Source organism: Streptomyces sp. GDS52, from assembly GCF_052246875.1.
GTDB classification, from domain to species: Bacteria; Actinomycetota; Actinomycetes; order Streptomycetales; family Streptomycetaceae; genus Streptomyces; species Streptomyces cathayae.
In genome coordinates, this window is record NZ_CM125966.1 from 3696021 (window position 1) to 3752492 (window position 56472).

49 protein-coding genes and 4 tRNA genes (2 of these 53 running past the window's edge) are annotated in these 56472 nt (G+C 70.8%); 25 read left to right on the forward strand and 28 right to left on the reverse strand.

Annotation, left to right across the window (positions count from 1 at the left end; genetic code table 11):
• Window positions 1-646: the 3' portion of a M23 family metallopeptidase gene (locus ACTWJ9_RS16770; protein WP_387035401.1), read on the forward strand. The gene continues 413 nt to the left of window position 1, outside the view; the window shows 646 of its 1059 coding nt (coding positions 414-1059); its start codon lies off the left edge, out of view; it ends in the stop codon at window positions 644-646.
• 14 nt (window positions 647-660) lie between these two features.
• On the opposite strand, the gene ACTWJ9_RS16775 is transcribed toward ACTWJ9_RS16770, so the two are convergent.
• The 5 genes from ACTWJ9_RS16775 to ACTWJ9_RS16795 form a co-directional block, all read right to left on the reverse strand.
• Window positions 661-1587 carry an HAD hydrolase family protein gene (locus ACTWJ9_RS16775; protein ID WP_443295893.1) on the reverse strand — a complete coding sequence of 309 codons (927 nt, stop codon included), beginning with the start codon at window positions 1585-1587 and terminating at the stop codon, window positions 661-663.
• 126 nt (window positions 1588-1713) lie between these two features.
• Entirely contained in the window at window positions 1714-2610 is an 897-nt protein-coding gene (locus tag ACTWJ9_RS16780) for an LLM class flavin-dependent oxidoreductase (RefSeq protein ID WP_279335036.1), read from the reverse strand.
• A gap of 10 nt (window positions 2611-2620) precedes the next feature.
• Window positions 2621-3493: a DUF72 domain-containing protein gene (locus tag ACTWJ9_RS16785; RefSeq protein WP_443294377.1), complete on the reverse strand. Its 873-nt coding sequence runs from the start codon at window positions 3491-3493 to the stop codon at window positions 2621-2623.
• Between the two features lie 93 nt (window positions 3494-3586).
• A complete protein-coding gene (locus ACTWJ9_RS16790; protein WP_443294378.1) occupies window positions 3587-4045 on the reverse strand; it encodes a hypothetical protein in 459 nt (152 codons plus the stop codon).
• Between the two features lie 83 nt (window positions 4046-4128).
• Window positions 4129-4677, reverse strand: a complete 549-nt coding sequence (locus ACTWJ9_RS16795; RefSeq protein ID WP_279335039.1) for an RNA 2'-phosphotransferase — start codon at window positions 4675-4677, stop codon at window positions 4129-4131.
• Window positions 4678-4945: 268 nt separating this feature from the next.
• Here ACTWJ9_RS16795 and ACTWJ9_RS16800 point away from each other — a divergent pair, with 268 nt between their 5' ends.
• From ACTWJ9_RS16800 to ACTWJ9_RS16820, 5 genes are all read left to right on the forward strand, one after another.
• On the forward strand, window positions 4946-5980 hold the full coding sequence (locus ACTWJ9_RS16800; protein WP_387035406.1) for an ABC transporter ATP-binding protein: 1035 nt from the start codon (window positions 4946-4948) through the stop codon (window positions 5978-5980).
• Window positions 5970-6887, forward strand: coding sequence for an ABC transporter permease subunit (locus ACTWJ9_RS16805; RefSeq protein WP_279335040.1), 918 nt, complete (start codon window positions 5970-5972; stop codon window positions 6885-6887). The genes ACTWJ9_RS16800 and ACTWJ9_RS16805 overlap by 11 nt, the downstream gene beginning before the upstream one ends.
• A complete protein-coding gene (locus ACTWJ9_RS16810) occupies window positions 6884-7795 on the forward strand; it encodes an ABC transporter ATP-binding protein (protein WP_443294379.1) in 912 nt (303 codons plus the stop codon). Before ACTWJ9_RS16805 ends, ACTWJ9_RS16810 begins: the two co-directional genes overlap by 4 nt.
• A 13-nt stretch (window positions 7796-7808) precedes the next feature.
• A complete protein-coding gene (locus ACTWJ9_RS16815; RefSeq protein WP_384202200.1) occupies window positions 7809-8528 on the forward strand; it encodes an ABC transporter permease subunit in 720 nt (239 codons plus the stop codon).
• Between the two features lie 305 nt (window positions 8529-8833).
• Window positions 8834-8923: transfer RNA gene (locus ACTWJ9_RS16820), tRNA-OTHER, on the forward strand.
• A gap of 91 nt (window positions 8924-9014) precedes the next feature.
• Here the strand turns inward: ACTWJ9_RS16820 and ACTWJ9_RS16825 are convergent.
• From ACTWJ9_RS16825 to ACTWJ9_RS16865, 9 genes are all read right to left on the reverse strand, one after another.
• Window positions 9015-9818: an HAD family hydrolase gene (locus ACTWJ9_RS16825; protein ID WP_279335043.1), complete on the reverse strand. Its 804-nt coding sequence runs from the start codon at window positions 9816-9818 to the stop codon at window positions 9015-9017.
• Window positions 9815-11092, reverse strand: a complete 1278-nt coding sequence (serS, locus tag ACTWJ9_RS16830; protein ID WP_443294380.1) for a serine--tRNA ligase — start codon at window positions 11090-11092, stop codon at window positions 9815-9817. The genes ACTWJ9_RS16825 and serS overlap by 4 nt, the downstream gene beginning before the upstream one ends.
• Window positions 11093-11711: 619 nt before the next feature.
• Window positions 11712-12644 (reverse strand): prephenate dehydratase, encoded by a 933-nt coding sequence (gene pheA, locus ACTWJ9_RS16835; protein ID WP_279335045.1) that lies wholly within the window; start codon window positions 12642-12644, stop codon window positions 11712-11714.
• A 70-nt stretch (window positions 12645-12714) separates the two neighbouring features.
• Entirely contained in the window at window positions 12715-14007 is a 1293-nt protein-coding gene (gene efeB, locus ACTWJ9_RS16840) for an iron uptake transporter deferrochelatase/peroxidase subunit (RefSeq protein ID WP_279335046.1), read from the reverse strand.
• 6 nt (window positions 14008-14013) lie between these two features.
• Window positions 14014-16122, reverse strand: coding sequence for a copper resistance CopC/CopD family protein (locus tag ACTWJ9_RS16845; RefSeq protein ID WP_443294381.1), 2109 nt, complete (start codon window positions 16120-16122; stop codon window positions 14014-14016).
• A gap of 13 nt (window positions 16123-16135) precedes the next feature.
• Complete coding sequence (locus tag ACTWJ9_RS16850) at window positions 16136-16609, reverse strand: copper chaperone PCu(A)C (protein WP_279335048.1); 474 nt, start codon at window positions 16607-16609, stop codon at window positions 16136-16138.
• On the reverse strand, window positions 16606-17262 hold the full coding sequence (locus ACTWJ9_RS16855; protein WP_279335049.1) for an SCO family protein: 657 nt from the start codon (window positions 17260-17262) through the stop codon (window positions 16606-16608). The genes ACTWJ9_RS16850 and ACTWJ9_RS16855 overlap by 4 nt, the downstream gene beginning before the upstream one ends.
• Before the next feature lie 90 nt (window positions 17263-17352).
• Entirely contained in the window at window positions 17353-18111 is a 759-nt protein-coding gene (locus tag ACTWJ9_RS16860) for a YcnI family copper-binding membrane protein (protein ID WP_443294382.1), read from the reverse strand.
• 351 nt (window positions 18112-18462) lie between these two features.
• A complete protein-coding gene (locus tag ACTWJ9_RS16865; RefSeq protein WP_443294383.1) occupies window positions 18463-19290 on the reverse strand; it encodes a hypothetical protein in 828 nt (275 codons plus the stop codon).
• A gap of 220 nt (window positions 19291-19510) precedes the next feature.
• On the opposite strand from ACTWJ9_RS16865, the gene ACTWJ9_RS16870 reads away from it, so the two are divergent.
• Window positions 19511-19975, forward strand: coding sequence for an ATP-binding protein (locus tag ACTWJ9_RS16870; RefSeq protein WP_387042010.1), 465 nt, complete (start codon window positions 19511-19513; stop codon window positions 19973-19975).
• Window positions 19976-20062: 87 nt separating this feature from the next.
• Here ACTWJ9_RS16870 and ACTWJ9_RS16875 read toward each other — a convergent pair whose 3' ends face one another.
• Window positions 20063-21574 carry an aminopeptidase P family protein gene (locus ACTWJ9_RS16875; protein ID WP_388708011.1) on the reverse strand — a complete coding sequence of 504 codons (1512 nt, stop codon included), beginning with the start codon at window positions 21572-21574 and terminating at the stop codon, window positions 20063-20065.
• A 173-nt stretch (window positions 21575-21747) separates the two neighbouring features.
• Window positions 21748-23262, reverse strand: a complete 1515-nt coding sequence (locus ACTWJ9_RS16880; protein ID WP_387042006.1) for a PP2C family protein-serine/threonine phosphatase — start codon at window positions 23260-23262, stop codon at window positions 21748-21750.
• Window positions 23263-23901: 639 nt separating this feature from the next.
• Here ACTWJ9_RS16880 and ACTWJ9_RS16885 point away from each other — a divergent pair.
• Window positions 23902-24576, forward strand: a complete 675-nt coding sequence (locus ACTWJ9_RS16885) for a bifunctional DNA primase/polymerase (protein WP_384203596.1) — start codon at window positions 23902-23904, stop codon at window positions 24574-24576.
• Between the two features lie 537 nt (window positions 24577-25113).
• On the opposite strand, the gene ACTWJ9_RS16890 is transcribed toward ACTWJ9_RS16885, so the two are convergent.
• The 3 genes from ACTWJ9_RS16890 to ACTWJ9_RS16900 form a co-directional block, all read right to left on the reverse strand.
• Window positions 25114-26079, reverse strand: a complete 966-nt coding sequence (locus tag ACTWJ9_RS16890) for a DUF5926 family protein (RefSeq protein WP_279335056.1) — start codon at window positions 26077-26079, stop codon at window positions 25114-25116.
• Window positions 26080-26287: 208 nt separating this feature from the next.
• Window positions 26288-26839 carry an ATP-binding protein gene (locus tag ACTWJ9_RS16895; protein ID WP_387036497.1) on the reverse strand — a complete coding sequence of 184 codons (552 nt, stop codon included), beginning with the start codon at window positions 26837-26839 and terminating at the stop codon, window positions 26288-26290.
• A 280-nt stretch (window positions 26840-27119) separates the two neighbouring features.
• The gene (locus ACTWJ9_RS16900) at window positions 27120-27947 is read right to left on the reverse strand and encodes a glycerophosphodiester phosphodiesterase (RefSeq protein ID WP_279335058.1); all 828 of its coding nucleotides are present in this window, start codon (window positions 27945-27947) and stop codon (window positions 27120-27122) included.
• 338 nt (window positions 27948-28285) lie between these two features.
• On the opposite strand from ACTWJ9_RS16900, the gene ACTWJ9_RS16905 reads away from it, so the two are divergent.
• The 8 genes from ACTWJ9_RS16905 to ACTWJ9_RS16940 all read left to right on the forward strand — a co-directional run bounded on the left by ACTWJ9_RS16905 (window position 28286) and on the right by ACTWJ9_RS16940 (window position 35774).
• The gene (locus tag ACTWJ9_RS16905; RefSeq protein ID WP_279335059.1) at window positions 28286-29830 is read left to right on the forward strand and encodes a S1C family serine protease; all 1545 of its coding nucleotides are present in this window, start codon (window positions 28286-28288) and stop codon (window positions 29828-29830) included.
• Window positions 29831-29894: 64 nt separating this feature from the next.
• Window positions 29895-29981, forward strand: a tRNA-Ser gene (locus ACTWJ9_RS16910).
• An 869-nt stretch (window positions 29982-30850) separates the two neighbouring features.
• Window positions 30851-31273, forward strand: coding sequence for a hypothetical protein (locus tag ACTWJ9_RS16915; RefSeq protein WP_279335084.1), 423 nt, complete (start codon window positions 30851-30853; stop codon window positions 31271-31273).
• Window positions 31274-31335: 62 nt separating this feature from the next.
• On the forward strand, window positions 31336-31773 hold the full coding sequence (locus tag ACTWJ9_RS16920) for a hypothetical protein (RefSeq protein ID WP_279335085.1): 438 nt from the start codon (window positions 31336-31338) through the stop codon (window positions 31771-31773).
• Between the two features lie 560 nt (window positions 31774-32333).
• Window positions 32334-33821 (forward strand): peptidoglycan D,D-transpeptidase FtsI family protein, encoded by a 1488-nt coding sequence (locus ACTWJ9_RS16925; protein ID WP_443294384.1) that lies wholly within the window; start codon window positions 32334-32336, stop codon window positions 33819-33821.
• Window positions 33822-33933: 112 nt separating this feature from the next.
• Window positions 33934-34221 (forward strand): hypothetical protein, encoded by a 288-nt coding sequence (locus ACTWJ9_RS16930; RefSeq protein ID WP_279335087.1) that lies wholly within the window; start codon window positions 33934-33936, stop codon window positions 34219-34221.
• 279 nt (window positions 34222-34500) lie between these two features.
• On the forward strand, window positions 34501-35403 hold the full coding sequence (locus tag ACTWJ9_RS16935; protein WP_279335088.1) for a hypothetical protein: 903 nt from the start codon (window positions 34501-34503) through the stop codon (window positions 35401-35403).
• A complete protein-coding gene (locus ACTWJ9_RS16940) occupies window positions 35400-35774 on the forward strand; it encodes a winged helix-turn-helix domain-containing protein (RefSeq protein WP_279335089.1) in 375 nt (124 codons plus the stop codon). Before ACTWJ9_RS16935 ends, ACTWJ9_RS16940 begins: the two co-directional genes overlap by 4 nt.
• Window positions 35775-35810: 36 nt before the next feature.
• On the opposite strand, the gene ACTWJ9_RS16945 is transcribed toward ACTWJ9_RS16940, so the two are convergent.
• Window positions 35811-36368, reverse strand: coding sequence for a DinB family protein (locus ACTWJ9_RS16945; RefSeq protein ID WP_279335090.1), 558 nt, complete (start codon window positions 36366-36368; stop codon window positions 35811-35813).
• Between the two features lie 26 nt (window positions 36369-36394).
• Window positions 36395-37276, reverse strand: a complete 882-nt coding sequence (locus ACTWJ9_RS16950) for a bifunctional DNA primase/polymerase (protein ID WP_279335091.1) — start codon at window positions 37274-37276, stop codon at window positions 36395-36397.
• Between the two features lie 365 nt (window positions 37277-37641).
• On the opposite strand from ACTWJ9_RS16950, the gene ACTWJ9_RS16955 reads away from it, so the two are divergent.
• The 3 genes from ACTWJ9_RS16955 (at window position 37642) to ACTWJ9_RS16965 (ending at window position 40570) form a co-directional block, all read left to right on the forward strand.
• Complete coding sequence (locus tag ACTWJ9_RS16955) at window positions 37642-37965, forward strand: hypothetical protein (RefSeq protein WP_279335092.1); 324 nt, start codon at window positions 37642-37644, stop codon at window positions 37963-37965.
• A 267-nt stretch (window positions 37966-38232) separates the two neighbouring features.
• Window positions 38233-38793: a SigE family RNA polymerase sigma factor gene (locus ACTWJ9_RS16960; RefSeq protein ID WP_279335093.1), complete on the forward strand. Its 561-nt coding sequence runs from the start codon at window positions 38233-38235 to the stop codon at window positions 38791-38793.
• 124 nt (window positions 38794-38917) lie between these two features.
• On the forward strand, window positions 38918-40570 hold the full coding sequence (locus tag ACTWJ9_RS16965; RefSeq protein WP_387036505.1) for a long-chain fatty acid--CoA ligase: 1653 nt from the start codon (window positions 38918-38920) through the stop codon (window positions 40568-40570).
• A 103-nt stretch (window positions 40571-40673) separates the two neighbouring features.
• Here the strand turns inward: ACTWJ9_RS16965 and ACTWJ9_RS16970 are convergent, their stop codons facing one another.
• Window positions 40674-45248 (reverse strand): hybrid sensor histidine kinase/response regulator, encoded by a 4575-nt coding sequence (locus ACTWJ9_RS16970; protein ID WP_387036507.1) that lies wholly within the window; start codon window positions 45246-45248, stop codon window positions 40674-40676.
• Window positions 45249-45661: 413 nt separating this feature from the next.
• On the opposite strand from ACTWJ9_RS16970, the gene ACTWJ9_RS16975 reads away from it, so the two are divergent.
• Window positions 45662-45752 (forward strand) — tRNA-Ser (locus tag ACTWJ9_RS16975).
• 202 nt (window positions 45753-45954) lie between these two features.
• Window positions 45955-46027 (forward strand) — tRNA-Arg (locus ACTWJ9_RS16980).
• A 164-nt stretch (window positions 46028-46191) separates the two neighbouring features.
• Here the strand turns inward: ACTWJ9_RS16980 and ACTWJ9_RS16985 are convergent.
• Entirely contained in the window at window positions 46192-46548 is a 357-nt protein-coding gene (locus tag ACTWJ9_RS16985; protein ID WP_279335096.1) for a carboxymuconolactone decarboxylase, read from the reverse strand.
• Between the two features lie 104 nt (window positions 46549-46652).
• On the opposite strand from ACTWJ9_RS16985, the gene ACTWJ9_RS16990 reads away from it, so the two are divergent.
• Window positions 46653-46784 carry a hypothetical protein gene (locus ACTWJ9_RS16990; protein WP_279335097.1) on the forward strand — a complete coding sequence of 44 codons (132 nt, stop codon included), beginning with the start codon at window positions 46653-46655 and terminating at the stop codon, window positions 46782-46784.
• A 196-nt stretch (window positions 46785-46980) separates the two neighbouring features.
• Window positions 46981-47715 (forward strand): CPBP family intramembrane glutamic endopeptidase, encoded by a 735-nt coding sequence (locus ACTWJ9_RS16995; RefSeq protein ID WP_279335098.1) that lies wholly within the window; start codon window positions 46981-46983, stop codon window positions 47713-47715.
• A 41-nt stretch (window positions 47716-47756) separates the two neighbouring features.
• Here ACTWJ9_RS16995 and ACTWJ9_RS17000 read toward each other — a convergent pair whose 3' ends face one another.
• From ACTWJ9_RS17000 to ACTWJ9_RS17020, 5 genes are all read right to left on the reverse strand, one after another.
• On the reverse strand, window positions 47757-49508 hold the full coding sequence (locus tag ACTWJ9_RS17000; protein WP_387036512.1) for an alpha/beta hydrolase: 1752 nt from the start codon (window positions 49506-49508) through the stop codon (window positions 47757-47759).
• 562 nt (window positions 49509-50070) lie between these two features.
• The gene (locus tag ACTWJ9_RS17005) at window positions 50071-50877 is read right to left on the reverse strand and encodes a ribonuclease BN (protein WP_443294385.1); all 807 of its coding nucleotides are present in this window, start codon (window positions 50875-50877) and stop codon (window positions 50071-50073) included.
• 874 nt (window positions 50878-51751) lie between these two features.
• On the reverse strand, window positions 51752-53146 hold the full coding sequence (locus ACTWJ9_RS17010) for an FAD-binding oxidoreductase (RefSeq protein WP_443294386.1): 1395 nt from the start codon (window positions 53144-53146) through the stop codon (window positions 51752-51754).
• A 274-nt stretch (window positions 53147-53420) separates the two neighbouring features.
• Entirely contained in the window at window positions 53421-53963 is a 543-nt protein-coding gene (locus ACTWJ9_RS17015) for a potassium channel family protein (RefSeq protein ID WP_387036515.1), read from the reverse strand.
• 49 nt (window positions 53964-54012) lie between these two features.
• A complete protein-coding gene (locus tag ACTWJ9_RS17020) occupies window positions 54013-54444 on the reverse strand; it encodes a DUF7144 family membrane protein (RefSeq protein WP_279335102.1) in 432 nt (143 codons plus the stop codon).
• A gap of 137 nt (window positions 54445-54581) precedes the next feature.
• Here ACTWJ9_RS17020 and ACTWJ9_RS17025 point away from each other — a divergent pair, with 137 nt between their 5' ends.
• Entirely contained in the window at window positions 54582-55490 is a 909-nt protein-coding gene (locus ACTWJ9_RS17025) for a DUF2797 domain-containing protein (RefSeq protein WP_279335103.1), read from the forward strand.
• Window positions 55491-55631: 141 nt separating this feature from the next.
• Window positions 55632-56472 carry the 5' portion of an amidohydrolase family protein gene (locus tag ACTWJ9_RS17030; RefSeq protein ID WP_279335104.1) on the forward strand. 140 nt of this gene lie beyond the right edge of the window, so 841 of the gene's 981 nt are visible here — the first part of the coding sequence; its start codon is at window positions 55632-55634; its stop codon lies beyond the right edge, outside the window.

Sequence of the window (56472 nt, forward strand, 5' to 3'; positions counted from 1 at the left end):
CGACAACGCGATCAAGAAGAACGCACGGGCCGAGGCGCGGATCACCCGTGAGGAGGCGAAGGCGGCGGAAGCGTGGAAAGCGCTGGAGAAGCGGAACAAGCAACTCGCCGACCTGAAGAACGGCATCGAGCAGAAACTCGAGACGGCGCGGTGGCAGCTGCAGGGACAGGCGGACGCCTCGGTGACGGCCGGCTCCTGCCGTGGTGCGGTACGGCTCGACCAGCCGGAGTTCCGGTTCACCGACTCCTGGGTGCCACCGGTGGAGACCTATGCGCTGTCCGCGTCCTACGGGAGTGGCGGCGCACTCTGGGCGAACCAGCACACCGGGCAGGACTTCGCGGTGCCGATCGGCACGCCGGTGCGGTCCGTGGGCGCGGGCAGGGTGGTGAAGGTGTCCTGCGGAGGGGCCTTCGGCATCGAGATCGTGGTGCAGCACACGGGCGGCTACTACACGCAGTACGCCCATCTGGCCGCCGTCGCCGTCGACCAGGGCGAGCGCGTCTCGCCCGGGCAGTGGATCGGCCAGTCCGGGACCAGTGGCAACTCCACCGGACCGCATCTGCATTTCGAGGTGCGGGTCACGCCGGAGATGGGCTCGGCGGTGGATCCGGTGCCGTGGCTCGCGCAACGAGGCCTCACCCTCTGAGCGAGCCCCGGCACTCAGAAATGATCCGCAAGCAGCTGTTCGATCACCACGGCCACTCCGTCCTCGTTGTTGGCGATCGTCTGCCCCGAGGCGGCGGCGAGGACGTCCGGGTGGGCATTGCCCATCGCGTAGGAGCGGCCCGCCCAGGTGAGCATCTCGATGTCGTTGGGCATGTCCCCGAACGCCACGACCTGCTCGTGTGAGATTCCGCGTTCGGCGCAGCACAGGGCGAGCGTGCTCGCCTTGGACACGTCGGGACCGCTGATCTCCAGCAGGGCGCTCGGGCTGGAGCGGGTGACGTTGGCACGGGTGCCGACGGCCAGCCGCGCCAGGCTGAGGAAGGCGTCGGGGTCGAGTTCGGGGTGGTGGGCGAGGACCTTGAGCACCGGTTCGTCGGCGGCGGGGGCGTCCGGCGCCAGCAGTTCCTCGGCCGGGGCCAAAAGGTCCGGGACCTCCATGTGCAGCTTCGGGTACGCCGGCTCCTGGTGGAAGCCGTAGGTCTGCTCGACGGCGTACACGGTGCCCGGTGCGGCGTCGCGCAGCATCTGCACCGCGTCCAGCGCGTTCGGCCGGGCGAGCTCCCGCACCTTCACGAAGCGGTGGGCGCCGGGACCGCCGTGCAGGTCCACGACGGCGGCGCCGTTGCCGCAGATGGCGAGCCCGTGGCCGTGGACATGGTCGCTGACGACGTCCATCCAGCGGGCGGGGCGGCCGGTGACGAAGAAAACCTCGATGCCCGCCTCCTCGGCGGCGGCCAGTGCGGCGACCGTGCGGGGGGACACCGACTTGTCGTCGCGCAGCAGGGTGCCGTCGAGGTCGGTGGCGATGAGCCGCGGTGGGACGACGGGGCTGTCTTTCTGCTCGAGCGAGGTCGAGAACGGGGGAGAGCCCGGGGTCGCGGGCTGTCGGATCGCTGAGGTCACCCGGTCATTGTCCCGTATGCGCCCGCACGACCGTGCGGCACTCCGCACATGTGAGTGGTTACCGCTCTTCGGTGTTCCCCGAATCCCTCGACGAAGCGGTCGCCGCGAGGGCACGGGCATCGGTCCCGCCGGCCGGGCTCCTGCTCAGGACAGCTGCGCCGACGCCTCCATGGCGATCCGCTCGAAGATCTTCTGGTCCGCCGCGAAGTCCGAGTCCGGGACGGGCCAGTGGAGCACGATCTCGGTGAATCCCAGCTCCGTGTGGCGGCCCGCGAAGTCGACGAACGCGTCCAGGGACGCCAGCGGCCGGGCCCGGTCCGGGGTGAACCCCGTGAGCAGGATCTTTTCCAGTTCGGCCACGTCCCGCCCGCGCTCGGCGCAGGCGTCGGCCAGCCTCTCCAGCTGACCACGAATGGCGTGAACCGACTGCTCGGACGTGCCGTTCTCGTACAGCTTCGGGTCGCCCGTGGTCACCCACGCCTGCCCGTGCCGTGCGGCGAGCCGCAACCCACGCGGTCCGGTGGCGGCCACGGCGAACGGCAACCGGGGCCGCTGCGCACAACCCGGGATGCCACGGGCCTCGTGCGCCGCGTAGAAGTCGCCCTGGTACGACACGGAGTCCTCGGTGAGCAGCCGGTCGAGCAGGGGGACGAATTCGGCGAAGCGGTCGGCCCGCTCACGCGGCGTCCACGGTTCCTGGCCGAGCGCGGTGGCGTCGAAACCGGTTCCGCCCGCGCCGATACCGAGGGTGACGCGCCCGCCGGAGACGTCGTCGAGGGAGATCAGCTCTTTGGCGAGGGTCACCGGGTGCCGGAAGTTCGGCGAGGTGACGAGCGTGCCGAGCCGGAGCCGTTCGGTGGCCGTCGCGGCGGCGGTGAGCGTGGGGACCGCGCCGAACCAGGGGCCGTCCCGGAAGGTCCGCCAGGACAGGTGGTCATAGGTGTAGGCGGCGTGGAAGCCCAGCTCCTCGGCACGCCGCCACTTGTCGCGGCCACCCTCGCGCCAGCGGTCGATCGGCAGGATCACAGTGCTCAGTCGCATGAGGACGACCCTACGAGAGACCGAGCAGGTGTCGCATCGACTGCGCGGCGCGGACGGCGGCGTCACCGCAGCAGTTGTTGAACAGGACGTGGACCTCCCGAGCCTGCTCGGCCATCTCGTGGACGCGCGGTGTCCACTCGGAGAGTTCTTCGGGCGTGTACGAGTGGCGGAACCTCTCTTCCTTGGTGCCGGTCCCCCACGCGCTGTTGCGGCCGTGGAAGCGCACCAGGGCGAGTTCCGGGGTGGTGACCCGTACGACAGGTGGCACGGAAGCGGGAAGCGTCTGCACCATGTCCACGGCCACGGCGGCCGTGTCCAGCTCCGTCAGCAGGGCGGTCGTCGCATCGACCTGTTCCTCGCGCCACCAGCCGGGGTGCCGGAACTCCACGGCCATCGGCCATCCCGCGGCACGCTCACGGCACCGGCGCAGGAACTCCACCGCCGGCCTCCCCGGTACGAGCCGGCGGGGGAACTGGAAAACCAGCGTCCCCAGACGGCCGGACGCGCGCAGTGGTTCGAGGGCCGCGCTGTACCGGTCCCACACGTCGTCCAGCAGCCCGGGGTCGATGCCGGTCCGTCCCCGCTGCCGGGCGAAGGCCGGACGCAGTGCGGCGGGCAGCGCTTCCGGCCGTGTCGGATGTCCGGTGAGCAGGGAGAACGCCTTCACGTCGAACCGGAAGTCCTCCGGGGTGCGGTCGGTCCACAGAAGGCTGTTACGGGCGCTGGGCAGCCCGTAATAGGTGGAGTCCACCTCGGCCACCGGGAACTGTGTGGCGTAGTGCCGCAGTCTGCCCTCCGCGTCGCGGTGGCCTGCCGGATACCAGCCGCTGGACACCAGCGCCTTGTCCGTCCACGAGCAGGTTCCGACCCGGATCTCTCCCATTCCGCCCGTCTTCCCCGGACGCGGTGACGGATTCGTCCGGCGCAGGAAGCCGTCCGCCCGGCTCTGGGTGCCCGGGTGTTTCACGTGAAACGCTCACCGCACGCGCGCGCTCAGCCAGGGTGTGAGGACGATCATCGGGATGAACTCCTTGTGCGTCCGGTCCCCGGGCAGCGGCACCATCAGGAAGTACCCCGGCGGGAAGCGCCGCCCTCTGACGTGGGCGAGGCCGTCGAAGACGGAGCGAAGGAAGGCCGGGACATCGTCGCGGGGGATGTCGGGGCACTCCACGCCCTCCACGTCGATCAGCGCGTCGCCCTCGGGGTAGAGCCGCACCCTGACCCTGGGCAGGCCGCCGAACTCGACGTAGGCCTCATGGGGGAGGGACCCGTCCGGGTCGGTGGTGACTCCCACGCCTGCCGCGGTGCGGCGCGACGTCTGGTCGGCACCCACGTCATGGATGACCTCGATCTCGCGCTCGTACCCCTCGGCGAGCGCCCGAAGGGCGGTGACGGCGGCCTCGGTGGTGGGCAGATGATCCATACCGCTGATCATGCGGTGTCGTCGGCTGTCGGGAAAGCACGGCAGCACCACCCACGAGGAACGCGCGGACGGCGGGGGACGGGGAAGCCGTCGTGTCAGTGGCCCTCGGGGAACCGCAGATACCGAGCGGGTACGGCGGTGGTCAGCCATACGCCGTTCGCGCTCACCCGGAAGACGTGGCCGTCGCGGTGCATGGCCGCCGCGTCCACGGGAAGGACCACCGGGCGGCCCCTGCGGGCGCCGACGCGGGCCGCCGTCGCACGGTCGGCGGAGAGGTGCACGTCATGCCGGTCCATGGGCAGCAGACCCTCGGCGCGGATGGCGGCCACGTGACGGCCGACGGTGCCGTGGAAGAGGCACGGCGGTGGGACGGCCGACGGCAGTCCCAGGTCGACCCCGACGCTGTGACCCTGGCTGGCGCGGATCCGGGTGCCCTCGATCGCGAAGCGCTGTTTGTCGTTGGCGGCGACCACCTGGTCGAGTTCCGCCCGGGTGAACCGGAAACCGTGTGCGGCCGCCGCGGCGATCAGCGTGTCGATCTCGACCCAGCCGGCCTCGTCGAGCGCGAGCCCGATCTCCTCGGGCGTATGGCGCAGATGCCTGGCGAGGTACTTCGACACCTTCACGGTGCGTCTTTCGTCCATCCTCCCAGCCTGCCGGGAGAGACGCGCATCACGCGATCAATTTTGCCCAGGATGTTTGATCCACAGTCAAGTGTGGTTATCCACAGCGAAATCGGGTGCACCTGTGGACAACCGCTTCGGAGTTCCACCGGTCGTCTCGGAAAAACGGCTTCACCCGGGCGATCCGGCGCACCGCCCGTGTCCCGCACCACTCCCCGACGAAGGGTCCCCTACGGGCCCGTACGACTCCAGGGGGACTCCAAAACGGCTCTCCGGTCTGACGACCCACGTGGCGCAGGCCACTAACGTCGGGGACGTGACTGTGATCGCGACCGAAAGCCTGAGCAAGCGGTTCCCCCGGGTGACCGCGCTTGACCGGCTCTCCATGGAAGTCGGGCCCGGTGTGACCGGACTCGTCGGAGCCAACGGAGCCGGCAAGTCCACACTGATCAAGATCCTTCTGGGTCTGTCCCCCGCCACGGAGGGCCGCGCCGAAGTGCTCGGCCTCGACGTCGCGACCAAGGGCGCCGCCATCCGCGAGCGGGTGGGCTACATGCCGGAGCACGACTGCCTGCCGCCGGACGTCTCGGCCACCGAGTTCGTCGTGCACATGGCCCGCATGTCCGGCCTGCCGCCCACCGCCGCGCGGGAACGCACCGCGGACACCCTGCGCCATGTCGGCCTGTACGAGGAGCGCTACCGCCCCATGGGCGGCTACTCCACCGGCATGAAGCAGCGGGTGAAGCTGGCCCAGGCCCTGGTGCACGACCCGGAACTGGTCTTCCTGGACGAGCCGACCAACGGTCTCGACCCCGTCGGCCGCGACGAGATGCTCGGCCTGATCCGCCGGATCCACACCGACTTCGGCATCTCGGTCCTGGTCACCTCCCATCTGCTGGGCGAACTCGAGCGCACCTGCGACCACGTGGTCGTCGTCGACGGCGGCAAGCTGCTGCGCTCCAGCTCCACCACGGACTTCACCCAGATCACGACGACCCTCGCGATCGAGGTCACCGACACCGACGAGCACCCCGACGGCACCCGCGCGGTGCGTGACGCGCTCCACGCGCGCGGGGTGACCGTCCAGGACGGCAGCGGACTGCCGGGCGCCGGCCACATCCTCCTGCTCACGGCAGAAGGCGAGGAGACCTACGACCTGGTGCGGGACGTGATCGCCGACCTCGGGCTCGGCCTGGTGCGCATGGAACAGCGCCGCCACCACATCTCCGAGGTGTTCAAGAACGACACCGACAACGACACCGCGGCCGGACCCGACACCGGCGACGGCGCGCAGCGGAAGGAGGCGGTCGGCCATGGCGGTTGAGCAGCCCCTGCGGACACCCGCACCGGCATCGGGTGACCAGACCCGCATCCACAACATCGGTTACCGCTCCTACGACGGCCCCCGCCTCGGCCGCTCCTACGCCAGGCTCTCGCTGTTCTCGCAGTCCCTGCGCGGCTCCTACGGCCTCGGCCGCTCGGCGAAGTCCAAGGTGCTGCCGATGCTGCTGTTCGTGGTGATGTGTGTGCCCGCCGCCATCATGGTCGCCGTCGCGGTCGCCACCAAGGCGAAGGAACTGCCCGTCGACTACACGCGCTACGCGATCATCATGCAGGCCGTCATCAGCCTGTACATCGCCTCGCAGGCACCCCAGTCCGTCTCGCGCGACCTGCGCTTCAAGACCGTGCCGCTGTACTTCTCGCGGCCCATCGAGACGGCCGACTACGTGCGCGCCAAGTTCGCGGCCCTGTCCTGCGCCCTGTTCATCCTCACCGCCGCTCCCCTGCTGGTGCTCTACGTGGGCGCGCTGCTGGCCGAACTCGACTTCGCCGACCAGACCAAGGGGTTCGCACAGGGACTCGTCTCCGTGGCACTGCTCTCGCTGCTCTTCGGCGGTATCGGCCTGGTCATCGCCGCGGTCACCCCGCGCCGCGGCTTCGGCATCGCCGCCGTGATCGCCGTCCTGACCATCTCCTACGGAGCGGTCTCCACCCTCCAGGCGATCGCCGAGTTCCAGGGCAGTTCCGGGGCGGTCGCCTGGATCGGGCTGTTCTCACCGGTCACCCTCATCGACGGTGTGCAGTCCGCCTTCCTCGGCGCGAGCTCCACCTTCCCGGGCGGAGTGGGCCCGACCAACGGCGAGGGCGTGGTGTACGTCCTCTTCACCCTCGGCCTGATCGCGGCCTGCTACGGCCTTCTGACGCGCCGCTACCGGAAGGTGGGCCTGTGACCACGCTCTCCATCGACCACGTCTCCCGCTGGTTCGGCAACGTGGTCGCCGTCAACGACATCACCATGACCGTCGGCCCCGGCGTCACCGGTCTGCTCGGCCCCAACGGCGCCGGAAAGTCCACCCTCATCAACATGATGGCCGGCTTCCTCGCCCCCTCCACCGGCACCGTCACCCTCGACGGGCAGGCGGTGTGGCGCAACGAGAAGATCTACCGGCACATCGGCATCGTCCCCGAGCGCGAGGCGATGTACGACTTCCTCACCGGCCGCGAGTTCGTCCTCGCCAACGCCGAACTGCACGGACTGGGCTCCAAGGAGGCCCAGCGGGCACTGGCGACGGTCGAGATGGAGTACGCGCAGGACCGCAAGATCGCCACGTACTCCAAGGGCATGCGCCAGCGGGTGAAGATGGCCTCCGCGCTGGTCCACGAGCCGTCCCTGCTCCTGCTGGACGAGCCGTTCAACGGAATGGACCCGCGCCAGCGCATGCAGCTGATGGACCTGCTGCGGCGTATGGGCGACGAGGGCCGCACCGTGCTGTTCTCCTCCCACATCCTCGAGGAGGTCGAGCAGCTCGCCTGGCACATCGAGGTCGTCGTCGCCGGCCGGCACGCGGCCAGCGGTGACTTCCGCAAGATCCGCCGGCTGATGACGGACCGCCCGCACCGCTACCTGGTGCGCTCCAGTGACGACCGCGCCCTCGCGGCCGCGCTGATCGCGGACCCGTCCACGTCCGGCATCGAGGTCGACCACGGCGAGGGCGTGCTGCGGATCCAGGCCGTCGACTTCGGCCGCTTCACGTCCCTGTTGCCCAGGGTCGCGAAGGAACACGGCATCCGCCTGCTCACGGTCTCGCCGTCCGACGAGTCCCTCGAGTCCGTCTTCTCGTATCTCGTCGCGGCGTAGGAGGCCGAACACCATGTACGACCCCACAGTCGCCCGGCTCACCTACCGGGCCCTGCTCGGCCGTCGCCGGGCCCTCATCCTGGGCGCCCTGCCGCTGCTGCTGATCGCGATCTCCCTGGCGGTGCGCGTTCTCGCCGGTGCCGACGACCAGACCGCGGCCGACGTCCTCGGCGGGCTGGCGCTCGCCACGATGGTGCCGATCATCGGTGTCATCGCGGGTACCGGCGCGATCGGTCCCGAGATCGACGACGGCTCGGTGGTCTACCTGCTGTCCAAGCCGGTCAAGCGGCCCACGATCATCTACACCAAGCTGATCGTGGCGATCGCCGTGACGATGGTCTTCTCGGCGGTGCCCACCCTGGTCGCGGGCTTCATCCTGAACGGCAACGGCCAGCAGATCGCCGTCGCCTACACGGTGGCCGCGCTGGTCGCCTCCATCGCGTACGCGGCGCTCTTCCTGCTGCTCGGCACGGTCTCCCGGCACGCGGTGGTGTTCGGTCTGGTCTACGCGCTGGTCTGGGAGGCCCTGTTCGGCTCCCTGGTTCCCGGTGCCCGCACGCTGAGCATCCAGCAGTGGTCGCTGGCGGTGGCCCAGAAGGTCGCCGGCGGTGAGCTGGTCACCTCGGACGTCGGCCTGACCACCGCGACGATCCTGCTGGTCGTGGTCACCGTGCTGGCCACCTGGTACGCCGGTCAGAAGCTGCGCACGCTCACGCTCGCCGGCGAGGAGTGAGGGCTTTCGGCGAAGTGGCGGGCGGTGGCCGGGCAGGCGCCGCCCGCCGCGTTCGAATTCGGTGGCGCCGGACTCCTCCGGCGGGCAGAGTGGTGGTGTCCGCAGCGCCGGGAAGGTCCGGCGCCGTCTGCTGGGAGAGGAGCGGGACGAATGTCGATGCACGGCAGTACGTCCGGCTCCCGTCAGGGCAGCCCACGGCGGATTCCGGAGTAATCCCTATTGCTCCGTCGAGTCCGTCCCGCACCGGGACCTGCCCGGGGCGGCCGCTTCGAGCACGCGCACATCGTCGCGTGGGCCGCCCACCCGGAGGATTGGCCGAGTGGTAAGGCACTGGCTTGGTTCAAGCCTTGGTCGGGCCCGAAAAGCCCGCGCACGTTCGATCCGTGCATCCTCCGCCGAACGCCGAACGCCGAACGCCGAACGCCGAACGCCGAACGCCGAACGCCGAACGCCGAACGCCGAACGCCGAACGCCGAACGCCGGGCCTCAGCCCAGCAACCGCTCCACCACCACCGCGATGCCGTCCTCCTCGTTGGAGGACGTCACCTCGTCGGCCACCGCCCGCAGATCCTGGTGGGCGTTGGCCATGGCGACGCCCTGCGTGGCCCAGGCGAACATCGGAATGTCGTTCGGCATGTCGCCGAACGCGATCGTCCCCGCGGCCTTCACCCCCAGCCGGCGAGCGGCCAGGGAGAGCCCGGTGGCCTTGGACAGACCGAGAGGGAGCAGTTCGACGATGCCCTCGCCCGCCATGGTGACGGTGACGAAACCGCCCGCGGTGCGGGTGACCGCATCGACGAGTTCGTCGTCGGTGAGGGTCGGGTGCTGGATGTACACCTTGTTCAACGGCGCCGCCCACAGGTCCGACGCGTCCGTGAACGGAATCGCGGGCAGCGGGCCCTGCACTTCGTAGCCGGGGCCCACCAGCACCTCGCCGTCCAGCCCGGCGCGGCTCCCGGCCAGGTACAGCGGACCGACCTCCGCCTCGATCTTGGCCAGCGCCACGGCGGCCAGCTGCCGGTCCAGCGTCACCGAGGTGAGCAGCCGGTGCGCTCCCGCGTCGTACACCTGGGCGCCCTGGCCGCAGACGGCGAGCCCCTGGTAGCCGAGGTCGTCGAGGATGGGCCGGGTCCAGGGGACCGCGCGCCCGGTGACGACGATGTGGGCGGCGCCCGCCGCGGTGGCCGCGGCGAGCGCGTCACGGGTGCGGCGGGAGACCGAGTGGTCGTCGCGCAGCAGCGTGCCGTCGAGATCGGTGGCGATGAGCTGGTAGGGGAACGGCGTACTCACTGGGCGACCGGCTCCAGGAGTTCCCGACCGCCCAGGTACGGACGCAGCACCTCGGGCACCCGCACCGAGCCGTCCTCCTGCTGGTGGTTCTCCAGGATCGCCACGATGGTGCGCGGCACGGCGCACAGGGTGCCGTTGAGCGTGGCCAGCGGACGCACCGTCTTGCCGTCACGCACCCGGATCTGGAGCCGACGGGACTGGTACTCGGTGCAGTCCGAGGTCGAGGTCAGCTCGCGGTACTTGCCCTGGGTCGGGATCCACGCCTCGCAGTCGTACTTCCGCGAGGCGGAGGAGCCCAGGTCGCCCGAGGCTACGTCGATCACGCGGAACGGCAGCTCCAGCGACGTCAGCCACTGCTTCTCCCACTCCAGCAGCCGCTGGTGCTCCGCCTGCGACTCCTCGGGAGTGACGTAGGAGAACATCTCGACCTTGTCGAACTGGTGCACCCGGAAGATGCCGCGGGTGTCCTTGCCGTGCGAGCCGGCCTCGCGGCGGAAGCAGGGCGAGAAGCCCGCGTAGCGCAGCGGCAGCCGGTCGGCGTCGATGATCTCGTCCATGTGGTACGCGGCGAGCGGTACCTCGGAGGTGCCGACCAGGTAGAGGTCGTCCTTCTCGAGGTGGTAGACGTCCTGGGCCGCCTGGCCGAGGAAGCCGGTGCCCGCCATGGACTGGGGACGGACCAGGGCCGGGGTCAGCATCGGTGTGAAGCCGGCCGCGGTGGCCTGGGCGATCGCGGCGTTCACCAGCGCCAGCTCGAGCAGGGCGCCGACGCCGGTCAGGAAGTAGAAGCGCGAGCCGGAGACCTTGGCGCCGCGCTCGACGTCGATGGCGCCGAGGAGCTGACCGAGCTCCAGGTGGTCCTTGGGCTCGAAGCCCTCGGCGCTGAAGTCGCGGGCGGTGCCGTGCGTCTCCAGCGTGACGAAGTCCTCCTCACCGCCGACGGGAACGTCGGGGTGGACGAGATTGCTCAGCCGGCCCAGGAGCTCCTGGGTCTCGGCCGCTGCCGCGTCCCGCTCGGCGTCGGCCGCCTTGACGTCGGCGGCGAGTGTGCCGGCCTTCTTCAACAGCTCGGCCTTCTCGTCACCGGCCGCCTTGGGGATGAGCTTGCCGAGTGCCTTCTGCTCGGCACGCAGCTCGTCGAAGCGGACGCCGGACGACCTCCGCCGTTCGTCGGCGGACAGGAGGGAGTCGACGAGCGCGACGTCCTCTCCACGGGCACGCTGCGAAGCGCGCACACGGTCGGGGTCCTCACGGAGCAGGCGAAGGTCAATCACGCGGTCAAGGCTACCGGTGCACGGTGACAGCCCACGACTCACTATTCCGAGAGGACCGATCCCATTCCGTTATGGGTGGTGTGCGTAATATGTCCCGAACTCGACGGGGTCGGCAGGGTGGTGGGGTGACGGAGTGGTCGATGGGCGGTCACCGGAAGGCGTCCCGGGCGGTCAATGCGCGGGTGCCGCTCCCTGGGGAGAGTCAGTCGCACAGGCGGCTCGTTGACTGGAATTCCTTGCGGGAAACGGAACCTGGGGCCTGGTTGTCCACAGGTGACCACAGTCTTTCGAAAGTTATCCACAGGGTGTGAAGGGAATCTGTGGACACCGGAATCGACCACTCCGAAACGCGCGACCGGAGGAAGGGTTCCCGGCGCAAGCTTCCCTTACCTCCCCTTTCGAGGAGGAATAGGCTGATCCAAAGGGTTGCCGAAAGGAAAAGAGGGAGCGAAGGGTGATCCATGGGTGCGTGAATGCAATCACGGACACAGGGGGGATTTGTCGACCGAACGGGGCAATGCTGTCGACTTGTCCCCAGGTCGAGAAGCGGACCTGTGGATAACTTCTGTGGATAACGAAAATCAGCAGGTAGGACCGGCCCCACCTCGACTGGAGCCCCTCAGAACCGGCCGTCCTGGCAGCGCGCCACCCAGTCCGCCGCGGACACGAACTCGGCGTCCGACGTTCCGGGCAGCGGATCCCGTACCTCCGTCGGCTGCACATCCGCACGCGGGTACGAACCGAGGAAGCGCACCTGAAGGCAGATCCGTTTGAGTCCCGTCAACGTCTCGGCCACCCTGCGGTCCGAGATATGTCCCTCGGCGTCGATGCAGAAACAGTAATTGCCGATACCGGCACCGGTGGGCCGGGACTGGAGCAGCATCAGGTTGACGCCCCTGGTGGCGAACTCGTCCAACAGGTCGCGCAGGCCACCGGGGTGGTCGTCGCGCTGCCACAGCACGATGGACGTCTTGTCCGCACCCGTGCGCGCGGCGGGCCGGGCCGGGCGTCCGACCAGCACGAAGCGGGTCTGGGCGTTCTCCGCGTCGTGGATTCCGGTCTCCAGGGCCTCCAGCCCGTACCGGGCCGCCGCGAACTCGCCGGCGAAAGCCGCGTCGTACCTGCCCTCCTGCACCAGACGGGCCCCGTCGGCGTTGGAGGCGGCCGATTCCCAGGCGGCGTCCGGGAGGTGCTGTTTCAGCCAGTTGCGCACCTGTGGCTGGGCGGCGGGGTGGGCGGTGACCGTCTTGATGTCCGAGAGCTTGGTGCCGGGGCGGACGAGCAGCGCGAAGGTGATCGACAGCAGTACCTCGCGGTAGATCATCAGCGGGGTGCCCGCGACCAGTTCGTCGAGGGTGGTGGTGATGCCGCCCTCGACGGAGTTCTCGATGGGGACGAACGCGGCCTCGGCCTCACCGGCGCGTACCGCGTCGAGCGCGGACTGCACGGACACATACGGGATCAGTTCCCGGGTGGCCGCCTCCGGAAGGGTGCGTAGGGCCACCTCGGTGAAGGTGCCCTCGGGGCCGAGGTACGCATAGCTCGCTGGCATGGACTCACCCTAATGGGCTCACGCCGACCGCACCTTCGTCCGTGCTCCCAGGAGTGACACGAGGCGACTTTCACCCCTCCAGCAACCGCTGTCCCACATACTCGCCCTCCGCCGCGCCGCCCGGCACCGCGAACAGCCCGCTCGCCTCGTGCCGGAGGTACGGCGACAGCGCGTCCCCCCGGTCCAGCTTGCGCTGTACCGGTACGAAGCCCCGCAGCGGGTCGGCCTGCCAGCAGATGAACAGCAGACCCGCGTCGGGCACGCCGTCCGCGTCCATGCCGTCGTGGTACGAGAGCGGGCGCCGGAGCATCGCCGCGCCGCCGTTCTGGTCGGGGCGGGTGATCCGTGCGTGGGCGTTGACGGGGACCACCAGATTGCCTCCGGAGTCCGTCTTCTCCAGATCCATCTCGGACGTCTCGGTGCCTCCGGACAACGGTGCCCCGTCGGACTTGCGGCGCCCGATGACGGCCTCCTGCTCCTTGACCGCGAGTTCCTCCCAGTCGTCGAGAAGCATGCGGATACGCCGGACGACGGCGTAGGAGCCGTTCGCCATCCACGCGGGCTCGCCGTTCTCCGGTACGAAGATCCGCTGGTCGAAGTCCGGGTCGGCCGGCTTCGGGTTGCGGGTGCCGTCGACCTGGCCCATCAGGTTGCGGGCGGTCATGGGCCGGGCGGTGGCACCCGGTGTGCGGTTGAAGCCGTTCATCTGCCACCGGACCCGGGCCGCCGAACCGGCGTCCTTCTGCACGGCGCGCAGGGCGTGGAAGGCGACGAGGGCGTCATGGGCGCCGATCTGCACCCACAGGTCGCCGTTGCTGCGTGCCTTGTCCAGGTGGTCGGAGGAGAAGTCGGGCAGCGGATCCAGAGCCACCGGACGCTGTTTCTCCATACCGGTGCGGGCGAAGAAGCTGTGGCCGAAGCCGAAGGTGACGGTCAGTGAGGAGGGACCGGCGTCGCGGGCCACGTCGGTGTCGCCGTCGGCACTCGGCTCGCCCGCCATCAGCCGCCGGGCCGTCTCCGACCAGCGGCGCAGCAGGGCGGCGGCCTCCTTGCGCCCGGCGCCCGGCGTCAGGTCGAAGGCGACGAGATGGCCGCGGGCGGGGAGTCCCTGGGTGATGCCGGGCTGATGTTTCCCGTGAAACATCGCCCTGCCAGCGCCCACCGAGGTCAGTGGGGTCGCCTCGGAGGGCGCGGCGGCGTAGCCCACGGCGCTGCCCGCCGCACCGAGCACGAGCCCGGTGGCCCCGGCGGTGCCGAGCAGACGGCGGCGGGAGATGCCCTTCCGGTCGTCCGGTACGGCGGCTCCTTCCCGGGTTTCCGGTGCCGCGAGGGGGCGGGCCTCCGGAGTGGACTGGTCAGTCATGGTGGTTCAGCCGATCTGCGCGTTCTTGGAGACGGTCACCTGGTCGATGTCGGAGGTCCGCACGGTCACCTCGACCGTCCAGTCGCCCGCCATGGGGATCTGCACGTCACTCGCCGACCAGTGCCCGGCGGCGACGCGGTCGGGTGCGACGGGCAGCGGCCCGATGTCCTTGGCGGAGAGGGTGAAGTCGACCTTCAGTTCGGGGACGTCGAGGGTCTCGCCGTCGGTTCGCTCCACATAGATGTGCATGTCGTTGCCGCCCACGCGCGCGGGGTTCAGGTCGACCGTGACGACGCCCTTGCCCTCCTTGCCGCCGGTGTCGAACGACATGTTCAGGGTCACCGCGCCGGTGCCCTGGGCGGACGAGGACGAAGACGACGGGGCGGAGGACGAGGAGGCCGCCTTGGCCTCCTGCTCCGTACGCCCCGGCTCGGTCTGCGTCAGCACGGTGGTGATCGCGAGCAGGACGACGGCGACCCCGGCCTCGGCGAGCACCGAGCGACGCAGCCCGAAGCGGTTCGGGTCGGCGTCCCGCAGCCGTTTCTGCCGGGCGGTCTCCACGGCTGCCCGCTGCCGGGCGAGCTGAGCGGCCCGCGCGGAGCCCTCACCGGCCTGCGCCCCGGTGCCGGGTGCCTCCGCCGTCCGGACCGCGGCCTGCCCCGTGCCGACCGCGGCCGTCGCGCGTTCCCCGTCGGTGTCGGTGTCGGTGTCGGTGTCGGTGTCGGTGTCGGCCGTGACTTCGGGCCCGGCCTTCTCCGCCCCGGTTCCGGCTTCCCGGGCACCGGCCGTCTCGGTACCTGTCTCCCCGGTGCCGGTCTTCGCAGTGGACACGGCCGTCACGGGGTCCGTCCCGGCCGTCTCCGGGCGGACCGCCGGCCCGCCCGTCCCGACGAGTCGTGCCGTCCACCGCCGTGAGAAGTACGCCAGCCCGGCCATGACCACCACGAGCCCGATCTTGGCGAGCAGCAACTGCCCGTACCGGGTGTCGGTCAGCGCCGACCAGGAGCCGAGCTGCCGCCAGCTCTGGTAGATCCCGGTGACGACCAGGGCGACCACGCTGCCGAACGCGAGCCGCGAGAACCGCTGGACGGCGGCCGCGTCGACGGCGGTCTCGGCGGGTGCCCGGTAGAGCGCGACGAGCAGGGCGGTGAGTCCGCCGAGCCAGGCGGCGACGGCCAGCAGATGGACGATGTCGACCGGCATCGCGATGCCGGGCTGGAGCCCCTGGGAGGCGTGCTCGGACATGGCCCAGCTCGCGGCGAGTCCGGCCGCCACGATCGTCCCCCCGATCGCGAGCCCGAAGGTCGGGTCCGGCTTCTCCGTGTCGTCCCGCTGCTCCTGGGCGGCCCCGAAGAGCACCGCGATGAACAGCGCCGCCGCGGCGAGCAGCAGCAGCCGCGACACCAGTGCCGCGCCGGTCTTGGTCTGCAGGACCTCCCCGAGCAGCGACATGTCGAAGATGTCGCCGACCTTGCCGGAACGTGTGTAGGAGCCGCGCAGCAACAGCAGCGCGAGGGTGGCGGCGGTGAGGGTGAGCCATCCGGAGACGACCAGTCGCTGCACCGTCCGTACCCCGGCGCCGGGCCGCCAGCAGGCCAGGACGAACGCGGCCCCACCGGTCATGACCACGAACCCGGCGTACGACATGTACCGCCCGAAGCTGTACAGCCAGCCCACCGGCCCGTCGTCGGACGCCTGGGCGGTGGCCTGGACGGAGGTCTCGGAGGGGGCGCCGATGGAGAAGGTGAAGGCGCCGGCGACGGGATGGCTGTCCGCGGACACCACCTGGTAGGTGACGGTGTAGGTGCCGTCGGGCAGTCCGCTGAGCAGGTGCACGGTGTACGTCGTGCCGCTCGGGTCGGCGGGGTCGCCCTTGTCGGCCCGCTTGCCCTTGGGGTCGAGGACGCGCAGGGAGTCGTCGCTCACCGCGATCGGTTCGGAGAAGGTGAGCGAGACCTGGGTGGGGGCCTTGTCGACCACCGTCCCCTGCTGGGGATCGCTGCCGGTCAGCGCGGCGTGCGCGGACGCGGGAGCGGCCCCGGCGAGGAGTGCGCCGGTGACGGCCAGCAACAGCAGCAGCAGGATCCGGGCGCGGGAGGCGATGGCCTGGGTCACGGGGGTGTCTCCCTCAGTGTCCGTGCTTCGGGGTGTGGGTGGCCGACTTCACCGGTATCTCGACCGTGACGGGGTCGGAGTGGGCGAAACGCAACTCGACGGAGACCTTCTGACCCTGCTTCGGCTTCCGCTTCAACTGCTCGAACATCAGGTGGCTGCCGCCGCTCTCGAGCACGAGGCTTCCGCGGGCCGGGATGTCGAGTCCGTCGACCTCCCGCATGGACCCGTCGACGGTCTCGTGCACGGTGACGCGTTCGGCGATGTCACTGCCGACCGAGGTCAGCCGGTCGTCCGCGCCGCCCTTGTTGCTGATGACGAGGAAGCCGGCCGCCAGGTCCGACACCGGCTGCGGCATGTACGCGGAGTCGACGGACAGTTCGGCCGTGTCGCTGCCGGAGCCCGAGCCGCCGGAGCCCGAGCCGCCGCAGCCGGCCAGGGCCAGCGCCCCGGCGGCGGTCACCGCGGCGAGCGCGAGACGACGCCTCACGGGCTCTCACCCTCGATGATGCGGGGGAGGTCCTCGGTGTAGTCCTCGACGGTGGCGTCCTCGCCGTACAGGAGGTAGCCGCCGTCGGTCTTCGGGGAGAAGGCGATGACCTGGGTGCCGTGGTCGGAGACGACCTGGCCCTTGTCGTCCTTGCGCGGTGCGTTGATCGAGATGCCGAGGGTGCGGGCGCCGGCCTGGATCGTGTCGAAGTCGCCGGTCAGGCCGACGACCTGGTCGTCGATGCCCTTGAGCCACTTGCCGAGTGCGGCGGAGGTGTCCCGCTCGGGGTCGGTGGTGACGAACACGATCCGCAGCTCGTCCTGCTGGTCCTGGGACAGCTGCTTCTTGGCCACCGCGAGGTTGTTCATGGTCAGCGGGCAGACGTCGGGGCAGTGCGTGTAGCCGAAGTAGATCAGTGTGGGCTTGCCGGCGGTCTCCTCTCGGAAGTCGTACTCCTTGCCCTGCGTGTCGGTGAGGACGAGGTCCGGCTTCTCGAACGGCTTGTCGAGGAGTGTGGCCGCCTTCTCCGCGCCGGCCTCCTCGGAGACCACGGCGACGGGCTTGCCGCCGTCGCCGTCGCCGCTGCCGCAGGCGGAGAGGGTCAGGGTGGCGGCGGCGAGCAGGGCGGCCGCCGTGAAGGTCTTCTTGCGCATGATGGTTTCCAGGATGTGAGTTCTCCGGCGCGCACCGGGGTCCCACGGGGCCGTGGGTGACCCCGGTGCGCGCCGTCCAGTGGGGAGGGGTCAGGCGGAGGTGCGCCGACGCCCGGCGAGCACGCCGTAGGCGACGCCGGCGGCGCCGACGACGATGCCGACGATGCCCAGGACACGGGCGGTGGTGTCGGTGCCGCCGGAGTCGGCGGCCGCGGTGGTTTCCGCGGCGGCCTTCTCGGCGTCCCCGGCGGACTTGTCCTCGTCGGCCTCGTGGGCCTTGTCGTCCGACGCGCCGTGCGAGTGGCCGTCGGCGGAGGCCTCGGACAGGGCGAGGACGGGAGCCGGGTAGTCGGGCTCGTCCTTGCCCTCCTGCGGCACCTCGATCCAGCGGACGACCTCCTTGTCGGAGTACGTCTGCAGGGCCTTGAAGACCAGTTCGTCGGTGTTCTCCGGCAGGGAGCCGACGGACACCGGGAACTTCTGGAAGAAGCCCGGCTCGATGCCGTCGTCGTCGGCGGTCCAGGTGACCTTGGTGACGGCCTCGTCGATCTTCTTGCCGTGCACCTCCAGCGGCTTGTCCAGCTTGGACTTGGTGACCTTGACGTCCCAGCCGTCGATCGGCTGCGGCATCACGGAGGCCAGCGGGTGGTCGGTCGGGAAGGTCACCTCGAGCTTGGTCGTCGACGCGTTGTCACGCTCGTTGGGGACCTTGAAGTTCACCACCGCGTAACCGCCCTTGGCGGCCTCGCCCTCGGGCTGCACGCTGACGTGCGCGAAGGCGGGGGCGGACAGGGTGAGGACGGCGACACCGGCGACGGCGCCGGCGGCGGCGATACGGGAAGCCTTCATGGCAGAAGCACTCCGCTTCGATGGGGTTCGGCTGACGATGAGGGATACGCGCACGGGCGAGCACGTGTGCCGGTGAAGACCTGTGGCGGTGAGCACCTGTGCCGGTGACGGCTCTGCCGTCCGGCCGCCGGGTCGTCGACCGCGGGGCCGTGACGTCCGGGTCACCGAGCGCTGTCCGCGACGGTTCGGTCGCCGACGGCTCGTCGTACACGGGAAAACACGGGAAACACGTGAGGAACACGCGAGGAGTACGCGAGGAACACGCGGGAGGCAGACGCACACGCGTGCCGCGCTCCGGCGTCCCTCTCCTCCTCCGGTTGTCCGGCGGTGGCGGAGTGCGGTCCGGTCGCGTCAGGCGGCGAGTGCGAGTGCGGCACCGGCCGGCGGGCCTCGGCGGATCACCGTGTGCTGGAGTGCGGCGGTACGGGGTACGGGCGGCGCGGGCGGTGCGGTGTGCACCGGGCACGGGGCGACCGGCAAAGTCCCCGGGAGGCCCGCGCGCAGGGCGAGCACCAGAGCGAGTGCCGCGCGCAGCGACCGTACGAGGGCGCCTTCGGCGACGCCGTGTGCCGACAGTTCGGTCAGCCGCAGCAATGCCAGGTCGCCGCGGCGCAGCAGCCAGCCCGTGGCGAGTGCCACGAGGACGTGCGCGAGCAGCATCGGCAGGGTCGGCAGCAGTGCGGGCACCGACGAGTCCACCGCGGCCGAGGACAGTGCGTCCCCCTGGGCGTGCGCGTGGGTGTCGCCGGTCGCGCCGGGGTGGATCCGCGCGTCGATGAGGATGCGCTGCGCCTGCGCGGGGCTGATGGCCGCCGCGGTGGTGCCGCACATCAGTCGTGCGGCCTGCTCGATCAGCGAGGCGTCGGACAGGGGCGACGCCGCGTCCGCGGGGGCCGCCGCGCCGTGCTGGCCGATGCCGAACACGATGTGCAGGACGGTCTGACCGGCCGCCAGCATGGCCGCGATCCCCGGCAGGGAGCGCACGCGTCCGGCGAGCGGTGCCGCGACCGCGACCGTCCCGAGGAATCCCGCGCCCAGGGTCCACAGGGGAACGGCGGCGCGGGAGGCGAGGGTGTGACCTGCCCCGGCCAGCACGACACAGACCGCGGCGAACACCGCGGCCCGCAGGGTCCGGAGCCCGCGTCCGGAGCGCGTCGTGCGCGGGTGGGGGGCAGTCATGGCGGCCTCATCATCGCACTGGCCCCGCCGCCGCTGTACGGCAGGTCCGCAAGATGCGGTACGACCGGAAGGTCACCTCTGTCATCAACCGTCCCACATGCACCCTTCGGCTCCACGGCGCGCCCGCCGTATGGGGGGTGTCACGTCAACTGCACGCTTACAACCGGGCACGCAGGGCAATACGTAACGGTATGTCGAGCCGCGGCCGGGAGGCTGGAGCATGAGCATCTGGTGGTCACTCCATCTGCGGCGCGACGCTGCCAGCGTGCCGCTCGCCCGGCGTCTGCTGATCGGCGCCATGGAGACCGCGGGCGTCGACCCCGACATTTCCTACGACCTCTCCGTGGCCCTCAGTGAGGCCTGCGCGAACGCCGTCGAACACGGTGGGGACGCCGCCCGGGGCGGTTCCTCGGAGGCGTACCGGGTGACCGCCTACCTCGACGGCGAGAAGTGCCGCATCGAGGTCGCCGACGCGGGACCCGGCTTTCCCGCCGGAACCGGCGGCCGCGTACGCCCGGCGATCCGCCCCGTGCCGTCCGACGCGGAACACGGCCGCGGCCTCTGCCTCATCCAGGAACTCGCCGACCACGTCCACATCGGCAACAAACCGGGGCTGGACGGCGCCGTGGTGAGCTTCGACAAGATCCTCAAATGGCGGAAGGACGCGCCGCTGATGGCGGTCTGACCGCACCGCCGGAGCTCCGGACACGCTCGCGCCCCTGAACGCCCGTCGGCCGGGCACCACTCGTGGTGCCCGGCCGACGGGTGTGCGTCAGCCCTTGAGGGCGGCCATCCATGCCTCGACCTCGTCCGACCGCCTGGGCAGCGCGGCGGACAGGTTCCGGTTGCCGTCCTCGGTGACCAGGATGTCGTCCTCGATGCGGACGCCGATGCCCCGGTACTCCTCGGGCACGGTCAGGTCGTCGGCCTGGAAGTACAGGCCCGGCTCGACCGTGAGTACCATGCCCGGCTCCAGCGTGCCGTCGACGTAGGTCTCGGTGCGCGCGGCCGCGCAGTCGTGGACGTCCATGCCGAGCATGTGCCCGGTGCCGTGCAGCGTCCAGCGGCGCTGCAGACCCAGCTCCAGCACCCGCTCGACCGGCCCCTCGACCAGGCCCCACTCGACGAGCCGCTCGGCCAGCACCCGCTGCGCGGCGTCGTGGAAGTCCCGGTACTTGGCGCCCGGCTTGACCGCCGCGATACCGGCCTCCTGGGCGTCGTACACGGCGTCGTAGATCTTCTTCTGCAGCCCGCTGTAGCGGCCGTCGACCGGCAGCGTGCGGGTGATGTCGGCGGTGTAGTAGGTGTGCGTCTCCACGCCCGCGTCGAGCAGCAGCAGGTCGCCGGAGCGGACCGGGCCGTCGTTGCGCACCCAGTGCAGGGTGGTGGCGTGCGGGCCGGCGGCGCAGATGGAGCCGTAGCCGACGTCGTTGCCCTCCACCCGGGCACGCAGGAAGAACGTGCCCTCGATGTAGCGCTCGCTGGTGGCCTCGGCCTTGTCGAGGACCTTCACGACGTCCTCGAAGCCGCGTGCGGTGGAATCGACGGCCTTCTGCAGCTCACCGATCTCGAAGGCGTCCTTGACCAGCCGTGCCTCGGAGAGGAAGACGCGCAGCTCCTCGTCGCGCTCGGCGGTGACCTTGTCGGTCAGCGCCGCCTCGATCCCGGCGTCGTACCCGCGCACGACCCGTACGGGGCCGGTGGCCTCGCGCAGCGCGCCGGTCAGCTCGCGGACGTCGGAAGCGGGTATGCCGTACCGCTGCTCGGCCTCGGTGAGGGAGTGGCGGCGGCCGACCCACAGTTCGCCCTGGCCGTCCAGCCAGAACTCGCCGTTCTCGCGGTTCGAGCGCGGCAGAAGGTAGATCGTCTCCTTGTGGCCGTCGTCCGTCGGCTCCATGACGAGGACGCCGTCCTCCGTCTGGTTGCCGGTGAGGTAGGCGTACTCGACCGACGCGCGGAAGGCGTACTCGGTGTCGTTGGACCGCGTCTTCAGGTTGCCCGCGGGGACGACCAGGCGCTCACCCGGGAAGCGGGCGGACAGCGCGGCGCGGCGGGCGGCCGTCTCGGCGGCCTGGGGGATCGGCTCCAGGTCGCGCAGCTCGGTGTCGGCCCAGCCGCTCTTCATGTTCTCGGCCAGCTCGTCGGACACGCCGGGGTAGAGGCCGTTCTTGCGCTGCTTGACGGGCGCTTCCTCGGCAGTCTCCGGGCCTTCCGCGGTTTCCGGGCCCGCCGGGTCGGCAGCCTGGTCGAACGCGGTCGGGAGCTCTTCTGCCACAGCGGTCATCCTCCTTGGTAAGGCTCTGGACTCCCCCGAGCTCGCGGTTTCGTCCGGGCAGGGGGACCACCACCATCGTACGGTCGTCGGCGAAACAGTCGCAGAGCGGAAGGACCCGTTACCGAGGGCATGCGGAGGATGACGTCCCGGACCGGTCGCCGGGCGCTTCGGACGTCCTGCCGCTACTCGAACCGCGCGGCCAGCAGGACGACGTCCTCCGCGGAGTCCGTCGCGGCCGTCGGGCCCGTCGCCTTCGACGCGGTCGCGCCCTCGGGTAGCACGGTGCGCAGGATGTGGTCGGCGATCGCACCGGGGTCGCGGCGCAGTGCCTGCGGCACCCCTGCCGCCGCCGCGTGCAGCCGTGCGAAGGCGCGGTCGGTGGGGTCGCCGGTGCGGTGCAGCAGCCCGTCGGTGTAGAGCAGAACCGTCTCGCCCGGTTCCGGGTACACCTCCACGCTCGGCGCCTCCCAGCAGGCCAGCATGCCCAGGGGAGCCGAGACGGACGTCTCCACGAACTCGGTGCGGCGCTCGCCGATCAGCAGCGGCGGGCTGTGCCCGGCACCGGCCAGCGTGATCTTGCGCAGCGCGGGTTCGCAGTAGCCGAACAGGGCGGTGGCCGACCGGGCCGGTTCGGTGAGCCTCAGCAGCAGTTCCAGGTCGGACAGGACGGCGACCGGATCCTCGCCCTCCATCACGGCGTACGCGCGCAGGGACGCCCGCAGCCGGCCCATCGCGGCGACCGCGCTGGGCCCCGCCCCGGTGACGGACCCCACGGCGAGGCCGAGGGCGGCGTCCGGCAGCGGCAGCGCGTCGTACCAGTCGCCGCCGCCGTGCGCGGAGGTGCGGTGCCGGGCGGCGAGCTGGACGCCGGGGATCCGGGGCAGGCGCGAGGGGAGCAGCTCCTCGGACATGGTGGCCATGGACGCGCGCGTGCGCTCGAGTTCCAGCAGGCGGGCGAGATGCTCGGCGGCGTACCGGACGTAGAGGCCGACGAGATGACGCTGCCGTTCCGACGGCTCGGCCGGTTCGTCGTAGAGCCACGCCGCCGCGCCCAGGCGCAGCCCGGGCCCTGCGGCACGCGGGGCGTACGGGAGCCGTGAGGTCTCCGAGGACATGGGGGTCTGAGAGGTTTCAGAGGCTTCAGGGGGCTCGGACGTCTTCGGCACGAGGGGCAGGGTGTAGCTGGCGGCGTAGCCGAGGCGGGCGGCGACCTCGCGGTGCCGGGGGTCGAGCCCCTTCTCGGCGAGCAGGTCGGGCTCGGCGATGCCGTCGTCGGCGCCGGGCAGTCCGTCCAGGATCCTGCCGTAGGGCAGGGAGCTGCGCGGGACGGTCTCGATGTGACCGAGGTCCGCGTGGGCCAGGCCGAGGCCGATCAGGTGGTCCGGGCCGAAGCCGTCGGCGGGTTCCAGGGCGACGAGACCGCGCCGGGCACCCACCAGGGCGGCACCGGCGCGCAGCATTTCCCGGAGTGCCTCGTCGAGGGCGCGCGTACGGGCCAGGCGTTCGGTCAGTTCGTGGAGGGTGGTGAGGTCGGAGACCCACCCCGCGAGACGGTCCTGGAGCAGCGCGCCCGGGGCGTTCTGGGGGTGTGCCGGGGCGGCCGGGGAGGTACCCGTGGCGACGGACGCGACAGTGTGCGCGGGTGCGGGAACCGTTGAATCGATTCCGGCCACTTTCGGAGGATGAGGGGCGTTCATGGCGTCCGGCTTTCCGTCCGGTACTTACTGCTCGAAAGCATCGCAAACCCCCATGTCATTCTGCGTCGCCGGCAGTGTCTCCACATGTACACGTACTCGTAAGGAGATGTCCAGCATTGTCCTGCTGGTATTCCTGGTGTCCGTGGGTTTGGAGGGAACTCACTCCCGACCTCTTGCCGAAAAGCGAACTTGGCTTGAAACTGCCTCAGGGGGAGGCTGATTGCGGTCGACTGGGCTCGCTCGACGGAGCGTCACAGCGGTAGTGATGGGTACGTACTCGGTGAAGGCCGGGGGTGGTTGGGAATCACCCGGGAACCTGGCGACGGACCCGGGCGTCTTAACCACCGACGACCGTGCCCCATCCTCCCGTGGCGGAGGCGGAGAGAAACAAGCGCGACGCTAAACGCCAGACTTCGCCACCCCACGCCGGCCCCATGCTTCTGCTCGACGCGGTATGGGTGGTACGGCCGTGGAGGCAGCCCTTGCTCGGCCTCGGCCCCTGGGGGCTCCCCTTGCCCGGTGCGGGGGTGTGATGCGCCAGCAGGTACGCACAGTAGGTACGCACAGTGCAGTGATCGACTCATGTTGTGACGTGGACCACGGTGTTGCCAGGCGTGCAACGGAAAGGAACGAGCGCTCATGCGCGAGATCCTCGGAAGGCTCGGAAGGCGACGCAGGCTTCTGTCCCAGGGTGGCGACAGCGGGCCCGAACCGATCGAAGCGGCCCTGACCTTCGCCTCGGACTGGCGGTGGCCGGTGCTCCCGGGTGTGGCGGCGGATCCGCAGGGCCGGTCCCGCTGCGGCTGCCCCGACCCCGAATGCACGGTGCCGGGCGCTCATCCCTTCGACCCCGGCCTGCTCGCCGCGACCACCGACGCGCGCATGGTGCGCTGGTGGTGGGGCAACCGGCCCACGGCGCCCGTCGTCCTGGCCACCGGGGGCAGGGCACCCTGCGCGGTCTCCCTGCCCGCCGTGCCGGCCGCCCGTGCCCTGGCCGCCCTCGACCGCCTCGGCATGCGGCTCGGCCCGGTCGTCGCCGCGCCGGACCGCTGGTCGATCCTGGTCAAGCCGTACTCCCTGGAACAACTGGGCGAGTTGCTCTACGCCCAGGACTTCGTCCCCGGCTCCCTCCGCTTCCACGGAGAGGGCGGCTACCTCGCCCTGCCCCCGTCCGGTACCGGCCGGGGCGGGGTCCGCTGGGAGCGCGCGCCGCTGCCCGGCTCCGCCTCGCCGTGGGTGCCCGATGTCGAGGCCGTGGTGGACGCCGTGGTCGAGGCCCTCACCCGTACGGGCGTGAGCGCGCCCGAGCTGTAGCGGCCGTCGGTGCGTGAGCCGTGCCCGGCATCCGCTGAGGCGCGTGTCTTCCCGGAGCCTCGCAGGCGTCACGTCCGGGTCCGCGCCGTCACGCCGGGGCGCTGGGGAGCCGCGACGCCGGGACCGCACCGTGAAGCCGGGGCCGCGCCGGGGGCCCTGGAAGAGTCCGTTCGCCCTCGTTCCCGCCCTCGCCCGCGTCGGCGCGGTGACCGTCTGCGGGGTCGCCCTGTCGTCGGCGGGCGCGTCCGACCGGGAGCAACTCACCGGTGGAGAACGCCGGTTGACATGCGACTGCGCTCTGTCAGCAACGGTGGTCACGCAAAGACCCGGTTGCTGGCGACGGGGGATGCACCAGCAACCGGGCTACTGGAACGGTAACAAGAGATCGGCCGTTAGCAAATTCGAACTCAGCTTTTCCGTCACCGACTGGCTTGTCCACACCGGAAGTTGTGAAGGAAGCCGGTGATTCCGGCGGCACGGGCACGCGCCCCGGTCAGCCGGCGCGCGTGCCCGTGCCGACACGCCTCTCGGCGTGTCTCAGCTGAGGGTGACCTGCCGGTTGGTCAGCCCGCCGCGCGCGCGGCGCTCGTCGGCGGTGAGCGGAGCCTCGGTGGCCAGGGCGGCGGCGAGACGCTCGGCGAACTCGGCCGCCGGCTTCTCCACATCCTCGGCGCCGACCCCGCTGGGCAGGTCCCAGACCGGGACCGTGAGCCCGTGAGCACGGAAGGAGCCCACGAGACGGGTGCCCTCGCCGAGGGAGGACCGGCCCGCCGCGTGCAGTCGCGCCAAGGCGTCCAGAAGCTGCTCCTCGGGGTGCGGCATGACCCACCGCAGATGGTTCTTCTCCGGCGTCTCGCACCAGTACGCGGCGTCCACGCCCGAGAGCTTGACGGTCGGGATGGCCGCCGCGTTGGCCCGCTCCAGGGAGGCGGTCACGTCCGGCGTGGCGTTCTCCGCGTCGGGGACCCAGAACTCGAAGCCGCTGTGCACCACCGGCTCGAACGCGCCCTCGAGGTCCAGCAGATCCTGCAGGCGGGGCCCTTCGGCCGGAGCGCGGCGGGCCTGCACCGGGGTGCCCGGGGCGGCGTCGAGCGCGCGCTGGAGGGTGTCGGCGAGGTCGCGGCTGATGTCACCGGACGACGTGTCGTTCTGCAGGCCGAGGAGGACCGAGCCGTCCTCGCGGCGCAGTGCGGGCCAGGCCATCGGCAGCACCGTGGCCAGGGTGACCGACGGGACACCCTCGGGCAGGCCGCCCTTGAGGGGCAGCTCGACGGTGGCAGCCGGCACCAGCTCGCGCAGTGCCACCCAGTCGCATTCGCCCGGCAGGTCCTCGAACGGACGGTGTACCAGCTCGGTCACCGCGTGCGCGGCGGCACGGCCGTGGCAGGCCTTGTAGCGGCGGCCGCTGCCGCAGGGGCAGGGCTCACGGGCGCCGACGGCCGGGATCTCTCCCTCTGTGAGCTGGGGGCGCTTGGCCTTCGTCTGGGGGCGCTTCTTGGCCATCGTGGGTGTCTCCCGGTTACGGCTCGTCTCGTACGGGCGGGAGCCTAGCCGTTCACGACGCGACCGACGGGACCCTGTGGACGACGTGCCGCCCGCGGACGGCGGGCCGTGACGGGTGAGCCGTACGGGGCCGGGGTCGCCCGAGGCGCGCAGAACCGCGCGGGGGGTGGCCGGGGGAGGGCCGAGGGATCACCGCGCGGCGGCGTGGTCAGTCGAAGGTGTCGAAGGCTTCCGCGAACTCCAGCCCCGGCATCTCGGACACCGCGGGGGCCGTCACCCGTGTGGCGAAGTCGTCGCGCCGGTGCCCGGCGTCCGGGTCGTGCACGTCCTCGTGGACGACGACCCATACCGTGACCTCGCCGGGCACCTCGTCGCGTACGCCCCAGTCGTCGGCCAGTGCCGTGATGATGTTCAGTCCCCGGCCGCCGTGCGCGGTGACCGACGGGGTGGCCGGCGCCGGGCGGGTCGGACCGCCGCCGTCGGTCACCTCCACGATCAGCCGGCCGCAGGGATGCACATGCCAGGCCGCACGGACGGCACCGTCCCCGGCCAGGGCACCGCCCAGGGGCCGGCCGTGTTTGCACGCATTGCTCAGCAGTTCGGAAAGGATCAGTACGGCATCGTCGATGACCGTGTCCGCCACTCCGCCGTCGCGCAGTTGCAGGCGCATACGGCGCCTCGCCTTTCCCACGCCCGCAGGGCCATGGGGTACGGCCATGCTCGACGACGTGGGCACTTCCTGTGCCACCACCAACGCCACCCCCGAGACCTCCTTCGCCCCACGCCACGGTGTGAATGCCCCACGGGCCCGAACCGGAAACCGGCCAGTCCGTGTGCGGTGAGGCACTTGAACGATCGGGCACGCACCGAATGCGCCGGAGCACTCCCTGTGACCAGGTGGCTGGATCTCGTCGATGTGGCCGAGATGTGAGGATGCTCCGGGAGGGCCGCCCGGTCAAGAGCCCTGCACGGACCACTTGAGTCACACGAATCCCGCAGGCTCCGCAGGCCCAGGGGGGCCGGGTGGGGCCTTGCGCGGGTCAGCGGCCGAGCCGGTCGAGCACCGCGCGGGGGCGATTGGTGATGATGGCGTTCACCCCGAGGTCGATACAGGCGTCCACGTCCTCCGGGTCGTTCACGGTCCACACGTGCACCTGGTGGCCGGACTGCCTCAGTCGCTCGATGTACGCGGGGTGGCTGCGCACGATCCGGATCGAGGGGCCCGCGATGTCCACGCCCTCCGGCAGCCGCCCGTCGCGCAGGCGGGGCGAGACGAACTGCTGGAGGTAGACCGTCGGCAGGGTCGGCGAGGCGGCGCGCACGCGGTGCAGCGACCGCGCGGAGAAGCTCATCACGCGTACCGGGGACTCCTCGGCGGCGCCGGGGGCATCCAGGCCGAACCGCTTCAGCAGGAGCAGCAGCCGCTCCTCCACCTGTCCCGCCCACCGCGTGGGGTGCTTGGTCTCGATCGCCAGCTCCACCCGGCGGTCGGCGTCGACGACGAGCTCGAGCAGCCTTTCCAGGGTGAGGACGGAGGTCGCCTCCCTGTCCTCCGGCCGGTGCACCCAGTCGGGCTCCTCCACGCGCCCACCGAGCGGATGACGGGTCTTCCAGGAGCCGAAGTCCAGGGCGGACAGATCGGAGAGCTCCAACGCCGAAACCGCACCGCGGCCGTTGGACGTACGGTTGACGCGACGGTCGTGGACGCAGACCAGATGACCGTCGGCGGTCAGGCGTACATCGCATTCGAGCGCGTCCGCACCGTCCGCGATCGCCTTGCGGTACGCGGCCAGGGTGTGCTCGGGAGCGTCCTCGGAGGCTCCGCGGTGGGCGACGACTTGGGTCGGGCGCTGACGTGCAGGGGTCACCGCGCCATGGTGCCACCGCACGGGGGTACCTGTGCGGTCGTCCGGGCGTCGATGGCGCGGACGGTGCGGTCGTCTGATCGGAGGCATCGCGATGGTGCACCCTTGGTGAGTAATGCCCTGTATGAAGAATGGTCTCGCACCCACAGGAACGGCTTATGGTGCCCTGACGGCCCATGGGAAAAGCTGACGTCATACAAAGAGACACGCACAGCTGAAGCGCGCCGGACCCGTCGACATGCGTGAACGAGCGCGAATGAGTGTGAATAAGCGTGAACGGGCGAGACCGGGTGCGACCGAGTGTGATCGAGACAACATCCGTGGATCGAGGAGAGAGAGCTGTGAGCATCGAGAACGAGGGCACAAACGAGGGCGCATCGGTACCCCCGGCCCCGTCCGTACCGCCCACGCCGATGGATGCTCCCGCAGCTCCGGCACAGCAGGAGCGCCCGGCTCCGGAGGGGGCCGGCCCGACGACCTCCATGCCCCCGGTCCCGCCGACCGCTCCGGGAACGGCACAGGGCCACAGCACGCCGGAACACCCCGGATACGGTGATCACCCCGGATACGGAGGCCACGGCGTCCAGGGACAGACCCCCGCCGGCCCTCCGCCCGAAGCCCTTTCGGGAACCCCGGCGAGCACCTCCTCCGCCCCCGACCCGTCCTGGCCCCCGCCCCCGGCGTCGGGCACCCCGTCGTACGACGGCGGCGGCGCCGGTCACGGCGCGGGCGGCTGGGGCTCGTACCAGCAGCCCGCGCCGAAGAACGGCAGCGGCAAGCGCGGTCGCCTGGCCGCCGCGGTCCTGGTGGCCGCGCTGGTCGCGGGTGGCCTGGGCGGCGGCCTCGGATACACGCTGGCCAAGAACAACGACGGCAACGGCTCGACGACGGTCTCCTCGTCCACCAGCGGCGGCAACGTCAAGCGCGACCCGGGCACGGTCGCCGCAGTGGCCGCCAAGGCGCTGCCGAGCACGGTCACCATCGAGGCCCAGGGCAACAGCGGCGAGGGCGGCACCGGCACGGGATTCGTGTTCGACACACAGGGTCACATCGTCACCAACAACCACGTGGTGGCGGAGGCCGTCGAGGGCGGCAAGGTCGCGGCGACCTTCCCGGACGGCAAGAAGTACGACGCCGAGGTGGTCGGCCACGCCCAGGGGTACGACGTCGCGGTCATCAAGCTGAAGAACGCCCCCTCGAACCTGAAACCCCTCACGCTGGGCAACTCCGACGAGGTCGCCGTCGGCGACTCGACGATCGCCATCGGCGCGCCCTTCGGCCTGTCCAACACGGTGACGACCGGAATCATCAGCGCGAAGAACCGCCCGGTGGCCTCCAGCGACGGCGCCGGCAGCCAGGCCTCGTACATGAGCGCCCTGCAGACCGACGCCTCGATCAACCCGGGCAACTCCGGCGGGCCGCTGCTGGACGCGCAGGGCAACGTCATCGGCATCAACTCCGCGATCCAGTCGACCAGCAACGGCGGCTTCGGCACCGGACAGGCCGGCTCCATCGGTCTGGGCTTCGCCATCCCGATCAACCAGGCCAAGTACGTCGCCCAGGAACTGATCAAGACGGGCAAGCCGGTGTACGCCAAGATCGGCGCCTCGGTCTCCCTGGAGGACGGCGCGAACGGCGCGAAGATCACCGACCAGGGCGCCGGCGGCTCCGAGGCGGTCGACCCCGGCGGCCCCGCCGCCCGGGCGGGCCTGCGTCCCGGTGACGTCATCACCAAGCTCGACGACCGCGTCATCGACTCCGGCCCGACCCTGATCGGCGAGATCTGGACCCACAAGCCGGGCGACAAGGTCACGCTCACCTACGAACGCGGCGGCAAGCAGCAGACCACGGAACTCACCCTGGGTTCCCGCATCGGCGACAGCTGACCTCACCCCGCCCGCACCGACCCGTTACCCTTGTCCCGCGCCGCCGATCATCCGGCCGGCGCAGGGAGGTGTGCCCGAGCGGCCTAAGGGAACGGTCTTGAAAACCGTCGTGGCAGCGATGTCACCGTGGGTTCAAATCCCACCGCCTCCGCTCTGAGAGCAGTGCGAACGGCCCCTGACCTGGGAAGTCGGTCGGGGGCCGTTCGCCTGCCCGGACTCCGTGGCTGCCTGGTGTTCCCCGTGGTTTCCTGCTCGATCGGGCGCGGAACGCGCGCGGACGGCTAGTGTCCTGAGTCGCCCAGGAGGGGGCCCCTTCTCGGCGGTGGCCTGCCGGGGCTCCGGCTGCTCCACGGCATGGTTGACGGCGGTGCCGAAACGCGCCGCGATCTCTGCCAGTGCCGGGGCCTTGGTGTCGGTCCGGCTCTCCCGATCCCCCCTGCCTGCCCACGACTCCGACCAGTTCGGATGCTGTGGGCTTCTGCCGTTGGCGGTCGGCCCAGAGACGGCCCAGTCGACTGGACGTCAGTGTTACTCAGGCTCCTTGCCCCCCCGCCTTGTCGAAACGCAGACGCCTGTTGCCGTACTCCCGTGCCGGGTGCCGTCTGGCGCAGAGCGTGACCGCGAAGCACCGTTTCAGCCGATGCTGCTCGGCGCTCTGCGCCACCGCTGAGGGCGGTACCTCGTGGGTTAGCCGGTCCGGGGGCACGTGTGTCGTGAAACCCCAGGCAGTGTGTGCCCTGTGTGACGGGTGCAAGCATGGGACGAGGCACGGGGATCCACGGATGGTGGCCCGGCTCGGGCGTGGGGGAAAGCGTGGCGAGATCGAGGAGTAAGGCGGTGCGGGCGCGGGAGGCGCGGCGGCGCAGAGCGGCGGTTGGTGGCGGCGACGGATACCGCTTGCCTGCCAGTGCCAAGCGATCCGCCGTGGACAGCGGTGTTGCGCGGCGGCGAATTCTTCGGAGAGCGGCGCGGACAGACCGGTCTGGGCCTGTTCGGCGTTTCCTGTGGTGCTGTGCTGCGGTGCTCTTCCTCATCGGTACGGCGGTGCTCGGCGTAGTGGGCGTATCCGCTGCCGGGCTGGGCGGGACGCCGGGAGTTTTCGCAGCTGACGAGTGCCATCTGGAGGAGAGTGGCAGGGGTGGCAAGAGCACTTCGTGTTCGGGCGTGTTCGTCTCTCACGACGGGAGCCTCGTCGACCGGGAGGCGCGGATGGCCTGGCCCGGTGGCCGGGCTGGGGCGCACACACAGGTCAGGACGGTGTTGCTCGGCGGATACCAGAGGGAGCACGGCGTCGATGCGGTACTGCTGGCCGTTCTTGTCCCCGTCGTGGGGCTGCTGTCGGTCGGATGCGCGTTCGCCGGTCTGTCTCGCGCGACGCAGGACCGTCTTGCCGCCCGGCTGCCCGAACCTGCGTTCGTGGTCTACGTGAAGTGGCGGTCCTGATGTAGCGGCCGACGTGGTGGTGGCCCGGATCGAGCAAGCTCGGGGCACGGCATTCTATGTCTATGACAAAGGAGCGGGGGCTCACGATCACCGTCTACAGCATGATCGCCGTGCTGTGCGCCGCAGCGACGGTGTGGACAGTGATCACCGGTCTCGCACGGCTTGACCTGCTGGGAAACGCCATGCAGGTACAGATCACAGAGTGTCACCGTGAAGACGGGGCACGCAACACAAGTCACACCGTATGCAGCGGACCTCAAGTGGGCACCGACGCGGCTCACACCGTGAAGGTCCGGTACGACGGTCACAGCGGAGAGGTTGTTCGAGTCAGGCAGAAACCGTGGGGCAGCTACGAGGCTGTGGAGACAGGTCTCGTTTCATGGGGCATCTGGGTACTGATGCCAGTGCTGCCGCTCATGGGGACAGCCGCTGCGGGGGCGTTCACCGTCAGAGAGATCCGCCGGGCCCGGTACGGAACCCCTACCGGTAGCGCAACTTGAGCAGTCCGCGTATCTCAGTGACCGCGCGGGAGTTCCAGGCGAGGCTCCGAGAAAGTCCGCGAGCGCGGTGTGCAGGATCCCGGCGGCTTCCTGCGTGGGGACGAAGCCGGACTGGGCCAGGACGACCAGGGTGGGGGCACATGACCTGCCCCCACCCGTGCCGGAAGGAAGCTGGACCTGTTGCCGCTGCACGTCGAGCACGCCGAGGAGATGGCCGCCGTGCTGTCCGACCCGGCCCTGCACACCTTTACCGGCGGCACTCCGGACGCCCGGCACTCTGCGCCCGCGCTGTCAGGGCATGGCCGCAGGCTCTCCCGATCCGGCAGTGTCTTGGTCGAACCAGTTGCTCCGGCCCTGCGACGCGTCCTGCCTGATGGGCTCACATCCACCGGCGAACGGCACGAAGGCGGGAGCCTATGGCACCGGATTTTCGGGCGATGGCTTCGACGGTCCCCAAGCCTTGACTCCCGCTCACCGGCCACTCGCAGGTGTGCCTAAGGTGTGCGCATGCTGCGACGCCTCCCCATATCCAGCCGGCCGAGCATCGACGGAGGACGTCGGTGAACAAGCCTCTGAGGGCCGTGGCGATCTTCTGCGGGCTGCTGGTGCTCGGCCTGCTGCTCCGTGCGAACTGGCTGCAGTACGTGCGGGCCCCGGAACTTTCCACCGACCCGAAGAACCGGCGGGTGCAGATCGAGCAGTTCGCCACCCCGCGCGGGGACATCGTCGTCGGGGGCCGGGCCGTCACCGGCTCCACCGAGGTGCAGGGCACCGACCTCAAGTACAAGCGCACCTACGTCGACGGGCCGATGTACGCGCCGGTGACGGGATACGCCTCCCAGGCACAGGGCATGACGTTGCTGGAGAGGACGTACGACGGCATCCTGACCGGAAAGGACGACCGCCTGGCCTTCCAGCAGTTCGCCGATCTCGTCAGTGGCGAGGGCCAGCGGGCAGGCTCGGTGGTCACCACCATCGACCCGAAGGCGCAGAAGGCCGCTTATGACGGGCTGACCGACCTGAAGGGCGCGAGGGGGGCCGTGGTCGCGCTGGATCCCCGGACGGGCAAGGTGCTGGCCCTGGTCTCGGCACCCTCCTACGATCCGTCGCAGTTCGCGGGCGGTACGTTCAAGGAGTCCGACCGGTTCGTGGCGCTCGACAAGGACAAGCGCAAGCCGCTGGCCAACCGTGCGCTGCGGGAGACCTATCCGCCGGGTTCCACCTTCAAGATCCTTACTGCGGCCGCCGCTCTGGAGCACGGGATCGTCACCGACATCGACGCCCGTACGGACGCCGTTTCGCCGTACCCCCTGCCGCAGTCCAGCAACAGGATCGGCAGTGAGGCCGGCGACGCGGTCTGCAGCAACGCGTCGATGAAGACCGCGATGCAGTACTCGTGCAACAACGTCTTCCTGGACGCCGCGTCCGAACTGGGGCAGGACAAGATGCGGGAGACGGCCGAGAAGTTCGGCTTCAACGAGGACGTCTACTCCGACGACTTCGGTGACCTGCTCGCCGCCAAGAGCCTCTACCCCGAGGACCTCGACGCGCCCGGTACCACGCTCACCGGTATGGGACAGGGCAGCCTCACCAGTACGCCGATGCAGATGGCCATGGTCACCGCGGCGCTGGCCAACGACGGAAAGCTGATGCAGCCCTACGTCGTCGACGAGGTCCGCGGCCCGGACCTCAGCACCCTGGAGAAGACCCAGCCCGCGGTGATGAGCGAGGCGGTCTCCGCCGAGACCGCGCAGAAGGTGCAACAGATGATGGAATTCACCGCCGAGGAGGGCAGCGCCCGGCGCGCCCGGATCGACGGCGTCACGGTCGGCGGCAAGACCGGTACCGCGCAACGCGGTGTCGACGTGGCCGACCAGGTGCCGTACGGCTGGTTCGTCTCCTACGGCAAGAAGCAGGACGGGTCCTCGGTCGCCGTGGCCGTCTTCATCGACCCGACCGACATGGACATCTCGCGCCAGGACATCTCCGGCGGCGGTCTCGGAGCCCCCATCGCCCGCAGCGTCATGGAGGCGGTCCTGCAGCAGTGACGCCGGAAACGGAGCCGGGGGTCTGTGCGGGGAATGTTCGGTCGGGCAACCGCTCGCACCGGGGCCACGTCCTTCCCCGTGAACGTCACCACACGTAAAAAGGGGAACAGCCGTGACGGGAAAGGAAGTTGAGCAGAACGACGAGCGGGGGCACGACCTGGAGCCCTGGTGGGCGGGCATCGGGATGTGGGGAGCGGTCGGACTGGTCGTCATCGGCGGTCTCGCGGCAGCGTGGGTCTTTTTCCGGCTGCCCGGTACTCCGGAGGAGCTGGCGACCGGCTACTACCAGGCTGCCAAGATCGGCGCCATCGGCCTGGTGATCGTGGGAAGCGCCTTGCTGGGCCGTCGTCGTGCCCGGACCGCGGGCACCGAGGAGACGGCCGAGGCGGAACGCGCCTGACGCCGCCGGTCGGTGAGCGACGTCGGACGGCGGCGGCTTCCTGGATTCCGCGCATCGCGTCCGGCGTACCGCCTGTGAGGGCGGTGCGCCTCCACAGGCGATGCGCCGGCCATCGCGAGGAAGGGCCCGCAGATGCGGGCCCTTTTGGTTTCCCACCTTGCGCGGAGGTGAGCCGCCGCGCTGCAACCAGGGTGCAAGGCGTGCTTCGACCCGGGGCTCGTCGCGCCTGGCGGATATCCACTCTTGACTGCCATGTACTTTGCGATGCAAAGTACAGCTGTGGGCGGCCGACCGACCGTCCGCTTCCCGGCGCTGCCGAAGCGCGACCACAAGGGGGAGAGCGTGGGGACACCGTCACTGGGCAGTGGGGGATCCGGGCCGGGGGCGCAGGTGGCCGACCTGCTGGCGGCCACGGAAGGTTTACGGGTCAGGACCCGCGCACAGATGAACGGCTCGTGGGTCTCCCTCCTGGGCTTCGGCCTTCTCGCGCTGGCGTCCGCCCCGGTGGCCCGGTACGCCTTCAACTTCGGAGCCCACGGTCGCAACGTCGCGTCCTACCCGGCCTTCGCCTACGCCGAGCTGATCGGCCTGTGCGTCGTCCACGAACCGGGAACCCCCTGTGTGGAGGGCGAGTTCGACGGCGCCGTGCTGCGCTTCGTGGCCTGGGGCGTGTGGTTCGGGCTCCTTCCCCTGGCATGGTTCGCCTTCGCTCGCTGGTACCGCCTGCGCGGCGAGGTCCGGGGCGTCGTCCCCCGCCGCGGCATGTGGATCTGCACGACCGCCGTAGTCACCGCCGTGATCATGACCGCCCTGACGTCCATGCTGTTCGGGCTGTTCGGCTGGAGTCAGTCGTTGGAGGTCGCGCTGCTGCAGAACAACTACGCCTCCCCGTGGTACCTGGTCGGTATCGGGTTCGTCGCCCTCGGGCTGGTCGAACGCAGCTGGATCGCCGTAGCCGCCGGCGCCGCTCACGCCCTGCTGCTCACCGGCTACCTCGGTGCCTCCTGGGGCACGGGGTGGCTCCCCTGGCAGCACCCCGCCCACCCCGACTGGACCGACGGACCGCAGGTCAAGGCGCTGCTGCTTGCCTCGATCCTGCTCCTCGCCGGCCTGGCCGAGTGGGGGGTGGCACGTCATCGAGCCGGACCCGCTCGTGCCGATGCGGATACGGTTGTCCCATGAGTGTCGGGGATGCGGCGGAGGCGTGGGACGGCCGGGAAGGGCTCCATCCGACGCAGTCGCTGGACGACACCGTCCATCAGCGTGTGCGACTCGGCATCCTCACCATCGCCCGAGAAGCAGACCGGGTCGAGTTCGGCTTCCTGAAGAAGCAACTGGCCGTCACGGACGGAAACCTCTCCCGGCACCTGAAGGTGCTGGAGGAGTCGGATCTGATCACCGTGGACAAGGGCTACGTCGGTCGGCGTCCCCGAACGTGGATCGCCCTCACCCGTGAAGGCGCGCAGGCGCTGGACGCCGAACTTCGTGCCCTGCGTGCACTCGTCCTCCGGCTGGAGAGCCCCCGTCCGGCTCCCGGCACGTCCGAGGCGTGACGCTGTTCCAGGAGTGCGGCCCTCGGATCCGTGGGGTCATGAAGCCGTTCGCAGGAGGCGGAGTTGGCCGATCTCCGTGGCGTTCTTCAGCAGTTCGGTGTTCACCCAGGCGGCCATGTGGGCCACGGTGTACGCCGGGTCGGCCGGCCAGGGGAACGATGCTGTGGCGTCCAGGTCGGTGTCGGCCAGGCCGTCCAGCGCCGCGAGCCACTCCGTTCGCAGGCCGCGCAGCCACTGGACGGTCGCCGGGCCTGCTCCGGGCCAGGTGATCTCGGTCCGCTCCCGGGGCCGGCGTCCGTGCGCGTGGTCCAGGGTCACGCTCCACCACCAGCCGATGTGCCAGCTGACCCAGGCGATGGTCGGCACGGGTACGGGGTCGGGCTCGGTCTCCGCCCAGTCGGGGGTCCAGGTTCCGTCGGCGGAGCGGTGCATCGTCCAGCAGTGGGCGGTGGGCTGCCACAGGAAGTCGTCCGGCTCCAGCCGCTCCAGGTGGTACTCGAACAGGGACCAGGTCAGGTCGAACTGCCAGCGCAGTAGTTCTGTTCGGGAGAGGGGGACGGAGGCGGGGGCGGGGGTGGCGTGGGTGGGTGACATGGTCGGCACTCCAGGGCGGTGGTGCGTCAGGGGTGGTGGCCCGTCATGCGGGCCGCCGAGGCGATGGTCGCGCGGGCCTCGCGTTCGGACAGGCCCGTGGTGCGGGCCGCGTCGGTCAAGGGATCCACCAGGGCGGGGCCGATGCCGTCCTCGTAGGCGCGGCAGGCCGCCCAGAACAGGCGGGTGTTGCGCTGGCCCTCGTGTGCCGCGAGGACGAACTGGACGAGTCCCTGCCCGTGGCCGCCGGTCGACGGGGGTGTGGGGTGGTGGGCGCGGGGCGGTGGCAGGAGGAGCCGCAGAAGAGTGGGCGGGCAGGCGGCGGGGGATAAGCGGGCGGTTCCCGGGGCGGTCGTGTAGGTGCCGTGGTCCGTGCGGGAGCCGGGGCCGACGAGGTAGCCCCCGGCGCCGCGGATGTCGATGCCGGGGGCGAGGCGGCTCGCGGAGTTGGGGACGACGACGTCCGGCGGGCCGCTGAGCCAGAGGTGACGGCCGCCGCTGGGGGTCAGGACGGTCACCGTGGCGGGGATCGTGAACAGGTGACGCAGGGCCAGTTCGCGCAGGGCGGCGGAGGAGTCCGTACCGGTCTTGGTGTCGAGGTCGACACCGATGAGGTGGTGCGGGGGCAGTCCGCAGGCGATGCCGTAACCGGTGGCCCCGGGCGCGGAGGCGAAGAGCGAGCGGATGCGGGCGGGGTCGGTGGAGGCGTCGTGGACGCCGTGCCCGAAGCGGCCGCACTCGCCGTGGCAGGGCGTGGATCGGCCGGTGCGGGGGGCGGGTTCGTCGCGGTGCGGGGAGCGCAGGGCGGGGAGTTTGGTCCGGGACAGCGGGATGACGGCCAGTCCGCGTTCGGCGGCTGACAAGGCGTGTGCGAGGGCCAGCGTGCTGGCCTGCCGGTCGGTGGTGGCCATGGATCTATTTTCGTACGTGCGTTCGATAAGGGGAAGAGGGTGGGCGCGACGCGCCGCGGTGTGCGGAGTGTGCGGAAAAAGTGCCGAAACGCTTCCCCTCTTATGGGGGTTGGCGAGGAGGCGGTCGTGTCGGGCAGGGAGGCGACTCGGGAGGAAGGGGGAGGTTTATCGATGTGTGCTCACACTTGCGTGCTAATGACGGCTTCCAGGGTGGTTCACCGGGATTCGGTGGGCAATCCTGATCTCGCGACGTCGTGCACAGTGCCGGGGTGGTCGGCCAACTCCCCTGGCGGCAGCCGTACATCACGCACATGCGCACACAGGCTCATGCGCCGGTGCGTCCTTGGTTCTGGAGGGAACACAACATGGCAAGCATCCGTACCGCCCGTGTCATCGCCGCCGTCTCCGCTCTTCCGCTCGCGGCGGCCCTCTTCGCCGGCGTCGCGACGGCGGACGCCGGCGCTCTCGCGGACGACGGATCGAACGCCACGGCCACCAGCGCCGAGGCGGGAGTGCTCGGCAGCGGCGTCGGAGGCGACAACTACGGCAACGCGGCCACCACGCAGCAGCAGGCCACCGGTTCCGGTGCCTCGAACCAGAGCAACGCCGCCCAGGTCAACGGCTCCGCGTTCACGTCCGTCGTCCAGGGCGACGACAACGTGGTGATCACCTTCACCCCGCTGTGGTGACGAGGTGAGAGGGCCGTCGGCCCTCTGACGCCGTGTGGGGTGCGATCCGTGGGGTGCAGGGCGTCTGTGCGGCGGTACTCCGGTACCGTCGCGCAGGTGTTTCCGGGCTTTTGCGGTGCTTCCCCCCAGGGGAGAACCCGCACTGGGCCTCCTCCGCTCGTCCACCTTCAGGAGGTGCGGCAGGCCCCACCCCTACAACCTGAGGGGGACGCGGCTTCGGGACCTGCGGCCGATTTGCCGAACGTGCCCCGCTCATAGCGTTGAGTCATGACCAGACCCGTCTGCACCAGCGCTTCGAACGCCGCTGCTCCGGCGGCGCAGACCCTTCCGTACCCGTCGTTCTCGTCGTACATGAGGGCTCGGCAGCCGGTGCTCCTGCGTACCGCCCGGTCCTTGACCGGGAACCCGAGCGACGCGGAGGACCTGCTGCAGACCGCGCTCGCCAAGACGTACGTCGCCTGGGAGCGTATCGAGGACCACCGTGCGCTCGACGGCTATGTGCGCCGGGCGCTGCTGAACACGCGGACGTCGCAGTGGCGCAAGCGCAAGGTGGACGAGTTCGCCTGCGACGAACTGCCCGAGCCGGACCCGGTCCACGGTGTCGACGACCCGGCCGAGCAGCAGGCACTGCGCGACGCGATGTGGCGGGCGATCATGCGGCTGCCCGCGCGACAGCGTGCCATGGTCGTCCTGCGGTACTACGAGGACCTCAGCGAGGCCCAGACGGCCGAGGTGCTCGGCGTATCGGTGGGCACGGTGAAATCGGCCGTTTCGCGGGCGCTCGGGAAGCTGCGGGACGACGCCGAACTGGGGCTTGTCCGGTCCTGACCGAGAGCGAAGTTACGCGGAACGTGATCGATCATCCGTTCACCTAGTGACATACCGAGCGGTATGTGCGCAGAATCAGCACAACCGTTACCGCCGCGTAGGCAATGTCGCCCAGGAGGACACCGTGCTCAGCACCATGCAGGACGTACCGCTGCTGATCTCAAGGATCCTGACCCACGGGTCGACGATCCACGGCACGTCACAGGTGACCACCTGGACCGGTGAGGGCGACCCGCACCGCCGTTCCTACGCGGAGATCGGCGCCCGCTCGGCCCAGCTGGCCCACGCCCTGCGTGAGGACCTCGGGGTGGCCGGCGACGACCGGGTGGCCACACTCATGTGGAACAACGCCGAGCATGTGGAGGCGTACTTCGCCATCCCCTCCATGGGCGCGGTGCTCCACACCCTGAACCTCCGCCTTCCGGCCGAGCAGCTCGCGTGGATCGTCAACCACGCCGCAGACCGGGTGATCATCGTCAACGGTTCGCTGATCCCGCTGCTCGCTCCGCTGCTGCCGCACCTGAAGACCGTTCAGCACGTCGTCGTGACCGGGCCCGGAGACCGTTCCGCGCTGGCGGACGCCGACGCCCAGGTGCACGAGTACGAGGACCTGATCGCCGGAAAGCCCCTCGCCTACGACTGGCCGGAGCTGGACGAACGCGCCGCCGCCGCCATGTGCTACACCTCGGGCACCACCGGGGACCCCAAGGGCGTGGTCTACAGCCACCGTTCGATCTACCTGCACTCGATGCAGGTCAACATGGCCCAGTCGATGGGCCTGACCGACCAGGACACCTCCCTGGTCGTGGTGCCCCAGTTCCACGTCAACGCCTGGGGCCTGCCGCACGCCACCTTCATGACCGGCGTCAACATGCTGATGCCGGACCGCTTCCTGCAGCCCGCCCCGCTCGCCGCGATGATCGAGGGGGAGCGGCCGACGCACGCCGCCGCCGTCCCCACCATCTGGCAGGGCCTGCTGACCGAGCTGCTGGCCAAGCCCCGGGACGTCTCCTCCCTCACCCAGGTCACCATCGGCGGCTCGGCCTGTCCGCCCTCGCTGATGGAGGCCTTCGACGAGCTGGGCATGCGGGTCTGCCACGCCTGGGGCATGACGGAGACCTCCCCGCTCGGCACCATCGCCCGCCCGCCGGCCGAGGCCGTGGGCACCGAGGCGGAGCTCGGCTACCGCCTGACCCAGGGCCGTTTCCCGACCAGTGTCGAAGCCCGGCTCACCGGCCCCGGCGGCGAACGGCTCCCCTGGGACGGCGAGTCCGCGGGCGAGCTGGAGGTGCGCGGCCCCTGGATCGCCGGCGCCTACTACAACGGCGTCGACGCCGAACCGCTGCGCCCCGCCGACAAGTTCAGCGAGGACGGCTGGCTGAAGACGGGGGACGTCGGCACCATCAGCCGTGACGGCTTCCTCACCCTGACCGACCGGGCCAAGGACGTCATCAAGTCCGGCGGCGAGTGGATCTCCTCCGTCGAGCTGGAGAACGCGCTGATGTCCCACCCCGATGTCGCGGAGGCCGCCGTCGTCGCCGTCCCGGACGACAAGTGGGGGGAGCGCCCGCTGGCCACGGTCGTCCTCACGGAGGGGTCCACCGCCGACTTCACCACCCTGCGCGCCTTCCTCGCCGACGAGGGCGTCGCCAAGTGGCAGCTGCCCGAGCGCTGGACGGTGATCGAGTCGGTGCCGAAGACGAGCGTCGGCAAGTTCGACAAGAAGGTGCTGCGCAGGAAGTACGCCGAGGGCGCGCTGGACGTCACCCGGCTCTGACGCTCGACGCCCCGCCCCGCCTCCTGACGTCGTGACGCACCACGGCCGCGCCGGGTGGGAACGGACGAACCCCGGTCCGTTCCCACCCGGCGTACGCCGTCGCTCAGTTGGTGCCGATACGGGCGAGCAGGTCGACGATCCTGTCCTGCACCTCGTCGCTCGTGGACCGTTCCGCGAGGAACAGCACCGTCTCGCCGGAGGCCAGCCGCGGCAGGTCGGCCTGTCCGACGGCGGCGGTGTAGACGACGAGCGGGGTGCGGTTGAGCTGCCCGTTCGCCCGCAGCCAGTCGATGATCCCGGCGGACCCGGCCTGCTGCCGACGCACCTGCATCAGGTCCATCACCACCAGGTTCGGCCGGAACTGCCCCGCCAGCGTCACCGCGTCCGCATCACCCGCGGCCCGCGCGACCTGCATACCGCGCCGCTCCAGCGTCGCGGTCAGCGCCAGCGCGATCTCCGCGTGCTCCTCGATCAGCAGCACCCGCGGCGGATGCTGCTCGCTGTCACGCGGCGCGAGCGCCTTCAGCAGTACGGCGGGGTCGGCGCCGTAGGCGGCATCGCGCGACGCCTGCCCCAGTCCGGCCGTGACGAGCACCGGAACCTCGGCGGCCACCGCCGCCTTCCGCAGCGACTGGAGCGCCGTCCGGGTGATCGGCCCGGTCAGCGGGTCCACGAACAGCGCGGCGGGGAACGCCGCGATCTGGGCGTCTACCTCCTCGCGTGAGTTCACGATCACCGGCCGGTAGCCGCGGTCGCTCAGCGCCTGCTGCGTGGCGACGTCCGGCGCGGGCCACACCAGCAGCCGGCGCGGGTTGTCCAACGGCTCCGGCGGCAGTTCGTCGTCCATCGGCTGCGGACGCGGGGGGTCCGCCACCTCGACGGCCCCGCCCGGACCGTCCAGCGGTTCGGGGCCCTCGGCCGCGTCCGCGTCCGGCGCCCCTATCGCGTACGAGCGTCCCGTGCCCTCGGTGGTCGGCGCGAGCCGCGGCTGTCCGGCGGGCGAGTGCTGCGGCTGAGGCTGCGTCGGCGACGGCGCGGGCTGCTGGGGCTGCGCCGGTGCCGGTGCCGGTGTCTGTGCGCGCGCTGCCTGTGCCTGCCGCTGGGCGGGGGCGGAGTCGGCCATCGTGTGCGGGCGGGCGCCCTGTTCGTGTTCCGCGACCGGGTCGGTACGCGTGCCGAGCTTGCGGCGACGGCCCGAGCCGCCCGGCTGGTGCGGGGGAGGCGTGGCCGCCGGCAGCGGCTGCTGGACCTGGACGGCCTGCCGGGTGAACGGCACGCCCTGCCCCAGGGTGCGCACGCTGAACGCACGCCCCTGCGTCGAGTTCGGGTCCACCGGCGCCGTCGGTGCCGGCGCCGGCGCCTCTACCGGCATCGGCAGCGGCTGAGGTTGAGGCTGAGCAGCCCGCTGCACGGGCACGGGCGCTGCCTCGGGAGGCAGCGGGGTGCCCGGTGCGGGCACCGCCCCACCGCTCGGCGGTACGGGGGCCCCCTGCGGCGGTACGGGTGCACCGGCGGCGGGCCACGGCGGCTGCGCGGCCGGAGCCCCGTCGGGCGGAGTTCCCTGACTCGGCGCGGCCTCGGCGGGCAGCGGCTGGGCGACGGAAGCGGGCTGTTCCGCGGCCGGGACGGCGGGCTGTGCCGGAGCGGCGGACTGTGCCGGGACCGGCACGGCGGGCTGGGGCATCGGCTGACCGCCGGGCGCCGCCTGGGGCTGGTCGAGGGGTGCCGGTGCCGGTGGCTGTGCCGCTTGTGCCGGTGCCTGTACCTGAGGCATCTGCCCGGGGACGGCGAGGCCCCGACCCTGCACAGGCCCGCCCTGCGGCGGAACGGCCGACGGAAGGGCCGCACCCTGCCGCGGTACGGGCATGCCCTGCGGGGGAATCGGGGCACCCTGCGCGGGCGCCACCGGCTGAGCCGGGACCGGAGCGGGTGCCGGGGCCGGGACCGGAGCCGGGACCGGCACCGGCGCAGGACCCGCGCCCTGCTCGGCCGGCTGGGCGACGGCGCGACGGCGTCGGCCCGTCGGGGCGCTGGTGGGATGCGGCTGCGGCGGAGTGTGATCGTCGGACTGGTCGTGCGGGACAGCGTCATGCCGCCCGTCGCGCAGGGCGTCACCGGAGGCGACCGGTCCGGGGAGGGGCACCGGCACCGGGCCCTCCTGCGGACCCTCGACCACCCCGGCTTGCGCTTCCTGGTCCCCTTGATCCGCTTCGGCGGGCGGCAACGCGAACACCGTACGCGGCGCGGCCTCCTGCGCCGCCGCCCGCTCGGTGGCCGCCGCCAGCGCCCGCCGACGCCGCCCGGCCGACTGGGGCTGCTCCTCCTGCGCCTGACCCTGGCCCTGAGCGGCCTGTGCCGTTCCGTCCGCACCGCCCGCAGCGGGCAGCGCGGGCGGCAGGGCGTGCTGCTCACCGGAGACCTGCCCGGCACGCAGCCCTCCGGAGGGGACGGGCACTCCCTGCGGCGGTACGGTCCCGCCCAGCCCGGTGTTCGAGGCGGCGGACCCCGCCGCGGACTCGGCGGCCATGACGACGGCCCCGCCGACCGCACTCGCACCGGGGACGGCGACAGCGGCCTCCGCGCCCTCGGCCGGCCGCCCACGGCGCCGCCCGGTCCCGCCGGACACCACCACCGCGCCCTCACCGGACGCCTGAGCCGGAAGCTGCGCGGGCTCCGCCGCGGCCGCCGCCCGGCGCCTGCGCCGACCGGTGGGGGGCGTCGCGGCATCCGTACCGGAGCCGGAACCGTCCTCGGCCCCCGGCATCCCGCTCTCCAGGAACGCGTCCACCGAGGCCCGCCGGGCCCTCCGCCGCCCGCCACCGGAACCCGGCTGACCACCCGCGGCCGGACCGGCCTCCTCGGCCGAGGCCTCCGCCGACACCGGGGCCGACGCCGAGCCCGGCCCGGCTCCCTGCGAAGGCACCGGCACCGGCACCGGTACTTCCTCCGGAACCTCCGCAGGCCCCCCGGAAGTCAGCGCGAGCTGCCCCTGACCTGCGGCGACGGCACCGGCTCCGCCCCCGATGGGCACCTCGAGGACGAACGCGCTGCCGCTCATCCCCGGCACCTCGTGCGTCTGCAGCACACCTCCGTGCGCCCGTACGATCCCGCGCACGATCGGCTCGTGCACCGGATCGCCGCCGCTGTACGGCCCGCGCACCTCGAGGCGTACGACCTCACCGCGTTGTGCCGCCGCGACCACGACCGTGTTGTCCAGGTAACCGCCCGCCGACACGCGAGTGTTGCCGGTGGCGTCGACGCCCGCGACGTCCGCGACGAGATGCGCGAGGGCGGTGGCGAGCAGCCGTGAGTCGACCTCGGCCTCGATGGGCGGCGCGTGCACGGCGAACTGCACCCGGCCCGGCCCGATGAGCTCCACGGCCCCGTCGACGCCGGCGGCGACGACGGCGTCGAGCATCACCTTCGTACGGGTGATCCCCTCCGTCCCGGCGTCGAGCCGCTGGTAGCCGAGGACGTTGTCGATGAGGGTGGTGATCCGGGAGTAGCCGGCCGACAGGTGGTGGAGCACCTGGTTGGCCTCGGGCCACAGCTGACCGGCGTCGTCCGAGGCGAGCGCGGTCAGTTCGCGGCGCAGTTCCTCCAGCGGGCTCCTGAGCGACTGCCCGAGCAGGGTGAGGAGCTGTTCGTGCCGGCCGGAGAGGGCTTCGTAGCGGTCCTTCTCCCGCTCGCCGAGCGCGGCGTACCGCTCCTCGTTCGCGGCGAGTTCCTCGGTGTGCGCCTCGCGCAGCTCCTCCAGCTCGCCGACGTGCTTCTGGCGCAGGGCGGTGAGTTCGGAGGCGTGCTCCTCGGCGAGCCGCTCCAGCTCCTCGGCGTGCTGCCGCTCGGCCTCCTCCTTCTCCTTGACGACCGCGTCGTAGGGCCGCCGGTCGGTGAAGGTCATGACGGCGCCGACGAGCTGGTCGCCGTCGCGCACCGGCGCGGTCGTCAGGTCGACCGGCACCTTGTCGCCGCTCTTGGAGTACAGCACCTGCCCGCGCACCCGGTGCTTGCGCCCGGAGCGCAGGGTGTCCGCGAGGGGGGACTCGCCGTACGGGAAGGGGGAGCCGTCGGCGCGCGAGTGGAGGACGAGGGTGTGCAGCTCGCGCCCGCCGAGGTCACTGGCCCGATGCCCCAGTATCTGGGCGGCCGCCGGGTTGACCAGGACGACCCGCCCGTCGGTGTCCGTCCCGACGACGCCCTCCGAGGCGGCCCGCAGGATCATCTCGGTCTGCCGCTGCGAACGTGCCAGCTCGGCCTCGGTGTCGACGGTGCCGGACAGATCGCGGACGACGAGCATCAGCAGTTCGTCGCCGGTGTAGCCGTGGCTGTCGGTGTCGTATGCCTGCTGATCGGTCTCCAGATTCGCACTGGTGACCTCGACCGGGAACTCGGTCCCGTCGGTCCGCCGGGCGACCATGCGCGTCGGCTTGGTACGGGCCCGCGGGTCGATGTGGTCCGGCCGTCGCATGGAACCGGGGATGAGCTTGGAGTCGAACTGCGGCAGCAGATCGAGCAGCCCGCGCCCCACCAGCGCCGTGCCCGGCGTCTCGAACGCCTCGAGGGCGATGGCGTTGGCGTTGACGACCGTCCCGTTGGCGTTGACCAGCACCAAGGCGTCGGGAAGCGCGTCCAGTATGGCTGCGAGGCGAGCAGTGCCTCGGGATGGCCTGCTGCTCACGAGACGCTTCCTCCCTGTTCCGCTACGAGCCGACCGCGCGGGCCATCTTGCCAACCGGCCCGCAACGTGTCACTCGAGGGAGTCTAAGGGTTGGGATTGCGCTCGCGATGCCGGATGAGACCGAGGTCGCACGTAACGTTTACGGGGATGTGACGCCCGCGTCGCCGTGCACCGGCAACGGCCTGCACCGACGCCGACCGGACCGTTGCGGGACCTTTACACCTTTCCCCCGGTGTGCCGGTCCGGCCCCCTCACCGCGCCGGCGACGCGCCCGCCACTCGCCGGTCGGAAGGGCTTTGCTCTGTGGCCACCCTGCCTAGTACCGTGGGGGGCGATTGGTGACGGCACGCGTGACTGTGTCATCATCGGCACGCACCACTTGATCCGCGCTCGCGCGCGGAAGGGTTGTGCACGGAGGCGTCGCCTAGTCCGGTCTATGGCGCCGCACTGCTAATGCGGTTTGGGTCTTAAAGCCCATCGAGGGTTCAAATCCCTCCGCCTCCGCACCGTTTCGAAGCCCCGGCCCACCCGGCCGGGGCTTCGTCGTGTCCCTGGCCCCCTCATCCCCGCCGTATCCCTTGTTTTCGCAGGTCACAAAGGGTGAACCAAACGGATTTCACATGACGGCGGCGGTCATGTAATGTTCTTCCTGTCGCCGCGAGCGAGCCCAGCGGGCCCGGGAGCGGCGAGAAAACTGAAGACACAGGCACTCGTAGCTTAACGGATAGAGCATCTGACTACGGATCAGAAGGTTGCAGGTTCGAATCCTGCCGAGTGCACAGCAGGCCAGAGGCCCCGGAGAAATCCGGGGCCTCTGGTGTTGTGGTGCCGGTTGTTACGTCGGTTCTTCCGGACGCCGGCCACGACTCTCGGCGATGCGGAGAGCGTCTTCCGGGACCGTGCCCTGGGCCCTCGATGGGAACAGCGGCGCGTCGGGTTTGTCTCAGGAGGCGTTACGGCTCTCGGCTTCGGCCTGGGCTATGGCTTCGGCTTCGCTCTCGGCCAGGGCGAGCGTGACACCGAACGCCTGCGCGATGTGGCCGGCCGCCGACATGACGCGTGCTGTCCCTACCACGGGAGCGATTGCGACAAGGAGGTCCTGCAATTGCTCAACCGTGAAGTCAGCTTTGATCGCGGGGTTGATGTGGGCCAGGTAGGAGATCGCCGGTGCGTCCATGGCCACGAGTGCGGCGATGCGGGCATGGATGAGCGTTCGCTCGTCCATGTGGCAGCGCTCGACGGAGTCGATCGTCATGGCGGCGATCGTGTCGAGTACAGGAGTCTCAGATGCAGTAGCCATGGGTGGGCCGCCTTCTGGTTCCGTAGGGAGGTGAACCGCTCTCCGCTTGACTCGGAGATCCCCCTGCCCAGCAGTTGCTGCTCAAGCGTAGGCACCCTCAGGTGATGGCGCGCGTCGAGCCGGACAAGGGACCGAACGTGCTGATCTTGTGGTGGCTGCAGTTCATGCATCGTCTGTCCGTTTTCCCGATTGTGGAAGCGTCCGTGGCAGCTGGTGGCCCGGATGGCGGGCGGTGACTTCCCGCCGCAGGATGGTGGCGACTGCCCTGGGGCGTCCCCCATCCCTCGGGCGGCGGGATCTCGGAGCGCATCATGGACATGGAAAACCTCTGCTTGATCACGCAGCCTGTCCTCGGTCATGCCTCGCGCAGCGGGAACGCTGTGGACCGGTGGACCGAGCTGCGCCACGTCGGGACCTGACAGCAGCAGGCACGTGGTGGTCGCCTCCGGCCCTTGGTGGGCCTCCCCCAGGCGCTCGATCGGCTCCGGCGCGGGCGTGGGCATGGTGATCGCTGTGCTCGCGCTCACGAACGTGATCGACAACCGCTGGGCGCCGTCGTTCCATCTGCTGACCGCGGTACTGGTCAGCGCGCTGCTGCTGGGGGTGCTCTTCCGGGCCGGTGGCACTTGGGCGGACGCGGGACTGGACCCATCCGCGCTGGGGCGTGGTGTGCGCTGGGCGCTGGCGCTGATCGGGCTGGTCTGCGTCGTCTACCTGGCTGCGGCGCTGCTTCCGAGCACCCGCGGCCTTTTCGCCGACCAGCGCTACAGCGGGTTCACGGGCGGCCAGGTGGCACTCCGCATGGTGATCACCGTCCCTGTGGGTACGGTCCTGCTGGAGGAGGTTGCGTTCCGGGGAGTCCTGTACGGGTTGGTGGATCGTGCGCGTGGCGTCGTCTGGGCAACCCTCGTGTCCAGTGGGTTGTTCGGGTTGTGGCACATCCTGCCGTCGCTGGGCCTGGTGGCGGCGAAGTCCCGGCTGGTCCCGGTCTTCGGCCACTCCGCGCTCGGCTCCGTCGTCGCGGACGCGGGAGCGGTCCTGTTCACGGCGGCCGCGGGTGTGATCTTCTGCGAACTGCGTCGGCGCAGTGGCAGTCTGCTGGCGCCGATGGGCCTGCACTGGGCTGTCAACGCTCTGGGCTACCTGGTCGGATTCCTGTTGCGGTGAGAAGGGTGCCTGACCCCTGCCGGGGGCTCGGGTGTGTGGAGTCAGCCCTCGGCGGCAATGACCTCTTTCAGATGGGCGAGGTCCTGGGCGGTGACGTGGGCGGGCCGCATGACGGCGTTCCAGGCGTCTACGTATTCAGTGGTGTATTTGTGGCCGTGGCCGTCCGGGACGCCGGTGGAGAACGGAAGGTCGGCGGTGACCTGCCAGAAGGTCACGAAGGGGAGCCAGAGCATGCCCTTGAGCACGTCCTTTCCGTGCTGCTCGGTGAGCCAGTCCGGTGCGTTGAAGATGAGACGGGGGCTCCACCAGACGATCGGGTCGGAGGGGTGCATCAGGTAGAGGACCCGGGTGCCGTCCCAAGGCCGGTCCGCTGGGGGGATGCCCGTGGCTGGGTTGGTTGTGAAGCGTACGGTCCGGCCGTCTCGGTAGACCGGTTGGATCTCTGGGCTGCCGGGATCACGCTGGTCGCTGAACTGCCGGAACAGAGTGTTGAAATTGGGTGGCCCGGCGAACAGGGTGCCGGCGGTACGGATGCGCAGGTCGGCTTCTCCGCTGAAGGCGGCCTCGCTGCCGAACGATCCCAGGCTCTCCCCGGCGACGAACAGGCGGGGGCGCCGGCTCTGCGGCAGCTGCAGCCAGGCGTCGTAGACGGCGTCGAACAGGTCGCGACCCGCCGCCCGTGCCTTCGATTGGTCCACGAGGTAGGAGATCCACGACGGCAGGTAGGAGTACTGGATGGCCACGGTCGCCGAGTCGCCGCCGGCGAGGTACTCGAAAGAGTCCACCGCGGCGGGGTCGACCCAGCCGCTGCCCGTGGTCGTCACCACGAGCAGGTTCTTGCGCTGGAATCCGCCCGCGCGTTTCAAGTCGGCGACCGCCAGCGAGGCACGGGACTCGGTGCTGCCCGACGACGCCAGTCCGGCGTAGGCGCGGATCGGTTCCGCCGCAGGACGGTGGGTGAAGCCCGTGATGTCCGACGGCGAGGGGCCCGTTCCGGTGAAGCCGCGTCCTTGCAGTCCCAGGGAGTCCCACGGAACCAGCGAGCCCGGCCCTCCCGAGCGCAGGCTCGTGGTCGGCTGGTGCACCCCTTCCTGGGTCGTCGTGTTGCGCACCGAGAAAGCCTGATTGGCCAGGGCGACGCATCCGTCGAGGAGAAGACTGGTGACGATCAGATAGGCGAGACCGGTGACCAGGATCCAGCCGACCGCCCGAGCGGCCCGTGCCCCGACCCAGCGCTTGAGCAAGTCCGAGAGCCGGCGATAAATCCCGCGAACGCCACGCCCGGTCAGCAGGAGGAGGCAGAAGACCAGCACCGCGATGAAGGGCGACGCGACGGCGAGCGGAACACTGTAGTCCGTCACCCCCATCAGCCGGCGGATCTCGTACTGCCAGTACTGCCCGAACCCGAAGAAGACACCGAAAAGGATCGGCGCGCCGATGAAGAAGGCGGGCCAGGACCAGCGTCGCGCAGGCCGGGGCTCCCGGTCCGCGAAGGCGCGCCACACGCATGCGGCCAGTACGCCGAGCCCGTAGCCGATGGCCGCCGTGATTCCGCAGATCATCCCCTGGAGCAGACCCCCGCGCGGGAGCAGCGAAGGCGTGAAGGACAGACACCCCAGCACCACGGCGCCCCAGCTCCCGGGAAGGGTGGCGTACAGCAGCTTTCGGTGCCGCGCGGGCTGCGCCGGCCCTCCTGGGGTACCGCCCCCTGCCGTCAGACCCGCTCCGGCCTCACTCGCAGCGGGCGCTCCGGCCCCGTTCGGATGCTCCTGCGGCCCCCGTGTTCCGGACATGTGCGCACTCCCTTCGAGGACGTCATGCCGTGTTCAGCACAGTTCTGTCCGGCCTGCTGAGGCCTCGCCCACTGCGGGTGATTTCCGCGCACGACAGGTGCTTCGGTGCGGCCCGGCTTCCACGCATCTCGTTTCCCAGCCGGAGCGATCTCTTCCCAGTCGTGAGTGGCTTCCCGAAGTGCCGGGCAGGACCGGGGTCCGCCGGCACAAGCTCCCCCGAGCCGTGTGAGGCTTTTCCGGGACGACTCAATGCCGGGTTCTGGTGGCACCAGGACTCCGCGACGTCAGCCGGACGGCCGCAGCCCGGTTTTCTCCCCTCCGGGGAGTCGCCGTCAGGAGATCGGATTACTCAATGGGCGAGTGAACGCCGTCGAGCACGATCAGTGGCCGAAGAAGTGAAGGGCCTGGTCTCTGACCTGGGGCCGTGCCCTCGATCAACGCTGCGACCTGCGACTTAGCTGCCGTTGGTCGTCGTTGAGCGCCCTTTTACGGTCCCAGGACGGCCCGGATGGGCGTCTCATGATGCCGCTTCGGGTGAGAGGGCACAACGTGCGGTGGGGGCTCAACGCAGCATGCGGCCCATGATGGCCCCCAGGTGGATGATCACGCCGACTGCCACCAGCCATGACAGGAGGACCATGACGACGCCAATAGGGCCGAACTTTTGTTCGTTCGCCACGATCGTCGCTGAGAAGTAGCGGGCGGAGAACACCCCGAGGCCGGTCCAGCAGACGCTGGTGACCAGGGCTGGGAGGAACAGGGCACGCCATGCCACCGTACCGGCGAGCAAGATGTACAAGCTTCCCCACCAGAAGACGACCGCCCAGAGGAAGCCGATCAGGCTGGTCAGGAGCCACCCGCCGAACGCCCTGCCGAGCGCGGCCTGCGCGGCAGAGTAGGCGAGGAGCCCTGCAAGCCAGGCGAGCTGGGCCGCGGTGTTCCGCCACCCGCCTCCAAGGACGTTGAACAGCATCCGGTACCAGCTCTGGAGGGTGCCGGCCACGGCCATGGCTCCGAGCAGCAGCAGGACGGCGCTCGTCCCGGTGAGGGGGTACGACGTCGTTGCGGGGACAAACAGGGATGCCACGGCCTGTGCCGCCTGCTGGTTCAGCCCCAGCCAGCTGACGACGGCCATGGCGGCCCCGCGGCCTGCCGCCGCGGTGATGATGATCAGGAATGGAAAGAAGCACAAGAACGCGAGCGAGGCCAGTTGAAAGGAGTGCCCGAAGAAGTCGACCGCCGAGAGCCGACCCCACAGCAGGCCCACCCCGCTCCCCTCGAAACGGCGGCCGGCGGCCCGCCACTGCTGATCTGCACGCCACCATCGGCTGTGCCTTCGCCGGTGGGGTGCGTTACTGCCGTCGCCCATGCAATGAAGTGAACCTTGGTCGACCGGCCGTGTCACGGCAGAGAAGGGGCGAACGCACGTACCGGGGCAAGCGGAAGCGCTGTAGCTCGCCCAGCGGGCCTTCACCTCGGACCCGGACCGGGCGTCATGCTGACCCGTCGGTCAACGTCGTGCGGTCGAGCTTCCCAGAAGAGCGGCAAGGGGAGGTCTCGGGGCTGTCCCGCAGCGTGTCGAACCTCGGCTCCTCCTTCGGGACAGCCATCGCCGGCACCATCCTGGTGCCCGGACTGACCACGGGGACCCAGGCCGCAGCGGTGATCGCCCTGGTCGTCACAGGACTCGGCGGTACGCCTCCCCAGGCGGACCGGCCCCACCCCCGTGCACGTCCCGCACAGCACGGCACCGCAGGCACGTGCAGCCGCATCGCTTGCGTGCGGCTCATCCCCAGAGGGTGGTGGAGCCGCCTTGAACTGGTGGGAGAAGTGGCACCTCACAGGAGAGCTCTGTTCAGCCCGGTGTCCGGGACCGGTGAGGTTGATGCGCCGGCAGCGGGTTCGCTGAGGCTGCGACGGGCGCCGACACTTGACGGCGACGCCGTGGTTCCCATGTGACGGCAGCTCTGACGGCAACCGCAGCACACAGACGCGCGTGATCACGGAGGTCAGCGATCGAAGCCCAAGGCCGTGAACTGTCCTCATGGCGTGCTGCCCGATCCTACGGATCAGAAGGTCGCAGGTTCGAATCCCGCCGAGTGCACAGGAGGTCGAAGGCCCCGGAGAGATCCGGGGCCTTCGGCGTTTCCTTTGACGGCGGTGCCCGGCTGCACCGTGCCCGTTTCAGGGGGTGGCTGCCGGTGGGCGAGCCCGGTGCCCGGACAGGGGAGCCGGGGACCGCCTCATGCGGCGGACGACGGGATGTTCTGGTTGGCGTGGAAGAAGTTGTCCGGGTCGTAGGCGCGCTTGACCGTGGTGAGCCGGTCGTAGTTGCCGCGATACGTGGCCCGGACGCGCTCCGGGCCCTCCGCTTCTCCGAGGAAGTTGACGTACGAGCCGCCCATGGAGTGCGGGTGCAGGTCGGTCCAGTAGTCGACGCACCACTGCCGGATCAGGTCGGCGTTGGCCGGATCGGGGTCGATGCCGGCGATGATGCCGGACCACACGGCGTCCCGGTAGGCCCAGGAGGTCTCCTCGGGGCCGACTCGGTGGGCCGCCCCGTCCACGGGGTACAGGTGCATCGTCGACAGCCCGGTGGGGATGCCCTGGCCGTACCTCTCGTGCACCGCGACGGCGTCGTCGGAGATGCCGTCGAAGAAGTCGCCGCGCCAGTACCACTGCAGCCCCTTGGGCATCAGTTCGTCGAACATGCTCTGCAGGGCGGGGTAGGGCATGGGGGTGGTGAAGTGGAAGGCCGGCGGCGCCGGGTCGTTGACCACGGACAGCGTCTCCTCCAGGCGATCGGCCTCCAGATCGCCGGTGCAGCACCAGATCACGGCGCACATCTTCTGCCCGTGGATCGGTTCCGGGAAGGGCGGAGCGGGCGGGACCGCCAGGACCGCGAAGAAGCCGGTGAGGTCCTCCGGCGCGGCGGGCAGGAAGTCCCGGTACCACCGCAGCACCTCCGCCGCGCGGTCGATCGGCCACACGGTGACCGCGACGCCGACCGTGTGCACCGGGTGCAGCCGGTAGGTGAACGAGGTGACCACGCCGAAGTTGCCGCCGCCCCGCAGCCCCCAGAACAGATCCGGGTTCTCCTTCTCGGAGGCGGTGACGACGCTGCCGTCGGCCAGGACGACGTCCGCGGCGATCAGGCTGTCGATCGTCAGGCCGTACTTACGCGTCAGGTGGCCGTGCCCGCCGCCCAGCGTGAGACCGCCCACCCCCGTGGTCGACATGATCCCGGTCGGCATGCCGAGGCCGAAGGCGTGTGCCTCGTGGTCCACATCGCCCAGCAGGCTGCCGCCGCCCACCTGCGCGGTTTCGGTGTCCGGGTCGACCCGCACCCAGCGCATCGGGGACAGGTCGAGAGTCAGCCCGTCGTCGATCAGGCACAGCCCCGGCCCGCTGTGCCCGCCACCGCGTACCGCGACGTCGACGCCGGTCTCCTGGGCGAAGGCGAGGCCGGCCCGCACGTCCGCCGCCCCGAGGCACTGGACGATGACGGCCGGACGCCGGTCGATCATGGCGTTGTAGAGGCTGCGGGTCTTGTCGTACTCCGCGTCCTGCGGCGTGACGACACGTCCCCGCAAGGCCGCGCGCAGACTGTCGAGGGCAGGTGCGTCGATGCCACTCATGGTGGAACGTCCCTTGGACTTGGACGGGGAGGGATCGCGGAGCCGGATGGCCGGGGCCGCACGAAGTCGCCGGTTCGGCCGGCGTTCGTCCAGGGGCCCGGGAATCGAATCCGCCGCTGTGCCCAGTGTGACGCCGGGGACTGTGACGCGCGACATGTCGGTGTCCGGTGTCCGGCACTCGGCGTGCGGTCGTTGGTGTTCGGCTGTCGGCTGTCGGCTGTCGGCTGTCGGTGCGAGGGGCCGTCCGGTTGGTCGGTGACGGGGGCGACCGATGTCAGGGGCTGCTGCGGTGGCTGCTTTCGCGGCGCAGGAACGCCGTGCGGAGCTGGCGGCTCAGGGCCGTGGCCGCCGCGGTGAGGAAGATGAAGGTGTAGAGGATCTGGAGCATGGCGACCAGGCGGGCCGTCTGGCCGTGCGGGGTGATGTCGCCGTAGCCGATGGTGGCGAGGGTGACCAGGGTGAAGTAGAGGGAGTCCAGGCGGGTGCTGAGGCCGATGAATTCACCGGGGTGCTGGGCCAGGGCCTGGTAGGCCGTCGCGAAGACCAGGATGGTCAGGCACATCAGCAGGGGGATGACCAGTCCGGGACGGGCGTGCGGACGGTCGAGGAGGACATGGGCGATCTGCTGGAGCAGCAGGGCGGCTATGAGTGCCAGGGCCAGGACGAAGAAGGTCCAGCTCAGGGCGGGGCGCTGTGGGCCCAGGCCGTCGAGGGGGAGCAGGAAGTAGGCGGTGACCATGATGGTCGCGCCGACCGCCTGGACGAACCAGGACCACGGGGTGCCCCGTGGTGTGAAGGGCTTGCGGCCGCTGTTCATGGGGGTGCCGGGGATCGGCGGGAGTGAAGGGTGTCCGGTGTCCGGTGTTCTAGGTGCGGCTCGGCTCGTCGCGTGGTGCGCACAGGGCCCAGATGACGAATCCGTAGACGACCATGAGGGTGATCGACCAGACCGGTGCGTAGGGCAGCCACACGAAGTTGGCGATCATGCCCAGTCCGGCCAGTACGACACCCGTGACGCGGGCCCAGGTCGCCCCGCTGAACAGGGCGATCCCTGCGGCCAGTGCGAGGGCGCCGAGGATCAGATGGATCCAGCCCCAGCCGGTCAGGCTGAACGCGTAGGTGAAGTTGGGGGTGGTGACGAAGATGTCGTCCTTGGCGATGGCGGCGATCCCCTCGAAGATCGCCATGATTCCGCCGAAGGTCATCAGCACTGCCGCGGCCGCGGTCCAGCCCATCGCCCAGGTGCTGCGCGGTGCCCATTCGGTTCGGTGGTGCGTTCCGCCGACGTTGCTGGCCATGTGTTCGCCCTTTCGGTCGTCCCCGAGCGGTACGGCCCCTTCTCCAGGTTTGCACCGGGCAGGGCGGGCGGCACCTCGGTGGGCGGTGGGGCGCCTGCCGCCGTCGATGTCAGTGGTCGGCCCTACGCTCGTGAGAGATGGCACGGACATGGAAGTGCTCGGGACTGCGCTGGTCGGCGGAGGGTCCCGTGCTGGAGTGGGAGGGCGGTCGGCGCACCGCGCTGACCTGGGGGAAACGGGTGGCCTTCGGGGTCGAGGAAGGGGGCGTGCGGACATGCGTGGGGGCACGGGGACACGCGTGCCCGCTCGGCGTGGTGGTGCCGGGGCGGAGTACGGGGGCGCGCTGCGAGGAGTGCGCGCGGCTGGACCGGGCGCACTCCGTGGCCGCCGACACCCTCGCGGACGATCCGCGGCCGTACCGCGTGTACCTGGCGTGGTTCGGTCCGGGGATGGCCAAGGTCGGGATCACCGGGGTGGAGCGGGGATCGGCGCGGCTGCTGGAGCAGGGGGCGGTCTGCTTCAGCTGGCTGGGGAGCGGGCCGCTGATGGCGGCGCGGCGCACCGAGGAACTGCTGCGCGCCGCGCTCCGCGTGCCCGACCGGATTCCGTACGCCGACAAGCGGGCGGTGCGGGCGGTGCTTCCGGGCACGGCGGCGGAGCGGGCGGCGGAGCTCGCGGAACTGCATGCGAAGGCGGTCGCCCTGACCGGGTGGCCCGAGTCGCTCGACCGTGCGCCCTTCCGGCCCGTCGATCATGTGCGGGTGTTCGGGCCGGCAGGGGTGCCGGCCGCCGCGGGGGAGGTGAGCGAGCTGGTCGCCGGGGGTGCGGCGAGCGGGGAGCTGGTGGCCGCCGCGGGGCCGGATCTGCATCTGGCGACGGGGAGCGGGAGCGGGAGCGTCGACGGGAGCGGGGTCGTGGTGCTGGACACGCGGTTGCTGACCGGGTGGGGGCTGGTGCCGGGCGCGGGGCGGGGGTTCGACCTGCCGGTGAGGGCGCTGAGGGGGGCGGCCGGTGAGGGGGCGGGGGTGCAGGACGGGCTGTTCTGATGCCGGCCCGGCTCCGTACCGGGCCTGCGGGCTCGGCCGGTCCGTCGGACTGTCCGGTGCTGTTCGGCGTCGTCCGGTCTCCGGTTCGTTCTTCCTGCAGGGGAGTGGACCCGGGACGCGGTCAGGGGTGATCGTGGCAGCATGAGTGATCACCCCACGGCACCGGCGTCAGCGCCGGAAGCGGCCCCGGAACGGGGACCGGTACCGGCTTCGGAATCCGTAGCGGAATCCGCCGAGGTGCGGCGGTTCTGGGAGGGGCTCGGGCTTCCCGGACTCGTCGACGTGCACACGCACTTCATGCCGGAGCGGGTGCTGCGCAAGGTGTGGGCCTACTTCGACGCACTCGGACCGCTGACCGGCGGGGTCGAGTGGCCGATCACCTACCGGCAGGAGGAGAGCGAACGGGCCCGGCTGCTGCGGGAGTTCGGGGTCCGCGCCTTCACGGCCATGCTGTATCCGCACAAGCCCGGCATGGCAGGGTGGCTGAACGGCTGGGCGGTCGACTTCGCCCGCCGTACGCCCGACTGTCTGCACACCGCCACGCTCTTCCCCGAGCCCGACGCCGAGGCGCAGGTCCGGGAGGCCGTCGAAGCGGGGGCACGGGTCTTCAAGGCGCATGTGCAGGTGGGGGCGTACGACCCGGCCGACCCGTTGCTGGACGGGGCCTGGGGCGTGCTCGCCGAGGCGGGCGTCCCGGTGGTGGTCCACTGCGGTTCGGGGCCGGCGCCCGGCAAGCACACCGGGCCCGAGCCGATCGCGCGGGTACTGGCCCGGCATCCCCGGCTGCGGCTGATCGTGGCGCACCTCGGGATGCCCGAGTACGAGGACTTCCTCGACCTCGCCGCGCGCTACGAGGAGGTGCGGCTGGACACCACCATGGCGTTCACCGACTTCACCGAGCGCATGGTGCCGTTCCCCCGGCGGGCCCTGCCCCGGCTGGCCGACCTCGGCGACCGGATCCTGCTCGGCACGGATTTCCCCA

Excerpts from the sequence above, each read along its gene's own strand:
- ACTWJ9_RS16950 (WP_279335091.1), bottom strand. The coding sequence starts at position 37,276 with ATGGCCACCACCGACCGGCAGGCCAGCACGCTGGCCCTCGCACACGCC.
- ACTWJ9_RS16785 (WP_443294377.1), bottom strand. The coding sequence starts at position 3,493 with ATGGGAGAGATCCGGGTCGGAACCTGCTCGTGGACGGACAAGGCGCTG.
- ACTWJ9_RS16955 (WP_279335092.1), top strand. The coding sequence starts at position 37,642 with ATGGCAAGCATCCGTACCGCCCGTGTCATCGCCGCCGTCTCCGCTCTT.
- ACTWJ9_RS16805 (WP_279335040.1), top strand. The coding sequence starts at position 5,970 with ATGGCGGTTGAGCAGCCCCTGCGGACACCCGCACCGGCATCGGGTGAC.
- ACTWJ9_RS17010 (WP_443294386.1), bottom strand. The coding sequence starts at position 53,146 with ATGAGTGGCATCGACGCACCTGCCCTCGACAGTCTGCGCGCGGCCTTG.
- efeB (WP_279335046.1), bottom strand. The coding sequence starts at position 14,007 with ATGACTGACCAGTCCACTCCGGAGGCCCGCCCCCTCGCGGCACCGGAA.
- ACTWJ9_RS16990 (WP_279335097.1), top strand. The coding sequence starts at position 46,653 with ATGGCGCGCGTCGAGCCGGACAAGGGACCGAACGTGCTGATCTTGTGG.
- ACTWJ9_RS16885 (WP_384203596.1), top strand. The coding sequence starts at position 23,902 with ATGCGCGAGATCCTCGGAAGGCTCGGAAGGCGACGCAGGCTTCTGTCC.
- ACTWJ9_RS16870 (WP_387042010.1), top strand. The coding sequence starts at position 19,511 with ATGAGCATCTGGTGGTCACTCCATCTGCGGCGCGACGCTGCCAGCGTG.
- ACTWJ9_RS16945 (WP_279335090.1), bottom strand. The coding sequence starts at position 36,368 with ATGTCACCCACCCACGCCACCCCCGCCCCCGCCTCCGTCCCCCTCTCC.
- ACTWJ9_RS17000 (WP_387036512.1), bottom strand. The coding sequence starts at position 49,508 with ATGTCCGGAACACGGGGGCCGCAGGAGCATCCGAACGGGGCCGGAGCG.
- ACTWJ9_RS16920 (WP_279335085.1), top strand. The coding sequence starts at position 31,336 with ATGACAAAGGAGCGGGGGCTCACGATCACCGTCTACAGCATGATCGCC.
- ACTWJ9_RS16880 (WP_387042006.1), bottom strand. The coding sequence starts at position 23,262 with ATGAACGCCCCTCATCCTCCGAAAGTGGCCGGAATCGATTCAACGGTT.
- ACTWJ9_RS16855 (WP_279335049.1), bottom strand. The coding sequence starts at position 17,262 with ATGCGCAAGAAGACCTTCACGGCGGCCGCCCTGCTCGCCGCCGCCACC.
- ACTWJ9_RS17025 (WP_279335103.1), top strand. The coding sequence starts at position 54,582 with ATGGCACGGACATGGAAGTGCTCGGGACTGCGCTGGTCGGCGGAGGGT.
- ACTWJ9_RS16960 (WP_279335093.1), top strand. The coding sequence starts at position 38,233 with ATGACCAGACCCGTCTGCACCAGCGCTTCGAACGCCGCTGCTCCGGCG.
- ACTWJ9_RS16815 (WP_384202200.1), top strand. The coding sequence starts at position 7,809 with ATGTACGACCCCACAGTCGCCCGGCTCACCTACCGGGCCCTGCTCGGC.
- ACTWJ9_RS17005 (WP_443294385.1), bottom strand. The coding sequence starts at position 50,877 with ATGGGCGACGGCAGTAACGCACCCCACCGGCGAAGGCACAGCCGATGG.
- ACTWJ9_RS16790 (WP_443294378.1), bottom strand. The coding sequence starts at position 4,045 with ATGATCAGCGGTATGGATCATCTGCCCACCACCGAGGCCGCCGTCACC.
- ACTWJ9_RS16865 (WP_443294383.1), bottom strand. The coding sequence starts at position 19,290 with ATGACTGCCCCCCACCCGCGCACGACGCGCTCCGGACGCGGGCTCCGG.
- ACTWJ9_RS16940 (WP_279335089.1), top strand. The coding sequence starts at position 35,400 with ATGAGTGTCGGGGATGCGGCGGAGGCGTGGGACGGCCGGGAAGGGCTC.
- ACTWJ9_RS16795 (WP_279335039.1), bottom strand. The coding sequence starts at position 4,677 with ATGGACGAAAGACGCACCGTGAAGGTGTCGAAGTACCTCGCCAGGCAT.
- ACTWJ9_RS16985 (WP_279335096.1), bottom strand. The coding sequence starts at position 46,548 with ATGGCTACTGCATCTGAGACTCCTGTACTCGACACGATCGCCGCCATG.
- ACTWJ9_RS16860 (WP_443294382.1), bottom strand. The coding sequence starts at position 18,111 with ATGAAGGCTTCCCGTATCGCCGCCGCCGGCGCCGTCGCCGGTGTCGCC.
- ACTWJ9_RS16890 (WP_279335056.1), bottom strand. The coding sequence starts at position 26,079 with ATGGCCAAGAAGCGCCCCCAGACGAAGGCCAAGCGCCCCCAGCTCACA.
- ACTWJ9_RS17020 (WP_279335102.1), bottom strand. The coding sequence starts at position 54,444 with ATGGCCAGCAACGTCGGCGGAACGCACCACCGAACCGAATGGGCACCG.
- ACTWJ9_RS17015 (WP_387036515.1), bottom strand. The coding sequence starts at position 53,963 with ATGAACAGCGGCCGCAAGCCCTTCACACCACGGGGCACCCCGTGGTCC.
- pheA (WP_279335045.1), bottom strand. The coding sequence starts at position 12,644 with ATGCCAGCGAGCTATGCGTACCTCGGCCCCGAGGGCACCTTCACCGAG.
- ACTWJ9_RS16780 (WP_279335036.1), bottom strand. The coding sequence starts at position 2,610 with ATGCGACTGAGCACTGTGATCCTGCCGATCGACCGCTGGCGCGAGGGT.
- ACTWJ9_RS16875 (WP_388708011.1), bottom strand. The coding sequence starts at position 21,574 with ATGACCGCTGTGGCAGAAGAGCTCCCGACCGCGTTCGACCAGGCTGCC.